This window comes from Oerskovia sp. Root918, assembly GCF_001428945.1.
GTDB classification, from domain to species: Bacteria; Actinomycetota; Actinomycetes; order Actinomycetales; family Cellulomonadaceae; genus Oerskovia; species Oerskovia enterophila.
On record NZ_LMJG01000015.1, the window covers coordinates 287,199 to 342,769 of the forward strand.

General features: G+C 73.1%; 53 protein-coding genes and 1 pseudogene (2 of these 54 cut by a window edge). 25 read left to right on the forward strand and 29 right to left on the reverse strand.

The genetic code is table 11. The annotated features are described in order from the left end of the window. The 3 genes from ASE27_RS16460 to ASE27_RS16470 all read right to left on the reverse strand — a co-directional run. Positions 1-268, reverse strand: the 5' portion of a protein-coding gene (locus ASE27_RS16460; protein ID WP_157257673.1) for a hypothetical protein. It extends 368 nt beyond the left edge of the window; the window shows 268 of its 636 coding nt (coding positions 1-268); the start codon lies at positions 266-268; the stop codon falls past the left edge of the window. Between the two features lie 157 nt (positions 269-425). Further along, positions 426-1,805, reverse strand: coding sequence for an MFS transporter (locus ASE27_RS16465; protein WP_082609043.1), 1,380 nt, complete (start codon positions 1,803-1,805; stop codon positions 426-428). 124 nt (positions 1,806-1,929) lie between these two features. Beyond that, the gene (locus tag ASE27_RS16470) at positions 1,930-2,616 is read right to left on the reverse strand and encodes a FadR/GntR family transcriptional regulator (RefSeq protein WP_056652881.1); all 687 of its coding nucleotides are present in this window, start codon (positions 2,614-2,616) and stop codon (positions 1,930-1,932) included. A gap of 134 nt (positions 2,617-2,750) precedes the next feature. On the opposite strand from ASE27_RS16470, the gene ASE27_RS16475 reads away from it, so the two are divergent. Both ASE27_RS16475 and ASE27_RS16480 read left to right on the forward strand, forming a co-directional pair. After that, complete coding sequence (locus tag ASE27_RS16475) at positions 2,751-3,416, forward strand: gluconokinase (protein ID WP_200955967.1); 666 nt, start codon at positions 2,751-2,753, stop codon at positions 3,414-3,416. Further along, positions 3,413-4,825 (forward strand): gluconate:H+ symporter, encoded by a 1,413-nt coding sequence (locus ASE27_RS16480; protein ID WP_056652884.1) that lies wholly within the window; start codon positions 3,413-3,415, stop codon positions 4,823-4,825. Before ASE27_RS16475 ends, ASE27_RS16480 begins: the two co-directional genes overlap by 4 nt. Before the next feature lie 280 nt (positions 4,826-5,105). On the opposite strand, the gene ASE27_RS20985 is transcribed toward ASE27_RS16480, so the two are convergent. The 3 genes from ASE27_RS20985 to ASE27_RS16495 all read right to left on the reverse strand — a co-directional run bounded on the left by ASE27_RS20985 (position 5,106) and on the right by ASE27_RS16495 (position 8,943). Beyond that, the gene (locus ASE27_RS20985; RefSeq protein ID WP_056652887.1) at positions 5,106-6,500 is read right to left on the reverse strand and encodes a hypothetical protein; all 1,395 of its coding nucleotides are present in this window, start codon (positions 6,498-6,500) and stop codon (positions 5,106-5,108) included. A gap of 92 nt (positions 6,501-6,592) precedes the next feature. Then, positions 6,593-7,747 carry a hypothetical protein gene (locus ASE27_RS16490; RefSeq protein WP_157257674.1) on the reverse strand — a complete coding sequence of 385 codons (1,155 nt, stop codon included), beginning with the start codon at positions 7,745-7,747 and terminating at the stop codon, positions 6,593-6,595. A 107-nt stretch (positions 7,748-7,854) separates the two neighbouring features. After that, positions 7,855-8,943 (reverse strand): VIT1/CCC1 family protein, encoded by a 1,089-nt coding sequence (locus ASE27_RS16495; RefSeq protein WP_056652893.1) that lies wholly within the window; start codon positions 8,941-8,943, stop codon positions 7,855-7,857. A gap of 153 nt (positions 8,944-9,096) precedes the next feature. Here ASE27_RS16495 and ASE27_RS16500 point away from each other — a divergent pair, with 153 nt between their 5' ends. The 7 genes from ASE27_RS16500 (at position 9,097) to ASE27_RS16530 (ending at position 15,887) form a co-directional block, all read left to right on the forward strand. Continuing rightward, positions 9,097-9,474 (forward strand): FKBP-type peptidyl-prolyl cis-trans isomerase, encoded by a 378-nt coding sequence (locus ASE27_RS16500; RefSeq protein WP_056652896.1) that lies wholly within the window; start codon positions 9,097-9,099, stop codon positions 9,472-9,474. Between the two features lie 300 nt (positions 9,475-9,774). Continuing rightward, on the forward strand, positions 9,775-10,365 hold the full coding sequence (locus ASE27_RS16505) for a ribonuclease H (protein ID WP_082609044.1): 591 nt from the start codon (positions 9,775-9,777) through the stop codon (positions 10,363-10,365). 117 nt (positions 10,366-10,482) lie between these two features. Beyond that, the gene (locus tag ASE27_RS16510; RefSeq protein ID WP_235535468.1) at positions 10,483-11,472 is read left to right on the forward strand and encodes a DNA-3-methyladenine glycosylase; all 990 of its coding nucleotides are present in this window, start codon (positions 10,483-10,485) and stop codon (positions 11,470-11,472) included. A 291-nt stretch (positions 11,473-11,763) separates the two neighbouring features. After that, positions 11,764-12,825 carry an iron-siderophore ABC transporter substrate-binding protein gene (locus ASE27_RS16515; protein WP_056652900.1) on the forward strand — a complete coding sequence of 354 codons (1,062 nt, stop codon included), beginning with the start codon at positions 11,764-11,766 and terminating at the stop codon, positions 12,823-12,825. Positions 12,826-12,838: 13 nt separating this feature from the next. Continuing rightward, complete coding sequence (locus ASE27_RS16520) at positions 12,839-13,897, forward strand: iron ABC transporter permease (protein ID WP_056652903.1); 1,059 nt, start codon at positions 12,839-12,841, stop codon at positions 13,895-13,897. Next, positions 13,894-14,973, forward strand: a complete 1,080-nt coding sequence (locus ASE27_RS16525) for an iron chelate uptake ABC transporter family permease subunit (protein ID WP_235535469.1) — start codon at positions 13,894-13,896, stop codon at positions 14,971-14,973. Before ASE27_RS16520 ends, ASE27_RS16525 begins: the two co-directional genes overlap by 4 nt. 2 nt (positions 14,974-14,975) lie before the next feature. Beyond that, positions 14,976-15,887, forward strand: a complete 912-nt coding sequence (locus ASE27_RS16530; RefSeq protein ID WP_082609045.1) for an ABC transporter ATP-binding protein — start codon at positions 14,976-14,978, stop codon at positions 15,885-15,887. An 81-nt stretch (positions 15,888-15,968) separates the two neighbouring features. Here the strand turns inward: ASE27_RS16530 and ASE27_RS20355 are convergent, their stop codons facing one another. The 5 genes from ASE27_RS20355 to ASE27_RS16550 form a co-directional block, all read right to left on the reverse strand. Then, on the reverse strand, positions 15,969-16,130 hold the full coding sequence (locus ASE27_RS20355; RefSeq protein WP_157257675.1) for a hypothetical protein: 162 nt from the start codon (positions 16,128-16,130) through the stop codon (positions 15,969-15,971). A 218-nt stretch (positions 16,131-16,348) separates the two neighbouring features. After that, a complete protein-coding gene (locus tag ASE27_RS16535; RefSeq protein ID WP_056652905.1) occupies positions 16,349-17,020 on the reverse strand; it encodes a DsbA family protein in 672 nt (223 codons plus the stop codon). 115 nt (positions 17,021-17,135) lie between these two features. Continuing rightward, a complete protein-coding gene (locus ASE27_RS16540) occupies positions 17,136-17,744 on the reverse strand; it encodes a DinB family protein (RefSeq protein ID WP_056652908.1) in 609 nt (202 codons plus the stop codon). Positions 17,745-17,866: 122 nt separating this feature from the next. Beyond that, positions 17,867-18,769 (reverse strand): serine hydrolase, encoded by a 903-nt coding sequence (locus ASE27_RS16545; protein ID WP_157257676.1) that lies wholly within the window; start codon positions 18,767-18,769, stop codon positions 17,867-17,869. Beyond that, positions 18,762-19,697 carry a LysR family transcriptional regulator gene (locus tag ASE27_RS16550; protein ID WP_056652911.1) on the reverse strand — a complete coding sequence of 312 codons (936 nt, stop codon included), beginning with the start codon at positions 19,695-19,697 and terminating at the stop codon, positions 18,762-18,764. The genes ASE27_RS16545 and ASE27_RS16550 overlap by 8 nt, the downstream gene beginning before the upstream one ends. Before the next feature lie 72 nt (positions 19,698-19,769). Between ASE27_RS16550 and bla the strand changes: the two genes are divergently transcribed. Together bla and ASE27_RS16560 are read left to right on the forward strand one after the other, a co-directional pair. After that, positions 19,770-20,702: a class A beta-lactamase gene (gene bla / locus ASE27_RS16555; protein ID WP_056652914.1), complete on the forward strand. Its 933-nt coding sequence runs from the start codon at positions 19,770-19,772 to the stop codon at positions 20,700-20,702. Continuing rightward, positions 20,699-21,277, forward strand: a complete 579-nt coding sequence (locus tag ASE27_RS16560) for a hypothetical protein (protein ID WP_157257677.1) — start codon at positions 20,699-20,701, stop codon at positions 21,275-21,277. Before bla ends, ASE27_RS16560 begins: the two co-directional genes overlap by 4 nt. Here the strand turns inward: ASE27_RS16560 and ASE27_RS16565 are convergent. From ASE27_RS16565 to ASE27_RS16575, 3 genes are read right to left on the reverse strand one after another with little or no spacing between them, the layout of a single operon-like run. Beyond that, on the reverse strand, positions 21,274-21,534 hold the full coding sequence (locus ASE27_RS16565; RefSeq protein ID WP_056652920.1) for a metal-sensitive transcriptional regulator: 261 nt from the start codon (positions 21,532-21,534) through the stop codon (positions 21,274-21,276). The two genes, ASE27_RS16560 and ASE27_RS16565, sit on opposite strands and share 4 nt — an antisense overlap. After that, entirely contained in the window at positions 21,510-22,001 is a 492-nt protein-coding gene (locus ASE27_RS16570; RefSeq protein WP_056652923.1) for a hypothetical protein, read from the reverse strand. Before ASE27_RS16570 ends, ASE27_RS16565 begins: the two co-directional genes overlap by 25 nt. After that, on the reverse strand, positions 21,998-22,183 hold the full coding sequence (locus ASE27_RS16575) for a hypothetical protein (protein ID WP_056652926.1): 186 nt from the start codon (positions 22,181-22,183) through the stop codon (positions 21,998-22,000). Before ASE27_RS16575 ends, ASE27_RS16570 begins: the two co-directional genes overlap by 4 nt. A 74-nt stretch (positions 22,184-22,257) precedes the next feature. Here ASE27_RS16575 and ASE27_RS16580 point away from each other — a divergent pair, with 74 nt between their 5' ends. Further along, positions 22,258-24,123, forward strand: a complete 1,866-nt coding sequence (locus ASE27_RS16580) for an FAD-dependent oxidoreductase (RefSeq protein WP_056652929.1) — start codon at positions 22,258-22,260, stop codon at positions 24,121-24,123. A gap of 400 nt (positions 24,124-24,523) precedes the next feature. On the opposite strand, the gene ASE27_RS16585 is transcribed toward ASE27_RS16580, so the two are convergent. The 4 genes from ASE27_RS16585 to ASE27_RS16600 form a co-directional block, all read right to left on the reverse strand. Then, positions 24,524-25,465 carry a carbohydrate ABC transporter permease gene (locus tag ASE27_RS16585; protein WP_056652932.1) on the reverse strand — a complete coding sequence of 314 codons (942 nt, stop codon included), beginning with the start codon at positions 25,463-25,465 and terminating at the stop codon, positions 24,524-24,526. Between the two features lies 1 nt (position 25,466). Then, positions 25,467-26,474: a carbohydrate ABC transporter permease gene (locus ASE27_RS16590; RefSeq protein ID WP_082609046.1), complete on the reverse strand. Its 1,008-nt coding sequence runs from the start codon at positions 26,472-26,474 to the stop codon at positions 25,467-25,469. A 2-nt stretch (positions 26,475-26,476) separates the two neighbouring features. Next, complete coding sequence (locus ASE27_RS16595) at positions 26,477-27,871, reverse strand: extracellular solute-binding protein (protein ID WP_082609092.1); 1,395 nt, start codon at positions 27,869-27,871, stop codon at positions 26,477-26,479. 143 nt (positions 27,872-28,014) lie between these two features. Beyond that, the gene (locus ASE27_RS16600) at positions 28,015-29,313 is read right to left on the reverse strand and encodes an ROK family transcriptional regulator (protein WP_056652935.1); all 1,299 of its coding nucleotides are present in this window, start codon (positions 29,311-29,313) and stop codon (positions 28,015-28,017) included. Between the two features lie 208 nt (positions 29,314-29,521). Between ASE27_RS16600 and ASE27_RS16605 the strand changes: the two genes are divergently transcribed. Further along, the gene (locus ASE27_RS16605) at positions 29,522-30,169 is read left to right on the forward strand and encodes a GNAT family N-acetyltransferase (RefSeq protein WP_082609048.1); all 648 of its coding nucleotides are present in this window, start codon (positions 29,522-29,524) and stop codon (positions 30,167-30,169) included. Positions 30,170-30,180: 11 nt separating this feature from the next. On the opposite strand, the gene ASE27_RS16610 is transcribed toward ASE27_RS16605, so the two are convergent. Then, positions 30,181-30,375, reverse strand: coding sequence for a hypothetical protein (locus ASE27_RS16610; protein WP_056652938.1), 195 nt, complete (start codon positions 30,373-30,375; stop codon positions 30,181-30,183). Positions 30,376-30,540: 165 nt separating this feature from the next. On the opposite strand from ASE27_RS16610, the gene ASE27_RS16615 reads away from it, so the two are divergent. Next, entirely contained in the window at positions 30,541-31,161 is a 621-nt protein-coding gene (locus tag ASE27_RS16615; RefSeq protein ID WP_056652941.1) for a histidine phosphatase family protein, read from the forward strand. A gap of 18 nt (positions 31,162-31,179) precedes the next feature. Beyond that, positions 31,180-31,701: a PH domain-containing protein gene (locus ASE27_RS16620; protein ID WP_056652943.1), complete on the forward strand. Its 522-nt coding sequence runs from the start codon at positions 31,180-31,182 to the stop codon at positions 31,699-31,701. Between the two features lie 83 nt (positions 31,702-31,784). Here ASE27_RS16620 and ASE27_RS16625 read toward each other — a convergent pair whose 3' ends face one another. Next, complete coding sequence (locus ASE27_RS16625) at positions 31,785-32,480, reverse strand: MOSC domain-containing protein (RefSeq protein ID WP_056652946.1); 696 nt, start codon at positions 32,478-32,480, stop codon at positions 31,785-31,787. A 98-nt stretch (positions 32,481-32,578) separates the two neighbouring features. Between ASE27_RS16625 and ASE27_RS16630 the strand changes: the two genes are divergently transcribed. Further along, the gene (locus ASE27_RS16630; RefSeq protein WP_056652949.1) at positions 32,579-34,126 is read left to right on the forward strand and encodes an APC family permease; all 1,548 of its coding nucleotides are present in this window, start codon (positions 32,579-32,581) and stop codon (positions 34,124-34,126) included. A gap of 193 nt (positions 34,127-34,319) precedes the next feature. Here ASE27_RS16630 and ASE27_RS16635 read toward each other — a convergent pair whose 3' ends face one another. Together ASE27_RS16635 and ASE27_RS16640 are read right to left on the reverse strand one after the other, a co-directional pair. After that, positions 34,320-36,053, reverse strand: coding sequence for a M20/M25/M40 family metallo-hydrolase (locus tag ASE27_RS16635; protein WP_235535470.1), 1,734 nt, complete (start codon positions 36,051-36,053; stop codon positions 34,320-34,322). A gap of 160 nt (positions 36,054-36,213) precedes the next feature. Then, positions 36,214-36,723 (reverse strand): hypothetical protein, encoded by a 510-nt coding sequence (locus ASE27_RS16640; protein WP_056652952.1) that lies wholly within the window; start codon positions 36,721-36,723, stop codon positions 36,214-36,216. Between the two features lie 98 nt (positions 36,724-36,821). On the opposite strand from ASE27_RS16640, the gene ASE27_RS16645 reads away from it, so the two are divergent. Then, complete coding sequence (locus ASE27_RS16645; protein ID WP_056652954.1) at positions 36,822-37,559, forward strand: MIP/aquaporin family protein; 738 nt, start codon at positions 36,822-36,824, stop codon at positions 37,557-37,559. A gap of 300 nt (positions 37,560-37,859) precedes the next feature. Here the strand turns inward: ASE27_RS16645 and ASE27_RS16650 are convergent, their stop codons facing one another. From ASE27_RS16650 to ASE27_RS16660, 3 genes are all read right to left on the reverse strand, one after another. Further along, the gene (locus ASE27_RS16650) at positions 37,860-38,591 is read right to left on the reverse strand and encodes a TetR/AcrR family transcriptional regulator (protein ID WP_235534497.1); all 732 of its coding nucleotides are present in this window, start codon (positions 38,589-38,591) and stop codon (positions 37,860-37,862) included. 22 nt (positions 38,592-38,613) lie between these two features. After that, the gene (locus ASE27_RS16655) at positions 38,614-40,944 is read right to left on the reverse strand and encodes a YhgE/Pip family protein (RefSeq protein ID WP_056652957.1); all 2,331 of its coding nucleotides are present in this window, start codon (positions 40,942-40,944) and stop codon (positions 38,614-38,616) included. Positions 40,945-41,035: 91 nt separating this feature from the next. Further along, positions 41,036-41,989 (reverse strand): ATP-binding cassette domain-containing protein, encoded by a 954-nt coding sequence (locus ASE27_RS16660; RefSeq protein WP_235535471.1) that lies wholly within the window; start codon positions 41,987-41,989, stop codon positions 41,036-41,038. A gap of 298 nt (positions 41,990-42,287) precedes the next feature. Between ASE27_RS16660 and ASE27_RS16665 the strand changes: the two genes are divergently transcribed. Beyond that, complete coding sequence (locus tag ASE27_RS16665; RefSeq protein WP_056652960.1) at positions 42,288-43,640, forward strand: NAD(P)/FAD-dependent oxidoreductase; 1,353 nt, start codon at positions 42,288-42,290, stop codon at positions 43,638-43,640. Between the two features lie 140 nt (positions 43,641-43,780). Beyond that, a complete protein-coding gene (locus ASE27_RS16670; RefSeq protein WP_068626297.1) occupies positions 43,781-44,728 on the forward strand; it encodes a lysylphosphatidylglycerol synthase transmembrane domain-containing protein in 948 nt (315 codons plus the stop codon). Positions 44,729-44,802: 74 nt separating this feature from the next. On the opposite strand, the gene ASE27_RS16675 is transcribed toward ASE27_RS16670, so the two are convergent. Together ASE27_RS16675 and ASE27_RS16680 are read right to left on the reverse strand one after the other, a co-directional pair. Next, a complete protein-coding gene (locus ASE27_RS16675) occupies positions 44,803-46,926 on the reverse strand; it encodes an MMPL family transporter (RefSeq protein WP_056652966.1) in 2,124 nt (707 codons plus the stop codon). A 77-nt stretch (positions 46,927-47,003) separates the two neighbouring features. Continuing rightward, positions 47,004-48,488 (reverse strand): amino acid permease, encoded by a 1,485-nt coding sequence (locus ASE27_RS16680; protein WP_082609050.1) that lies wholly within the window; start codon positions 48,486-48,488, stop codon positions 47,004-47,006. 177 nt (positions 48,489-48,665) lie between these two features. Between ASE27_RS16680 and ASE27_RS16685 the strand changes: the two genes are divergently transcribed. The 6 genes and pseudogenes from ASE27_RS16685 to ASE27_RS16705 all read left to right on the forward strand — a co-directional run bounded on the left by ASE27_RS16685 (position 48,666) and on the right by ASE27_RS16705 (position 53,698). Next, positions 48,666-49,088 (forward strand): organic hydroperoxide resistance protein, encoded by a 423-nt coding sequence (locus tag ASE27_RS16685; protein WP_056652969.1) that lies wholly within the window; start codon positions 48,666-48,668, stop codon positions 49,086-49,088. 83 nt (positions 49,089-49,171) lie between these two features. Next, complete coding sequence (locus ASE27_RS16690) at positions 49,172-49,810, forward strand: SDR family oxidoreductase (RefSeq protein ID WP_056652972.1); 639 nt, start codon at positions 49,172-49,174, stop codon at positions 49,808-49,810. Between the two features lie 127 nt (positions 49,811-49,937). Further along, on the forward strand, positions 49,938-51,989 hold the full coding sequence (locus ASE27_RS16695) for a hypothetical protein (protein ID WP_157257678.1): 2,052 nt from the start codon (positions 49,938-49,940) through the stop codon (positions 51,987-51,989). Positions 51,990-52,494: 505 nt separating this feature from the next. Continuing rightward, positions 52,495-53,070 carry a bifunctional 2-polyprenyl-6-hydroxyphenol methylase/3-demethylubiquinol 3-O-methyltransferase UbiG gene (locus tag ASE27_RS16700; RefSeq protein WP_056653588.1) on the forward strand — a complete coding sequence of 192 codons (576 nt, stop codon included), beginning with the start codon at positions 52,495-52,497 and terminating at the stop codon, positions 53,068-53,070. Between the two features lie 16 nt (positions 53,071-53,086). Then, a pseudogene (locus ASE27_RS19955) lies at positions 53,087-53,161 on the forward strand (excalibur calcium-binding domain-containing protein); the annotation flags it as partial. Positions 53,162-53,278: 117 nt separating this feature from the next. Then, positions 53,279-53,698 carry an Hsp20/alpha crystallin family protein gene (locus ASE27_RS16705; protein WP_068709972.1) on the forward strand — a complete coding sequence of 140 codons (420 nt, stop codon included), beginning with the start codon at positions 53,279-53,281 and terminating at the stop codon, positions 53,696-53,698. 254 nt (positions 53,699-53,952) lie between these two features. Here the strand turns inward: ASE27_RS16705 and ASE27_RS16710 are convergent, their stop codons facing one another. Both ASE27_RS16710 and ASE27_RS16715 read right to left on the reverse strand, forming a co-directional pair. After that, on the reverse strand, positions 53,953-54,798 hold the full coding sequence (locus ASE27_RS16710) for an SDR family NAD(P)-dependent oxidoreductase (RefSeq protein WP_056652977.1): 846 nt from the start codon (positions 54,796-54,798) through the stop codon (positions 53,953-53,955). 176 nt (positions 54,799-54,974) lie between these two features. Then, a protein-coding gene (locus ASE27_RS16715) for a hypothetical protein (RefSeq protein WP_056652980.1) crosses the window boundary here: on the reverse strand, positions 54,975-55,571 show its 3' portion. The gene runs 327 nt beyond the window's last position; only the last 597 of its 924 coding nucleotides appear in the window; its start codon lies beyond the right edge, outside the window — the gene reads right to left on this strand; the stop codon is at positions 54,975-54,977.

Below are 55,571 nucleotides of genomic sequence, written 5' to 3' on the forward strand. Positions count from 1 at the left end.
GCCGCGAGGATGCTTCGCGCTCGTGCTGCTCGACGGTCGCCCGACGCCTCTCGTCGTCGCGGAACCAGCCGGTCGCTACGAGGCGTTCGGCAGCGGCGCCGACGAGGTCGGCCTCGCCGTCGAGCTCGACGGCGAAGGCCCAGGGCTCACCCGGCCCAGGACGCGAGACCCCGCGCACCACGCCGGTCCCGGCGATCCCGTCCGTCGCCCCCAGCACACAGACCTCCTGGCCGAACCAGAACGGCGGCAGCTCCTCCTCGATCTCCACGAGGGGACGGTACCGCGGCACCGCGCCCCCGGGTGTGCAGTTCGGCTGCCGCCCGGCGCGTGCGACGACCTGAGCTGCACACTCGGCGAGCCGACCCACGAACGGGCCGACGTCGTCGGGCCCGCGAGCGCCGCGCGAGAGCTGCGCTCCGACACCCCTACGGCTCGGGGTGCAGCGCGTCGTACCTGAGGAAGCGCGGCTGCGTCCGCAGGATCAGCCACACCACGACGATGCAGGCCAGCCCGCCCGCGACCGCGGCCCACGCCTCGCCGAACCAGCTCGCCTGGGCGCCGAGGACCACCTCGCCCAGGCGCGGGCCGCCCGCGACGACGACGATGAAGACGCCCTGGAGGCGGCCGCGCATGTCGTCGGGGGTCGCGGTCTGGAGGATCGTCTGGCGGAAGACCGCGCTCACCGCGTCGGACGCCCCGGCCAGCGCGAGCGCGATGCACGCCGCGACCAGGCCGCCCACGAGCACCTGCGGCGGGTCGGTCGAGCCCACGAGGAGCAGCACGGCACCGAACGCCGCGATCGACAGCCCCCACGCCGTGATGGCCCACGCGATCACGAGCCCCTGCCAGCGCACGCGCGAGAGCGCGCCCGAGAAGACCCCGGCGAGCACCGCGCCGACCGCGAACGCCGCGCTCAGCACCCCCGTCGTGGTCTCGCCACCACCGATGAAGAGCACGCCGACCGCGGGCAGCAGCACGCGCGGGAACGCGAGGATCATCGCGGCGAGGTCGACCAGGAAGGTCGTGCGCACGTTGGGCCGGGTCGCGAGGTAGCGCAGGCCGTCGACGACCGAGCTGATGCCGACGACCTTGCGGCGGGGCACCGACGGCTCCCCGGCCTCGCCACCAGCCACGTCGTCAGACGCGCCCCGGTGGGGAGCCCGGTCCAGCTCTGACAACGTGTCCTCGGGAGACAGGACCGGCGGGATCGACGGCAGGCGCCACACGGCCCACAGCGCCGCGGCGAACAGCACCACGTCGATCGAGTACGCGATCCCGTACCCCCACAGCGCCACGAGGAACGCGCCGAGCAGCGGGCCCACGGTCAGCGCGATGCTCCACGAGATGGTCTGCAGCGCGTTCGCGGCGGGCAGGAGCCGGGGCTCGACCAGGCGCGGGATGATCGCCGAGCGCGCGGGGTTGTTGATCGCGAACGCGGCCGACTGGAGCGCCACGAGCCCGTACAGGACCCCGACCGACCCGACGTCGAGCCACGCCTGGAGCGCGAGCAGTCCCGTGACGACCCACAGCGCCCACGACGCGAGCAGCGCGACCTTGCGGCGGTCGTAGGCGTCGACGAGCGCGCCCCCGTACAGGCCGAGCGCCACGAGGGGCACGAGCGCGAAGATGCCCAGCACGCCGACCGCGAGCGTCGAGCCCGTGAGCGCGTACACCTGCAGCCCCACGGCGACGACGGTCAGCTGCGAGCCGAGGTTGGAGACCCCGAGCCCCCACCACAGCCGACGGAACGGCGGGGAGACGCGGAGCGGGGTCGTGTCGGCAAGGATGCCGTCGAGGCGGGGCACGATCGACGAGGCTACCTCGCGGCGGCCGGAAGACCGTCTCCCGAGGCGACCGTCTCAGAACCGCGGGTCACCACGCAGGGCGCGTGGCGCCGTCGGGCCGTGGGCGCTTCAGGCCGTGGGTGCGTCAGGCCGTGAGCGCGGCCCGGACCTCCCCGACGAGCGCGGCCATGGCGCGCTCGGCCTCGGCGGCGTCCCCCGCGGCGACCGCGCGGGCCACGGCCTCGTGCTCGTCGAGCGCCTCGGCGACGGGGGCCTGCGGCATGAGGCCCAGGTGCGTGCGCCCGGCGAGGACCTCGCCCACGACCTCGTGCAGCGCGGCGAACATCTCGTTGCCCGACGACCGCAGGAGCAGCGCGTGCAGGCGGATGTCGAGCACGAGGAACTCCTCGAGGCGTCCGGCCTCGCCCAGCTTGCGCATGCGCGCGGCGAGCTCGACGAGCTCTGTGCGGGCCTCGGGGGTCGCGTGCCGTGCGGCGCCTGCGGCGGCCAGGGGTTCGACGGCGCAGCGCAGCTCGGTCAGCGAGCGCAGCTGCGCGTCCCGGCCGGGTCCGGCGAGGCGCCAGCGGATGATCCGGGCGTCGTAGACGTTCCAGTCCTGCTCGGGGAGCACGACCAGGCCGATGCGACGCCCCGAGCGGACGAGGCCGAGCGCTTCGAGCTGGCGCATGGTCTCGCGGGTCACGGTGCGCGAGACACCGAACTCGGTTCCGATCCCGTCGAGGGTCAACGTGCTGCCCGCAGGGAGGTGACCTGCGGTGATGCGGTGACCGAGGACGTCGGTCACCGAGCTGTGGAGCACCGTCGCGGACATGGGTCGAGCCTACGGCCCTTTCATAGGTCACACCATTGTCTTGCCAAAGGTGATACCAATCGTGCATGCTCGGTGGGCGGCCACAGAGGTCCGCGCACGACGCAGCAGTCGACGGACAGCCAAGGAACCCCCTCATGGACACAGACGTCAGCCCCACCCCGGACCGGGTCGTCACCCCGTCGTCGGGCGCGGCCCCGGACAGGACTCCCGCGGTCGACCTCGCCCCCGTGCACCTCGTCATCATGGGTGTCGCCGGCTCGGGCAAGACCACGGTCGCGACCCTGCTCGCGGAACGCACGCACCGCCCGTACGCCGAGGCGGACGAGTTCCACCCGCAGGCCAACATCGACAAGATGAGCGCGGGCACCCCGCTCACCGACGAGGACCGCTGGCCCTGGCTCCGCGCGATGCGCGACTGGCTCGACGAGCAGGCCGCCGAGGGCGACTCGGCGGTCGTGACGTGCTCGGCGCTCAAGCACAGCTACCGGGACCTGCTGCGGACCGCGCACGGGCGTGTCCGGTTCGTGCACCTCACGGGCAGCACCGAGCTGCTCGAGGACCGCATGACGCACCGCAGCGGGCACTTCATGCCCGCGTCCCTGCTGCCGTCCCAGCTCGCGACGCTCGAACCCCTCGCGGCCGACGAGGACGGGATCACGCTCGACGTCGGCGCACCGCCCGGGGAGCTCGTGGACCGGATCCTCGAGTCCACGGCACTGCCCCACCCCACGATCCCCCGCGCCGACGGACGAGCGCGGCGCACCCCGACCAGAACGTCCATCCACCCCGAGGAGCGATGATGCTCACCCTCGCCTCGCACCCGCTCGCCGCGGGCGCCCTGCGCGCAGCCACCGAGACACCGACGACCGACGCCGGGACGACCCAGCTCATCCTCGCGGCGGTGCTCGGGATCGCCACGATCATCGTCCTGATCGTGTGGCTCAAGCTCCACCCGTTCCTGTCCCTCATGATCGGCTCGGCGGTCCTCGCGATCGTCGCGGGCATCGACTTCGTGAGCGCGCTGGTGAGCTTCTCGGCAGGGCTCGGCTCGACCGTCGCGGGGGTCGGCGTCCTCATCGCGCTCGGCGCGATCATCGGCAAGATGCTCATCGACTCGGGCGGCGCGGACCAGATCGTCGACACGATCCTGGCGCGCACGCCCCTGCAGAGGCTGCCGTGGGCCATGGCGCTCATCGCGTTCGTGGTCGGCATCCCGCTGTTCTTCGAGGTCGGCGTGGTCCTGCTCATCCCCGTCGTCATGATGGTCGCGCGGCGCTCCAAGGTCTCCCCGATCCTCGTCGGCATCCCGGCCCTCGCGGGGCTGTCGGCGCTGCACGGCCTGGTCCCCCCGCACCCGGGGCCGCTGCTCGCGATCGACGCGCTGGGCGCGAACCTCGGCCTGACGCTGGGGCTCGGCCTGCTCGTCGCGGTGCCGACCGTGATCGTCGCGGGGCCCTTGCTCGCCAAGCCGCTCGCGGTCTGGGTCAAGCTGCCCCCGCCCACGACCGTCCTGGGCGTGTCCGAGCGCGACGAGGACGCCCCGCGCCCGAGCTTCGCGGTCGCCGTCACCGTGGTCCTGCTGCCCGTGATCCTCATGCTGGCCCGGACGGTCGTCGAGATGACCGGGACCCTGGAGTCGCCCGTCGGCAAGGGGCTCGAGTTCATCGGGACGCCGCTCGTCGCGCTGCTCATCACGTCGCTCGTGTCGCTCGTGGCGTTCGGCAGCGCGATGGGTCGCACGCGCGACGAGATCAGCACGCTGGTCGACAAGTCCTTCGCCCCGATCGCGGGCATCCTGCTGATCGTGGGCGCGGGCGGCGGTTTCAAGCAGACGCTCGTCGACACGGGAGTGGGCGACGTCATCGCGAGCGGGATCTCCGACGCGAACCTCTCGCCGCTCCTCGCGGGATGGCTGGTCGCGGCGCTCATCCGCGTCGCGACGGGGTCGGCGACGGTCGCGACCATCACGGCCGCCGGGATCATGGCCCCGCTCGCCGCGGGCCTCTCGCCCACGCACGCGGCGCTGCTGGTCCTCGCGATCGGCGCGGGCTCGGTGTTCCTGTCCCACGTCAACGACGCCGGGTTCTGGCTCATCAAGGAGTACTTCGGCATGACCGTGGGGCAGACGTTCAAGACGTGGTCCGTCATGGAGTGCGTGCTGTCGGTCGTGGCGCTGATCGTGATCCTGCTGCTGGGCCTGGTCGTCTAGCGCACCTCCCTGCCCGACGGCGGCCGACCGGTCCGCCGTCGGGCGCCTTGATCGGCGGGGTCGCGGTGACCGGTGGCATCGGCTCGTGTTGCCCGGCGACCCGGCTGTGTCGTCTGCGGAGCCACCACACATGTGGTGGCTCCGCAGACGACACGTCGCCCGGCCCCCGCGGCACGAGCATCCGAGCCTGATTCGGGCAGGCGCGCTCGAGGCCGGGCCGTCCGAGGGACGAACGGCCCGGCCCTGCGGTTCAGCCGAGCATCAGCGCGACAGGATCTGCTCAGTCGACCGAGCGGATCCCCGCTTCACGCGTCGGCTCGCGTCGACGCACCAGGAGGCGGACCGCCTGGCCCAGGAGGACGAGGACACCGGCGAGCACCAGCAGCCCATAGTCCGCACCGGTCGTCGCGAGCGATCCCGACCTCGCCGCCGTGACCGAGGCTGCGGCGACCGTGCCAGATCCCGTCGCGACCTGACGGCTGACCGTCTGGACGGTGTCCGTCGACCCGGCAGGGTCGACCGAGATCGTCGGCATGACCGGGTCAGCGGGGTCGGTCGGGTCCACGGGGTCGGTCGGGTCCACGGGGTCCGTCGGGTCGGTCGGGTCCACGGGGTCCACGGGGTCCGTCGGGTCCGTCGGGTCCGTCGGGTCCGTGGGGTCGACCGGGTCCGTGGGGTCGACGACTGCCGCGGCAGGGCACCCGACCGAGGCGTTGCCCAGGAGGCCGACGCCCAAGCAGGACACGTCCACCGGGACGGTGATCGGCAGGTTCACGCTGACGTCGGGCAGCGACCCCAGCAGGCCGTCGCCCCCGAGGATCCCGTCAAGGAGCCCGTCCTCACCGAGGACGCCGTCCAACAGACCACCACCGGTCAGCCCACCCAGCAGGCCGCCCGGGATCCCCGTGGCGCCCCCTGCGTCGGTACCTGTGCCGGCACCAGCAACTGCACCAGGACTGACTGACGCGTCTCCGAGAACGCCCACCGCGATGTCCGTCACGCTGACCGGCACCGTCACGGGGATGTCGACCGAGACACCGCCCGACGGCGCCTCACTCCCCGCGGGAGCGGGCTCCGCAGCTACCGGCTGGACAGGAGCAGGCGACGAGACCGTCGCGTCCCCCAGGACGCCTGCGGCGATCCCCGAGACGTTCACGGGGACCGTGACCGGCACGTCGACATCGACGCCGGCGGATTCGGCGTCGGACACCGGAGCGGGCACAGGCGCCGGTGCGGGTGCAGGTGCAGGTGCAGGTGCAGGTGCAGGTGAGCTCACCGCAGCGTCCCCGAGGATGCCCACGGCGACGCCGGAGACGTCCACCGGGACCGTGATCGGCACGTCGATCGCGATGTCCGCGGGGCCACCCGTCGGGGGTGCCGTGACCAGTGCCGGCGCGGGCGCAGGTGCCGGTGCCGGTGCCGGCGAGCTCACCGCAGCGTCCCCGAGGACCCCGACGGCGACGTCCGAGACGTTGACCGGCACGTTCACCGGGACGTCGACGGCGACGTCGGGGAGGACCCCGACGACCTGGCTGAGCGGGACGTCGACCCCGAGGTCGAGTCCGAGGTTGCCGAGGAGGTCCCCCTCGGAGGCCTGGGCCGAGACGGCCCCGACGGCCAGCAGGCCGCCTGTGACGAGCGCTGTCTGCAGCGCACGACGAACGTAGGTGTGCATGATCGTTTCTCCTTGCATGACGTGGACGGCGCGCCGCGAAGGGGGCTGCGCCGGATGGCTCGTGCCGCACGCGAGGGCGCGACGTGGCCAGGTCACGCAGGGGAGACAGGGACCTCGAAGAACGTGGAGGAGTGGGCCGCACGCGCCTCGGCGTCGGGCAGCGCCCAGAGCGTCGAGGGGGCGAAGAACAGGGAGGCGGCCGAGAGAGCCGAGTCACCACCGGAGCCGCCACGAGGGGACACGGTGCTGGAACCGCTCGACGGCGCCGCGGAGTCGACTCCCCCGGGCCCGGACAGAGGGCTCCCCAGGGGTCCGTGGGTGGGGCTGCTCAGCACAGCTGCGGAGGTATCAGAGACGGAAGCGAGCGAGCCGAAAGGCGCCCTGTCGCCGAGACGGAGACGGCCGGGCGCCGCGGCCTCGAGCCCGTCCACCGACGTCTCCACCCCGAGTGCTGGGGGCGACGCGTCAGGACCGGTCGCTCCCCCACCCAGGTGGGGTGCCGCGTCCGGAACGGTCGCGACGTCGTCGACCCCCTTTCCAGGAGCCGTGCCGCCGGGAACAGAGGGGACCACCTCGTTGCCATCGCCCGGAACCGTCCCGGGCCCCGTCCCCGGGAGGATCGGGTCCACGACCGGGGCCAGAGGATCCAGCACCGACCCGAGGACCGGGTCGAGCGCGCCGACCACGGGGGCCAGCGGATCGAGCACCGGGTTCAGCACGGGAGCGAGCGGCTCGAGGATCGGCGCGACCACCGGAGCCAGCGAGTCGGCGACCGGTGCGGTCACCGGGGCGAGCGTGTCGAGCACGGGCGTGACCGCCGGAGCGACAGCATCCACCACGGGCTCCGCGACCGGTGCCACGACCTGGGCGACGCCCCCCGTGACGGGAGCGACGACGTCGGCCACGGGCTTGACCACGGGGGCGACCGGCGCTGCGACCGCCTCGACGACCGGTGCGACCGGCTTCGCCACGGGAGTCACGACCTGCTGCACGACCGGGTCGAGCACGGGCTTGACGACGTCGTGCACGACGGGGGTGACGATCGGCTCCACGACCTGCTGGACCGTGCCCGTCACGGGGGCGAGGAGCCCACCGACACCGAGCGGGTCGTCGGCCGCGGCAGCCGAGCCGGCAGTCCCGATCGCGAGGAGCGTCCCGACCCCGGCGCCGGCACCGGCAACCAGTCCGCGCACGAGCCACCGACGCGCGCGGGAGCGCACGGGGAGAGCTGCGGCAGACCTGGGCATCGGCATCCTCGTCGGTGGAACGGTCGTACGAGTTCCCACCGTAGGAGAGGCCGCCGCGCTCCGCATGCCGACGGCGGGCGATTCACCCGCGCCCACGACCCGCCCCGTTACCCGACCGTGGTCCCGAAGATCAGCCCCAGCGCGTACGTCGCGGCGGCCGCACCGAACCCGATCGCGATCTGGCGCAGCGCCCGCTTGACGGGTGACGCCCCCGACAGCAGCCCGACCGTTGCGCCCGTCCCGAGCAGCGCCAACCCCACGAGGACGCTCCCGACGAGCACCGCGACCCCGCCCTGGAGGCCGAACAGGTACGGCAGCACCGGGACGAGCGCGCCCGACGCGAAGAAGAGGAACGACGACACGGCCGCCCCCATCGCGGAGCCGTGCGTCTCGAACTCGTCCACCTCGGCGGCCGGGGCGATCACGGTCGCCGCGGTGTACGTCGACAGCACCTCGCCCGCGTGCCTCTCGGCCTCCTCAGGCGTCAGGCCACGTGCCCGGTAGACGAGCGCGAGCTCGTTGGCGTCGACGTCGAGGTGCGGCAGCGCGGCCGAGGCCAGCGGGCTGGGCGTCGACGCGTCGAGCAGCTCGCGCTGCGACCGCACCGACACGTACTCGCCCGCCCCCATCGACAGCGCGCCGGCGAGCAAGCCCGCGAGACCCGTGAGCAGCACGGTCTCGTTCGACGCACCCGACGCCCCGATCCCCAGGATCAGCGCGAGGTTGGAGACCAGGCCGTCGTTCGCGCCGAACACCGCGGCACGGAACGTCCCCGACATGCGCATGCGCCCGCGCGTCGCGAGCCCTCGCACGACCTCCTCGTGGATGCGTTCGTCGGCGGCCATCGCAGCGGTCGCGTCGACGTCGGTCTCGTATGTCGAGCGGGCCTCGGCCCGCTGTGCGAGAGCGAGCACGAACACCCCGCCGAACCGGCGCGCGAACAGCCCGAGCGACCGTGTGCGCCAGTCGCCGCGCAGGGGCTTGCCTGCGTCGTCGCCCAGCAGCGCGAGCCAGTGGTCCTCGTGGCGCTTCTCGGCGTCCGCGAGCGCCAGCAGGATCTCCTTCTCCTCGCCCGAGCGGCGCGACGCGAGGTCGCGGTAGGACGCGGCCTCAGCACGCTCGTCGGCCAGGTACTGGCGCCAGCGACGGATCTCCTGAGGGGTCCGACGGCGGGCCTCGCCGGCGTGCGCGGGCATGCCGGAGCTCGGGGCAGCGGGGGGTGTCATGCGTTCATCATGGCAAGAAAGGGGCCTCCGTGGGTTTCGGGATCCCCAACTTTTCCGCACGGTTCTGCGGTTCGCGGGAGTTCCGACAGCCGCTGCGGGGGCGTCCCGTGGTTGGATCGGAACATGTCCGAGAACACCGAACGCACCCGTCCTGAGGTCGATGCCCCCGAGGGCCCGGCCCCCACCGAGCTCGAGGTCGTCGACCTGATCGTCGGCGACGGCGCCGAGGCGCAGCCCGGCTCGACCGTCAACGTCCACTACCTGGGCGTCGAGTACGACTCCGGCGAGGAGTTCGACTCGTCCTGGAGCCGTGGCCAGTCCATCAACTTCCCGCTGCGCAGCCTCATCGCCGGCTGGCAGCAGGGCATCCCGGGGATGAAGGTCGGCGGGCGCCGCAAGCTCGTCTGCCCCCCGGAGCTCGCGTACGGCCCGGCCGGTGGTGGCCACCGCCTGTCCGGCAAGACGCTCGTCTTCGTGATCGACCTGCTCGGCGTCAGCTGACCACGGCCTGATCACGCGTCGCCCTCGCTCCCCCGGTCACCGGTGGGGGCGGGGGCGTCGTGCTGTCGGGGGCTCCTGGGCTCGTCGTGCCCGGTGGTCGTCGCTCGCCTGAGGCGTCCGTCACCCCGTTCCCGGTGGAACCCCGGTGCCCGACGACGAAGCGCACCACGCGCGCACGGGTGCGCTCCGTCGTCGGGCACGCGAGGCACGTGCGGCGGGCAGACAGCGGTCCTGGCGCCCCCGAAAGTCGGGGACAATGGGCGCGACGGACTTCCGACTCCGATGAGCGAGGACGCACAAGTGATCACTGTCAGCACCGACGGCTCGTGCCTGGTCAACCCGGGTGGAGCGATCGGTTGGGCGTGGATCAACCACGACGGAACCTTCGACTCTGGCGGCGCAGCCTCCGGGACGAACCAGATCGCGGAGCTCATGGCTCTGCTGGAGGCGGTACGCGCCCACCAGAGCGCAGAGCCGCTCCTCATCGAGTCCGACTCCCAGTACGCCATCAAGTGCGCGTCGGAGTGGCTCGAGGGCTGGAAGCGCAAGGGCTGGCGGACGGCCGGCGGCAGCCCCGTGAAGAACCTCGAGCTCGTGCAGGGCATCGAGGCCGCGATCCAGGCCCGCCCCGGACCGGTGCGGTTCCGGTGGGTGCGGGGGCACGTCGGCAACCACTTCAACGAGCGGGCCGACCAGCTCGCAGGCCTCGCTGCGCAGGACTGGGCCGCCGGGCGCGGCGAGGAGCGGGCCACGCTCGCTGGCACCGACGACCTCGCGGTCGCGCCCGCCAAGCGGCCGGCTGCTGCGGGCCGTCCGGCCACCAAGGTCGGGGCCACCGCAGCGAGCAAGGCCGCCGCGGACGCCTGGACCGAGTCGACGCTCTTCGACTGACCCTCCCGAGCTGCCGAGAACGAGGTTGCGTCCGTTCCGCGGCTCATAACGACCGCAACCTCGTGCTCGGCAGATCGTCCCACCGGGAGCCTCAGGCTCCGGTGCGACACTGGAGCGATGACCGCGTCTCCGCTCCCCGCCCCGGCGCTCGCCGGGACAGGACCGGCCGACCCTGTCGACACCTCCACCGCACCGCTCCCCCTCGTCCTGCGTTCCGAGCGCCCGCTCGACCTGCGCTCGACGCTCGCGAAGCTCGCGCGCGGCCCCTACGACCCCACGTTCCGCGTGGTGCCGACCGGCCCTCAGGCTGGGACCTGGCGCACGAGCCTCTTCCCGACCGGGCCCGTGACCTACCGCCTGGTGCAGGCGGGGGTGCGTGACGTCGTCGGGCAGGCGTGGGGGCCCGGGGCGGGCGAGCTCGCCGCGTCGCTCCCCGTGCTCCTCGGGGAGCCCGACGACGCTGCCTCCTTCACGCCTCCTGCCCGCCTCGCGGACGCGCACCGCAGGCACCCCGGGCTGCGCGTCCCCCGTACCGGGCGGGTGCTCGAGGCGCTCGTGCCTGCGGTCCTCGAGCAGAAGGTGCAGACCGTGACCGCCCACCACGCGTGGCGCTGGCTGCTCGCACGCTACGGGACGCCCGCACCGGGCCCTGCCCCCGACGGCATGCGAGTGGTCCCCGACGCCCGGACCTGGGCCACGATCCCCACGTGGGACTGGCACCGGGCCGGCGTCGACCCCCGACGGGCGCGGACCGTCGTCGAGTGCGCGCGCGTCGCACGCCGGCTCGAGGAGTGCACCGCGATGGACCCGACCGCGGCGCAGGCGCGGTTGCAGCTCGTGCCCGGGGTCGGGGTGTGGACGGCCGCGGAGGTCGGGCAGCGGGCGCTCGGAGACGCGGACGCGGTGTCGGTCGGCGACTTCCACCTCGCCAAGGCCGTCGGCTGGGCGCTGACCGGCGAACGGACCGACGACGCCGGGATGCTGCGGCTGCTCGCGCCCTACGCGCCCCACCGGTACCGGGTCGTGCGGCTGCTCGAGGTGTCGGGACTGGGCCACGCGCCGCGGCGGGGGCCGAGGCTCTCGATCCAGGACCACCGGGGGAACTGAGCACGAGGTTCCGTGCCGTCGAGCACGAGGTTGCGGTCACCAAGCCGGTCATAACGACCGCAACCTCGTGCTCGGCACCAGCACCAGCACCGCACCGCACCGCACCGCACCGCACCAGCACACCGACCAGCCCCGGACGGCCGCTCCCCGACACGCCCCGGCCGGGAGATGACACCGCGTTGTGAACCATCCCACTGGCCCTCACCGCCCACGACCGCCCCTCGCTCCCAGCCGATGAGGTTAGCCTTACCTCTAGCAGCATCCCCCGCGCAGCACCGACCGAGGAGCATCATGTCCGCTCGCACCATCTCTCGACGGCTCCGGCCCACGGCCCTGGTCGCCGCGACCGTCGCCACCGCCTTCGCGCTCGGCGCCTGCTCCGGCGGGTCGGGCGACGACGCCTCGTCGCCAGCAGCCGACAGCACCGCGTCCGAGGGCGCCTTCCCCGTCACGATCGACAGCGCGCTCGGCGAGGCCGTCATCGAGGAGAAGCCCGAGCGCGTCGTGACGTGGGGCTGGTCGACGCAGGACGCCGTCCTGGCGCTGGGCGTCGTGCCCGTCGCGATGCCCGCCTACAAGTACGGCGGCAACGAGGACGGCGTGCTCCCCTGGGTCGCCGAGAAGCTCGACGAGATGGGCGCCGAGACGCCGACGCTGCTCTCGGGCGGCGACACGAGCGAGGTGCCGTTCGAGGAGGTCGTCGCGGCCAAGCCCGACGTCATCCTGGCCCCTTACTCGGGCATCACCCAGGAGGAGTTCGACAAGCTCTCCAAGATCGCGCCGGTCGTCGCCTACCCGGACCAGCCCTGGGCGCTGTCCTGGCAGGAGCAGCTCGACATCGTCGGTGACGCCCTGGGCCTGTCGGAGGAGGCCGACGCGCTCGTCGAGGAGACGACCGCCGGCATCACCGCACAGTCGGACGCGTACCCCGTCATCCAGGGCAAGTCGTTCCTGTACGCGGCAGCCAACACGGCCGACCAGCTCAACGTCTACCGCGCCGAGGACCCGCGCGTGCAGGTCGTCGAGGACCTGGGCATGACGCTCTCCCCGAGCGTCGAGGAGCTCGACGCCGACCCGACGTCCGGCACCTTCTGGTACCCGCTGAGCTACGAGAACGTCTCCAAGATCGACACCGACGTCCTCATCATGTACTTCGCGACGCAGGCCGACGTCGACACGTTCGTGGCCGACCCGGTCATCGCCGCGATGCCCACCGTGGCCGAGGGCCGCTTCGCCCCGATCGTCGGCGAGTCGTTCGTCATGGCGTCGAGCGCCCCCACCGCGCTCTCGATCCCGTGGATGCTCGACCAGTACGTGCCGCAGCTCGCGGCCGCCGCCGAGAAGGTGTCGTAGTCTCGCACCACTCATGAGCACGACCCACAGCACTGACGCCGGCACGGGCCGGGCGACCACTCGTCGCCCGGCCCGTCGTCGGCGTCTCGTCATCGGACTCGCCACCTTGCTCGTTGCCTTGGCCGCGGTGTGCGCACTGAGCCTCGCGGTCGGGGCCAACGCCCTGCCGCTGAGCGTCGTCGTGGACGCCCTCACGAGCTACGACCCGACCAACCCCGACCACCTCGTGGTGGTCGAGAAGCGCGTGCCCCGCACGCTCGTGGGCCTGGTCGCGGGGGCCGCGCTCGGCGCCGCGGGAACCCTGATGCAGGGCCTGACGCGCAACCCGCTCGCCGACCCGGGCCTGCTCGGCATCAGCGCAGGAGCCTCGCTCTTCGTGGTCGGCGCGATCTCGTTCTTCGGCGTCTCGCAGGTCGGCGGCTACGTGTGGTTCGCGTTCATCGGAGCCGCCGTCGCGGCCGCGGTCGTCTACGGCGTCGCGAGCGTGGGGCGCGAGGGTGCGACACCCGTCAAGCTCGCCCTCGCCGGTGCGGCCGTCACGGCGGCACTGACGTCGGTCGTGACCGCGGTCCTCCTGGTCGACCGCGCTGCGCTCGACCTCATGCGCTTCTGGCAGGTCGGCTCGCTCGCGGCGCGCGGCTCGACGGTCATGTGGCAGGTGCTGCCGTTCGTGGTCGTGGGCCTCGTCCTGGCCCTCGCGCTCGGCCGCTCGCTCAACGGCCTGGCCCTGGGCGACGACGTCGCGCGCGGCCTCGGGCAGGACGTGACCCGCACGCGCGTCGTCGCGGGCATCGCGATCGTCCTGCTGTGCGGGGCCGCGACCGCGGCAGTGGGACCCGTCGCGTTCGTGGGGCTCGTCGTCCCGCACGTGGCGCGCTACGTCGTCGGGCTGGACTACCGGTGGGTGCTCCCGTACGCGGTCGTCGCGGCGCCCGTGCTGCTCATCGGCTGCGACGTGATCGGGCGCGTCGTGGCCCGGCCGGGCGAGCTCCAGGTGGGCGTGGTCACGGCCGTCGTGGGTGCGCCCCTGTTCATCGCGCTCGTGCGGCGCGGGAAGACGGTGTCGCTGTGAGCGCCCCGACCACCGTCCCGCACGGCCTGCCCGACGGCGCCGCTCACCAGGGCATCGACGTCGCCCGAGCCTCGCGCCACCGCGGGCGGGCGCGCGAGGCGCGCCTGGTCACCGGGCTGTCGGTCGCGCTCGTGGTGCTCGCCGCGATCGGGCTGACGCTGGGCGACGCGGCCGTCCCGCTCTCCGGCATCCTCGACACGGTCCTGGGCCGAGCCGACGTCCTCACGCAGTTCGTGATCGTCGAGCTGCGCCTCCCCCGCCTCCTGACGGCCCTGGTCGTCGGGGCCACGCTCGGGCTGTCGGGCGCGCTGTTCCAGTCGATCGTGCGCAACCCGCTCGCGAGCCCCGACATCATCGGGATCACGCAGAGCGCGAGCGCCGCGGGCGTCGTGGGCGTCGTGGTCCTGGGGATCAGCGGGCTCGCGCTCACCGGTCTGGTGCTCGCCGGGTCGCTCGTCGCGGCCGTCGCGATCTACCTGCTCGCGTGGCGCGGCGGAGTGGCCGGGTACCGGCTCGTCCTGATCGGGATCGGCGTCGCGGCCCTGTGCATGAGCGTGGTCTCGTGGGTCCTCACGACGAGCGACGTGCGTGACGCGCAGGCCGCGCTCGTGTGGATCACGGGCTCGCTCGCGCGCTCCGACTGGTCGACGCTCAACCCGTTGCTCATCTGCTTCGCGGTGCTCGTGCCGCTCACCGCCTTCCTGGCACCGCGGCTGCGCTCGCTCGAGCTCGGCGACGACGCCGCGGCCGCGCTCGGCATCCGCGTCGAGCGCTCCCGGCTCCTGCTGATCCTGGTAGCCGTGGGCCTCGCCGGATCGGCCGTCGCGGTCGTGGGCCCCGTCGCGTTCGTCGCGCTCGTCGCGGCCCCCATCGCCCGCCGCACCCTGGGCGACGGCCGGCTCGCGCTCGTGCCCGCGGCGCTCGTGGGCGCGTTGCTCGTGCTCGGCTCCGACCTCGTCGCACAGTTCGCGATCCCCGACGTGACGCTGCCCGTGGGCGTCGTCACGGGGATCGTCGGCGCCCCCTACCTGCTGTGGCTGCTCGTGCGCACCAACCGTTCCGGACGCGGAGGCTGAGAATGACCGAACACCCCGAGACCGCCGGGGGCGCGCCCGAGGCGAGCGACGCCGTCGGGCCTCCTGCCGACGCGCGGGCTCCGCACGCCGCGGCCGGTGGTGCCGGAGCGCGCGCCGCCGGGACGCACACGCTCGCAGCCGACCACGTGTCGCTCGCGTACGACGAGCGCCGCGTCGTCGAGGACCTGAGCCTCACGGTCGCGGCCGGGAAGATCACGTCGATCGTCGGCTCCAACGGGTGCGGCAAGTCGACGCTGCTGCGCGGCCTCGCACGCCTGCTCAAGCCCGTGGGCGGGGCCGTCCTGCTCGACGGCGAGGACATCCGCACGCTGCCCACCAAGCGGGTCGCGACCACGCTGGGCCTGCTGCCGCAGAGCCCCGTGGCCCCCGACGGCATCACGGTCGCGGACCTCGTGGGCCGCGGCCGCTACCCCCACCAGGGCTGGTTCCGCCGCTGGACCGCGGGCGACGACGAGGCCGTGGCGGACGCGCTCGCCTCGACCGGGACGCTCGACCTGGCCGAGCGGTCCGTGGACGAGCTGTCGGGCGGGCAGCGGCAGCGCGTGTGGATCGCCATGGCGCTCGCGCAGCGCACCGACCTGCTGCTGCTCGACGAGCCGACGACGTTCCTCGACATCGCCCACCAGATCGACGTGCTGGACCTGCTCGTGGACCTCAACGAGTCGCGCGGGACCACGGTCGTCATGGTGCTGCACGACCTCGACATGGCGTGCCGCTACTCCGACCGCCTCGTCGCGATGCGCGACGGCAAGGTGCACACCGAGGGCGCACCGGGCGACGTCGTCGACGCTCGGATGGTGCGCGAGGTGTTCGGCCTGGACTCGCTCGTGGTGCCCGACCCGATCACGGGGACGCCGACCCTCGTGCCGATGGGCCGGCACCACCGGGGCTGAGCGGGACGCACCCGAGAACGAGGTTGCGGTCGTTCTGAGCTGCAGAACGGACTCAACCCCGTGCTCGAGCGCACGGAAGGGTCACTCCGGGAGAGCGCACACCCCGTCGACGCACACCGCGGCGTCGTCGTTGCCCATCATCGTGAACGGCGCGGCGGCCTCGGCGGCCGAGACCGTCATGAGGGTCGTGCGACGCGGGTTCGCGATCGAGTGGAAAGGGCTGTCCTGCATGGTGTCAGTCATGGGATCTCCTGAAGTCACGTGCTGCGATGCTCGTGGTGGGTGGGCGGGCATCGTCTCGAAGGGAGGACGGGTGCGCTGCCACCGAGGACCAGCGACGCTGCGGGTTTCCCGACAGTCTGGCTGATACTCGGTCGCATTTGCTACCGCTCCTCCTGTGATCTCGGTCGCATTCCACCTGGTAGGTGGGTGACCGCGACCGAGGACGACCGGGGGAACGGTCAGGCCACCGACTCCGCGGCGTCCGCGACGACCTGGTCGAGGACCTGCGTGAAGACGGCCGGGTCCTGCGCGCCCGAGACCCCGTACTTGCCGTTGAACACGAAGAACGGGACGCCGCTGATGCCGTAGGCGCGGGCCTGCGCGATGTCCTGCTCGACGTCGTCCTCGAAGTCACCGTTCTCGAGGACGGTGCGGACCTCGTCGGCGTCCAGGCCGACCTCGGCCGCGAGCGCCGCGAGCTCCTCGATGCGGCCGACGTGACGGCCCTGCTCGAAGTACGCCTTGAGGAGGCGCTCCTTCATCTCGACCTGCTTGCCCTGGGACTTCGCGAAGTGCAGCAGCTCGTGCGCCTTGAGGGTCTTGGTGTGCTGGAGGGCGTCGAAGTCGTACGCGAGCCCCTCGGCTGCGGCGACCGTCGTCATCTGTCCGAGCATCTGCTCGACCTGACCCGCGGGCATGCCCTTGTGCTTGGCCAGGAAGTCGACCTCGGTGCCCTCGAAGTCGACCGGGGTGTCCGGTGCGAGCTCGAACGAGTGGTACTCGATCTCCACCTCGGGGGCGTCGTCGCGGCCCGAGAACCCGGCCAGCGCCGTCTCGAAGCGGCGCTTGCCGACGTAGCACCAGGGGCACGCCACGTCGGACCAGATGTCGACCTTCACCTTTTCGCTCATGACGGGTTTCAACGACCGGGACGGCCCGAGGATTCCCCGCAGCGGTGTGATCCTGCCGACGCACGGCTCGGCGGCGGCCCGTGCGGCGCTGCGTCAAGCCCGACGACCGGCCGGCTCAGTCCGCGTGCCGCGCCCGGTAGATGTCCTGCAGCACCATGATCTCGGCGCCGTGGTGGATGAGCTCGCGGTTCATGTGGAGCACGAGGTGCCCGAACGGCGCCTGCGCGTCGATCTCGGTCGCCTGGCTGAGCCCGACCGTGAAGACCTGGTCCTCGGGGAGCTCGTCGACGCCCGTGCGCCACAGGTCCACCCAGCGCGTCAGGCCCTCGATCGCCGGGTCCACCTCGCCCGAGAACGCGACCGCGTCTCGCCGGGCGATCCGGTCGCCGAACGTCCACTCCCACCGCTCGAAGAACGCCTCGGTGAGGTGCGCGACGAGCCACGCGATCGTCCGCGGCTGGGGCGAGTCGGAGCCCTCGGGCCACTCCATGACCCACTCGCCGATCCCGAGCGTGCGGGGCGTGCGCTCGTCGCCGCGCCGCACGACGCGCAGCGCGTCCGGCCCGGGCTCCCACTCGAACTCCTCCTGGCTGAGGGTCACGAGCCGTCCCAGGACCTCGAGCCACGAGAAGCCGAGCTGCCCGCGCACCATGGCGAGCGGGGTCGGGACGGTCAGCACGGACCAGTCGAAGTCGGGGCTGCCGTAGGTCGCGTCGTCGCTCATGGGTGGCTCCTGGGTGCGGGGTCGGGGTTCGCTCGTGCCCGACGGCGTCACGCGCCCCGGGCGTCCTGCTCTCCTCCGCGATCATCCCCCGGGGCGCGGGTGGTCCGCCTGCGGGGCGCCGCTCAGCGTCGCGATCGCAGCTCGTCGTGGAGCGCGCGGGCGGCGAACCCGAGGGCCTGCTCGGCCGCCGGCTGGATCCGTGCGGGCACGGTGGACTCGCTCAGCACGGCGATCGCGAACGTCGAGCCGTCGTGGTGCTCGAGGACCCCGACCTCGTGCCGCAGGTGCAGGAACGTCCCGGTCTTCGACGACCAGGTCGACGCGTCGCTCTCGAGGTCCGGTGCGAGCCGGTTCCGCAGGACGTTCCTGGCCAGGAGCGCACGGGTCCTCTCGACCGTCGCGCGGTCGAGCCGCTGTCCGGTCCACACCTCACGCAGCAGCCGGACGAGTCCCCGGGCCGTGCCCGCGTTCGCCTGCGTGACGTCGAGCTGCGGGACGAGGTGCCCCCGTCCCTCGGTCGTCGAACGGATGGCCAGGGAGAGCGCGAGATGCAGCTCGTCCGGGCCGAGGCGGCTCGCGAGGGTGCGGTGGAGCTCGTGGATGGGGTGCCGCAGCGTCACGTCCGTGATCCCGAGCGCGCGCAGCGTGGTGTTGACCTCGCCCGGTGGGCACAGCGCGAACAGGGCATCGGCCGCGGTGTCGTCGCTCAGGCAGGTCGCGAGGTACAGCAGGTCCTCGACGGCGACGCTCGCGGGGTGGGCGAACTGCGAGAGCCCGGTCGGCCCCGGCGTCCGCTCGGACCTGCCGAGCGTGACGACCGCCGACAGGTCGATCGTCCCCGCCGCTGCCCGCTCGAGGACCGCGACCAGGAGAGGAAGCTTGACGACCGAGGCGAGCGGGTAGGGCACGTCCGGCTCGATCGCGAGCTCCCTGCCCGTCCCGAGATCCTGCACGAGGACCGAGGCCCGGAGCCCCGCTGCGTCGAGCACCCGGACGGCCTCCCCGACCACCGACCCGTCACCCACGGACGCGCTCCAGCCCGGTCTGCGTCGCACGGTCGCTCGCGTCGTCGGCCCCGAGCACGGTCACGACGGCAGACGAGCAGAGTGCGACGAACCGCGCCGCGAGGCTCTCGTCGGCCGCGCCCACCGCGTACGCCCGCACGAGCTGCTGGTCGCCGAGGGGGCGCCAACGCAGGTCGTAGGTCGAGGCCTCGGGCCGTGTGCAGAGGACCAGGTCGTCGGACACGAGGATCTCGGACAGCGCTCGCACGGTCGACTCCGCGACGCGGACCTGGACGGGAGCGAGGCCCGCCTCGTCCCGGGCCCGCTCCATCCGGTCGCGGACGTGGGGCACGTCGTCCTCGGGCTGGAGCCAGAGCCGTCGCAGGGCTCCCGTCGGTCGTCCGCGCGCGGGGCGCAGCTCACCCAGGTGGAACGTCCCCGTCGCGTCGTCGTCCGGGTGGGAGCCGACCCCGAGCCGTGCCGTCCAGCGCGCCCGGTCCGAGGGGACGTTCTCGAGGAAGAGCGAGGTACGCCCGGACCGGAAGGCCTCGGCGCGTTCGGCCGGGTTCCCCGCGACAGGGGCCAGCGGGAGCCGCCCGGCAGCACCGGCTGCGCACAGCTCTGCCAGCACGAGCGCTGGCACCGACGGAGGGACGCCCACGCTCAGCGGGCGCGCACGAGATCGCCTGGCGTCGTCGACCAGGTCGGCGGCCGCACCGACGAGCCGGGCGGCGCTGGGCAGGACCCCGCGGCCGAGCGCGGTGAGCGCGACCCGCCGCGACGTCCGGTCGAACAGCCGCCCGCCCAGATGGGCCTCGAGGGCACCGATGCGTCGGCTCGCCACGGACTGGCTGATGCCCGCCGCCAGGGCGCCGGCCGTGAAGCTCTCCCGGTCGGCGACGGCGACGAACGCCTCGCACGCTGCCAGGACATCGAGTGATCGACCCATGGATGCCACTCTTGCATCGATGGGGGCATTTCGTGCTTTGTCTGCATCGATCGCCGCTCCGAGACTCGTGGCATGACTCCTCGAGACACGACCGCCCCACCGGTCTCCCGCCGATCCGTCCTCACCCTGCTCGCCGCTGCGGGGCTCACGGCCGCCTGCTCTCCGCACGGCACGGACCCTGCGGTCGCCTCCCCGGCCTCCGGATCACCGTCGACCGCCGGACGACCCGGGCTCGACGACGCCCTGCGCGACCTCGAACGGTCGCGGTCGCTCACGGTCGGGGTGAGCGTGCGTGGCGGCGGCCGGGCGGACTACGGCTACCGCGCGGCCGAGCGCTTCCCGATGTGCTCGCTGTTCAAGCCGATCGCCGTGGGGGCGCTGCTCGCGGACAAGGCCTACGACGACGCGTACTGGTCGCGCGAGATCGCGTTCGGCCCGGAGGACCTCGTCGAGAACTCCCCCGTGACGTCCGCGACGACGACGTGGCGCATGACCCCCGCGCAGCTCGCCGACGCCGCGCTCCGCTTCAGCGACAACACCGCGGGCAACCTCGTGCTGCGGGAGATCGGCGGCCCGACGGCGGTCACGAGCTTCGCCGCCTCGCTCGGCGCGCGCGCGACGCGCCTCGACCGGATCGAGCCGCAGCTCAACGAGGCGACGCCGGGAGACGTCCGCGACACCTCGACGCCGGACGACGCCGCGCGCATCTACGGCGCGCTCCTGCTCGAGCGCGGGGCCGGCGCCCTGACCGCGGCACGGCTCGGGGACTGGATGCTGCGGAGCACCACGTCCGGCAAGCGTTTCCGCGCCGGCCTCGACGGCACCTACGAGCTCGCGGACAAGACCGGCGCGGGCGGCTACGGCGTCGTCAACGACGCGGGCGTCCTGTGGCGGCCCGGAGTCGAGCCGACGACACTCGTCGTCATGACCCGCACGGACTCTCCGGGGGCGACCTGGGACGACGAGGCGGTCGCCGCGATCACCCGTCTCGTCGTGGCCTCGTGAGCGCAGGACGCTGGGTGCTCGGGAGCCTGGTCACGATCCTGGCGGTCGGCACGCTCGGGGCCGTCCTCGTGCTGGGCGCGGTCGCGCTGCAGCTCGACTCCTGGGCCGATCGCTCGGCGAACCAGCCCGCGGACGCGGCCTCCCCGACCGTCTCGCCGTCACCGACCGGGGCCTGCCCGGCGACCGACGACGACACACCGGCCGGCTGCCTGCCGTACGACCCCGAAGCGCTCATGCGCTCGAACGACGCGTACCGGCAGCGGAGCTCCACCCCGGAGGACGCGGCTCTCGCGGCACGCTCGGTCCCGGCGGTCGAGGCGGCGCTTGCCGCGCTCGCCGGGTCCGGTGCGACGTTCCGCTCGCAGGACGTCGTCGACGCCCTGACCGCTGCGGGCTTCACCACGGTCCAGACCACGGGCGACACGGACGTCTGGGGAGACGGCACGACGGCTTTCGGGATCGGCGTGAGCGTCCCGGGCGGGTGCGTGTTCGGAGACGTCCGGCCGGGCGTGCTCGCGCTGGAGTCAGGCGGCCCGATCGCCGACGGCGGCTGTCTCGAGATGCCCTCGCACTAGGTCAGCGACAGGAAGAGCTTCTCGAGCTTCTGGACGTCGGCCGGGCCGTTCTCGTCGTCCGTGAGGCACTGCTTCATGCCCGACGCGATGATCGCGAACCCGGCGCGGTCGAGCGCCTTGGACACCGCGGAGAGCTGCATCACGAGGTCGGCGCAGTCGCCGCCCTCGTCGACCATCCGCACGACCGCGGCGAGCTGCCCCTGGGCGCGCTTGAGCCGGTTCGAGACCTTCTTCATCTCGTCCTTGTCGAGCTCCATGACTCTTCCTCTCGTCGCACGCACACGTCGCGGGTGCTGCTCGTGCGCTGCACCAGCCCGAACAGGACAACAGCCAGCGCGGGCAGCACCATCCCGACCTGGTGCGGCGCCTGGCCCACCAGGAACACCGCGGCGAGGACGGTGCCTCCCGAGACGACCGCGCACGGCGAGCACCCGAGGGTATCCCGCCAGACCTCGCCCCGGGCCGGGACGTAGGTCGCGAGCGTGAGTGCGCCGACGACGGCGACCACCGCGAGCAGCGCGACCCACCCGGGCGTGACCGCGGGCGACCAGCCGCCTCCGGCCTGCACGAGCAGCCAGAGCACTCCCGGTGCGAGAGAGGCGCCGACGACGAGCCGACGCCTCCCCCACACCTGCCGCCGGACCTGCACCGCGAGCGGCGCGGAGGCCGCGTCGGGCGCGAGCGGCCCGGGCGCCGCCGGCGCGGTCACGCCGGGCTCGGTCATGACCTGTTCGACCCGAACAGCCTCGCGAGGAACGAGCCGGGCGACGAGCCCTGCGACGGCTCGGCCGCGTGCCCCTCGCACCGGTCCTTGCGCGGGACGCCCCGCATGACGTCGTCGACGTGCTGGCCGCAGCCGGCCCACGTCGTCTTGCCGCACTTCTTGCAGGTCACAGCTCTGCACATGGTGATCCTCCTGATCGGGTTGATGATCAATATACCCCCCGGGGTATAGTCGTCCCGAACCCCAGGAGGAAAGCATGAAGATCGTCATCGTCGGAGGAGTCGCGGCAGGCATGTCCGCGGCCACCCGTCTGCGCCGTCTCTCGGAGGACGCCCAGATCGTCGTCCTCGAGGCCGGCGAGCACGTCTCGTTCGCCAACTGCGGTCTGCCGTACTACGCGGGCGGAGTCATCGAGGAGCGCGACGCGCTCCTCCTCCAGACCCCCGAGTCGCTCGCCGCCCGCTTCCGGATCGACGTCCGCGTCCGCCACCGCGTGACCGGGGTCGACGCCGCCGCGCACACCGTCACCGTCCGCGACCTGACCACGGGCCTGGACCACGTCGAGACCTACGACCGCCTCGTCCTGAGCCCCGGCGCGCGCCCGATCGTCCCGCCCGCGCCCGGCATGGAGCGCGCCCTCGTGCTGCGCGACGTGTCCGACGTCGACCGGATCGTCGCCGCGATCGAGGGCCGCGCGAGCGACGGCCCCCTCGTCGGCGTCGACGTCGACGCACCGACCGGCGCAGCCGACCCGTCGGAGACAACCGACCCGACCGGCGCACCCGCGCCCCTGGGCGAGCCCTCGACCGACCACCTCCGCGCGCCCGCCCGCTCGGCCGTCGTGATCGGCGGCGGGTTCGTCGGGGTCGAGGTCGCGGAGAACCTCGTCCACCGGGGCCTGGCCGTGACGCTCGTCGAGCTCTCCGACCAGGTCCTGGCCCCGCTCGACCCCGAGATGGCCGTCCGCGTCCGGCAGGAGCTCGAGGCCCACGGCGTGGACGTCCGCACGTCCACGCAGGTCAGTGCGCTCGGCCCCGACACGGCCGAGCTCACGTCCGCGGACGGCTCGCCACGCGGAGAGGTCCCGGCCGACCTCGTGGTCGCCGCGGTCGGCGTCCGACCCGACGTCGAGCTCGCGGTCCTCGCTGGCGCGAGGACGGGCCCCCGCGGCGGCATCCTGGTCGACGAGGACCTGCGCACCTCGGTCCCCGACGTGTTCGCCGTGGGCGACGCCGCGACCAAGCGCGACGGGCTCGCCGCGGGCTCGGGCCCCGCCGGGGCCGACGAGCCCACGCTCATCCCGCTCGCCAACCTCGCCAACAGGCACGGCCGCCACGTCGCCGACGTGATCCTCGGCCGCCGCGCCGGCATGCGCCCCTCGGTGGGCACGGCCGTCGTCGGGGTGTTCGGGCTCACGGCCGCGACCGTGGGACGCAACGAGAAGCGCCTGCGCGCGGAGGGGCGCCCCTACCGCGCGATCCACACGCACCCCGCCCAGCACGCGGGCTACTACCCGGGGGCGAGCCAGATGGCCCTCAAGCTCCTCGTCGACCCCGAGACCGACCTGATCCTGGGTGCCCAGGGCGTCGGGCGGGACGGCGTCGACAAGCGCATCGACGTCCTCGCCACGGCCATCGCGGGCGGCCTCACGGCCTCCGACCTGGCCGACCTCGAGCTCGCGTACGCCCCGGCGTACGGCTCGGCCAAGGACCCCGTCAACATGCTCGGCTACGTGGCCGACAACCTGCGCGCGGTCGAGACCCGCAGCGTCCAGTGGCACGAGCTCGACGACCTCGTCGCCCAGGGGGCGACCGTGGTCGACGTCCGCACGCCCGGCGAGCACGCGCGCGGGACCGTCGAGCCCGACGGCGGTACGGGCACGTTCCCCGCGCTCAACGTGCCGCTCGACGAGCTGCGCGCACGGGCCGCGGCCGAGATCCCGACCGGGGTACCCGTCGTCGTGCACTGCCAGGTGGGGCAGCGCGGGCACACGGCCGCGCGCCTGCTCAGCCAGCTCGGCTACGACGTGCGCAACCTCGACGGCGGGTACCTCACGTGGCGTGACGGGATGCTCGCGCGCCGGATGAGCGGCGCGTCCGAGCTCGCGGACGCCCGGGCCTGACCCGGCCGGCAGCGGTGCCGGGGCTGCCTACGATGGTCGGGTCCCCGCACCCGCGGCCGGCCGCGCCACACGACGCGACCCGCGCAGCCCGTGCGCCAGCAACCCCGGCAGGAGCCCCATGCCCGTCCGTCCCCGCACCGTCCTGCTCATCTCGGTGGGCGTCGCCGTCGTCCTGCTCGGGTCGCTCGTGGTGTTCCTGTCGATCGTGGGCCTCGACGGCGTGGCCTGAGGCAGGGACCGCCCGGGGCGGGGACGGGCTGAGGTGCGCCGCACCGCCCGGGGTGCGCGCCGCCGTCGGGCCGGAGCGCACGAAGGGGCCGCCCGACGCGGACGTCGAGCGGCCCCGCACCTCCACCGCGGGCTCCCGGCCCAGTTCCGGTCCCCCGCGGCACCTCCCGGACTACCCCTTCACACCTGAGAAGGAGATCCCTTCGACGAACGTCTTCTGGGCGACGAAGAAGATCGCGACGACGGGGATCATCGCGAGCAGCGTCGCCGCCATGGTCAGGTTCCACTGGACCTGGTGCACCCCGCGGAACGACGCGAGGCCCAGGGACAGCGTCCAGCTCTGGGGGTTCTCCCCGGTGTAGAGGAGCGGACCGAAGTAGTCGTTCCACGTGTACATGAACGTGAACAGCGCGGCGGCCGCGACGCCCGGCTTGGCCATGGGCAGGATCACGCGCCGCAGGATGCCGAGCTCGCTCAGGCCGTCGAGCCGCGCGGCCTCCGAGTAGGACTCGGGGATCGTGAGGAAGAACTGGCGCAGCAGGAAGATGCTGAACGCGTCTCCCACGAAGTACGGGACGATCAGCGGCCACAGCGTCCCGGTCATGTCGAGCCGCGCCCACAGGATGTAGAGCGGAACGGCCACGACCTGCGGCGGCAGGAGCATCGCCACGACCGTGAGCACGAACGACAGGTTGCGCCCCTTCCAGCGCAGCCGCGCGAGCGCGTACGCCACGGGCACCGACGACAGCAGCATGCCGAGCGTCGCGAGCAGCGAGTAGACGAGCGAGTTCAGGTAGTACCGCAGCATGGGCGCCTTGTCGAAGACGGCGGCGAAGTTCTCCGCGTGCCACGACGTGGGCCACCAGGCGCCCGTGAGCGCCTGCTGGTCGGACATGAAGGCCGTGAGCACCACGAACACGATCGGGGCCATGAACATCACGGCCAGGACGATCGCGAACGAGTGCGTCGCGACCGAGGAAGCGATCCGCTGGGCGCGCGGGCTCAGGCGGAACCCTGGCAGCTGGGCCGACGGGCGCGCGGTGCGCGACGTGCGCCCGTGACGGTGCGGAGCGGACGAGCCGGCGGGGGCCGGCAGGGTCGTGGAAGTGGTCATGTCAGGCACCTGCCTCGTCGGAGCCTCGGGTCATGCGGCGCAGCACGAGGAGCGTGAACGCGCCCGACACGAGGAAGAGCACGACCGCCATCGCGGAGGCGTAGCCCATGTTGTAGTACTGGAATCCCTGCTGGTAGAGCCACATGGGGAACGTCATGGTCGAGTTCTCCGGGTAGCCCGCGAGCTGGCTGCTGCCCGCGACCTGCGACGAACCCGAGGCCACCGACCCCGCGACCATGGCCTGCGTGAAGAACTGCAGGCCCGCGATCACGGACGTGACGACCGAGAAGAGCAGGACGGGGACGATCGACGGCAGGGTCACGTGCCAGAACTTCCGCCACGCCCCCGCGCCGTCGAGGCCCGCGGCCTCGTACAGCTCGGTCGGGACGTCGAGCAGCGAGGCGAGGACGATGATCATGAGCTCGCCCACGCCCCACAGGACGAGCATTGTCAGCGCGGGCTTGGCGAGCGCCGGGTCCTGGAACCACAGCGGCCCTTCGATCCCGAACCAGCCGAGCACCTTGTTGACCGGACCCGAACCGGGGTTGAAGAGGAACACGAACGCGAGCGTGCCGGCGACGGGGGGCACGAGGGCCGGCAGGTAGTACAGGGTGCGGAAGATGCCCGTGGCCCGCTTGACCTTGGTCAGCGTCACCGCGGTCACGAGCGCGAACAGCACGCGTCCCACCGTGATCGCGACCGTGAGCCACGCAGTGTTCCTGATCGCGATCCACATGATGGGGTCCGCGGTGAACATGTGCGTGTAGTTGCGCAGGCCCACGAAGGTCGGGGCGGAGATGAGGTCGTAGTTCGTGAACGAGAAGTAGACGGTCGAGACCAGCGGGTACACCAGGAACAGCGTGAACCCGACGATCCAGGGCGCCATGAAGGCGAGGACGGTCAGCGCACGGCGCCGCGAGCGCTTGCGCCGCAGAGCAGGGCCCGCCGGGTCCCCCGGCCGCACGGTGGCGGCCGGGGAACCGGGGTGGCCAGGAGCCAGGACGGTCATGGTCAGCCGCCGATGCCCTTGGCGTTCTCGATGTCCGTGTCGACCTGGGCGAGAGCGGCGTCGAGGTCGCTCACGCCGCCCGCCTGCCACTTGTCGAAGAAGTCGGACACGGTCTTGAGGTAGGCACCGCCGTTCGCCGACGGCGGGTTGTTGGACAGCCCGTCCGAGGCGAACACGTCGAGGAACGTCTGGAACTGAGGCGTGACCTCGAGCTCGGGCGACTCGAGCGAGTCGAGCGTCGTCGGGACGTTCTTGAGCCCGTTGGACATCGCCACGAGCGAGCCCGTGTCGAAGGCCAGGTACTTGACGAGCTCGAACGCGGCCCCGGGGTTCTCGGCTCCCTGCGGGATGCCGATCACGGTGCCCGTCGCGTACCCGCCGCCGTACTCGTCGACCCGGTCGTCGCTCACGGGGACCGGGGCGGTCGCGTAGGCCAGGTCGGGCGCGGCGTCGTCGATGAACGCCGTGCGGTACTCCCCGTCGAGGGCCATCGCGATGCGGCCCGTCTGGAAGTCCTGGTCGGCCGAGTACTGCTGCCCCGACCCGGCGACGAACTTCTGCAGCTTGTCGTAGCCGTACCAGTCGACGAGCTCCTTCTGCCAGGTCGCGAGGGCGGCCCACGCCGGGTCGGTCGAGATGCTCGACGTCCCCGAGTCGTCGGTCCAGTGCGCGCCGAACATGGGGCCGACGACCTGCGGGGTGTTGGCGTAGAAGTTCATGAGCGGCACGAACCCGGCGACCTTGATGGAGCCGTCCTCGTTGAACTGCGTGAGCTTCTTGGCTGTCTCGAGGAGCTCGCTCGTGGTGCGGGGCGGCTCGGTCACGCCTGCCGCCGCGAACTGGTCGAGGTTGTAGTAGAGCCCGTAGACGTCGGCGAGCATGGGGAGAGCGCAGCGCGTGCCCTCGAACTCGGTGTAGCCGCGCACGGCCGCAGGGATCTGCTCGAGGTCGACGCCGTCCCGCTCGATGAACGGCCCGAGGTCCTGCCAGGCTCCCGACGAGCAGTTCTGCCCCACGTAGTCGGTCGAGAAGGACACCGCGACGTCGGGTGCGTTGCCCCCGCGGATGGCCTGGGCGAGCTTGTCGTCGTCCTGGCTGCCCTGGCTCGTGACGGTGTAGTTGGGGTGGTCGGCCTCGAAGCGGGCGACCGCTTCGTCGATGATGCCGAGCTCGCGGTCGGAGAAGCCGCTCCAGATCGAGATCGACACCTCCTCGTCGTCGGCGGGGGCCGCGGTGCTGCCCCCGCCGCCGTCGGTCCCGGCGGTGCAGGCGGAGAGCGCGAGGGCGCTCACGGCGAGCGTCCCGACGGCGGAGGTCACCCGGGCGCGGACGCGTCCGGTGGTCCGGCCCGCCCGGGCGGGGACGCCTCGGGACGGGAGGTTCAGGGTGCGGATCATCATCGTTCCTTCGAGAAATGGGCGCGAGAGAGCCCGGGACGGCGTGGTGCCTGGTGGAGGGTGCGACGGGTCAGGGGGTGGTCGACCGGGGTCGCGTGAGGTGTGGGGTCTGGTGGTCGAACGGTCCGGGCGGACCGTGCGGGCTAGGAGGGGGTGACGCTCCCCGCTCCGAAGACGCGGCGTCTTGCCTCGTCGAGGGCAGCGGCGAGAGCTCCTTCGACGACGCCGTTGCCTCGGGCGGTGGACAGGAGGACAGGAGCAAGAGCGCCGTGCTCCGTGCGGAGGGCCGTGGCGACGCGGCCGCGGAGCGGCTCACCGCCGGCGACGGCGACCTCGCCCCCGAGCACCACGGCGTCGGGGTCGAGGACGCCGACGACCATGCTCAGGACCACCGCGAGACGCCGACCGAGGTCGTCGAGGAAGTCCCCGGCGTCGCCGACCGGCTCGCTGCTGGCACGCTCGAGCGCGCTCGTCGCGGCCTTGCGGACCTCGGGGCTGCGGGCGGCGTCGGACGCCCTGCCTTCCGGAGCGGGGTCGATCCGCAGCGTGTCGAGCGGTGCGGAGTCGAAGGGGGGAAGACGGTAGGCCTGCGCGAGGCGCGCGACGCCGTCGAGCTGGACGAGGTTGGCGACGTTGCGACGCCCCTCGGGCTCACGGCCCCGGCGGGCGGGGTCGGGGACCGGGACGTGGTCGATCTCGCCAGCGCCGCCCCGACGACCACGGCGGATCCGCCGGTCGAGGAGCGTCGCAGCACCTACTCCCTGGTCGACCCAGAGCACGAAGAGGTCGGTGACGTCCGCGAGGTCCTCGCGCCCGAGCTCCGCGAGCGCGACGAGGTTGACGTCGTTCTCGACCGCGACGGGGACACCCAGCACCTCGCCCAGCTGGGCCTCGACGTCCTGGTCGTTCCAGACCTCGATGTGCGGCGCGTAGGCGAGCCGTCCGGTCGCCGGGTCGATCGACCCGGGGAAGCCGACCGCGACCTGGAGCAGGTCGGCGAGGCCGATCTCGGCCTGCGCACAGGCCTCCTCCACGACGGTACGGACCAGCGCGAGGTGCGCGCCGTCGGGGTGCTCCTCGGCGGCCCACTCGGTCTCGCGCTCGGACCGGCCGACCACCTGACCGCTCAGGTCGGCGACGAGGACCGAGATCTTGCCGACCGCGACGTCGACGCCGGCCGCGTAGCCGGCGGCTGCACGCAACGTCCAGACGACGGCGCGCGGACCGGGTCGGCCGTCGCGGTGACCCGACCGCTCGACGAGCCGGGCCGCCTCGAGGCGAGCCACGAGGGTCGCGGTCGCGGGCTTGGACAGCCCGAGTCGTTCCTGGAGCCCTGCGGAGGTCATGGGCCCGTGCCGGAGCAGCGCCTCGAGCGCCGCCCCGTCGTTGAGGGCGCGCAGGACGGTCGCGTTGCCGACCCTCTTGGTGCTGTCCGTGCTCACTGCGTCGTCTCCTGACCGAGCCCGACGTCTGCGGTGCTCCGGCTCAAGAGTGCCTGAACCTGACGTCACCATCGATGTCGGTCGAATTAATTGTCTGTAAACTTGACTAGTAATCTTCCACACGGAGTCGCCCCGCGCAAGAGGCCGAGTCAGAACCGTGACCTCAGCACCGAGACGGACGACCCCGCGGACCCGAGGGAGCACCACCGTGAGAATCCGTCCCTACGCGCCCAGCGACCTGGACGCGCTCTACGACATCTGTCTGCGCACGGGGGACAACGGCCGGGACGCGAGCAACCGCTTCGCCGACCCGCGGCTCCTCGGAGAGGTCTATGCCGCCCCCTACGCGGCCCACGACCCGGGGCTCGTCTCGGTCCTCGTCACCGACGACGAGCGCGTGGTCGGGTACGTGATCGGCTGCCGCGACACCCTCGCCTTCGAGGACTGGTGCGAACGGGAGTGGTGGCCGGAGCTGCGGGCCCGGCACCTGCTGCCCGACCCTGCCGACGAGTCCCCCGACGCAGGCCTGGTCCGCCAGATCCACGACCGGTCGGTCGAGGTGCGCCCCTGGCTCGTCGACCCTGCTTCGCACCCCGCACACCTGCACATCGACCTGCTGCCCGAGGCCCAGGGCGGCGGGTGGGGGCGGCGGCTCGTCGAGCGTCTCGTGGACCAGCTGGTGGCCCTCGACGTCCCCGGGCTGCACCTCGGCGTGGGGTCGGAGAACACGGGCGCGATCGCGTTCTACGAACGCCTGGGACTCGCTCCGCTCGACGGGCCCGACGACGCCCTCACCCTGGGGAGGCACCTTCCCGTCCGCGACGGGGTCGGGTCGGCCGAGGGTCGTGCCGGATAGCTCCGGACCGGTCAGACGACCTCGTGGGCCCCGGACCAGGACGCCACGGTGCGCTGGTCGGAGGTCTGGAGCGTGAAGGACGTCAGCGGCAGGTTCCCGCTGCGCTTGCGTGACCGGACGACGTCGAGCGCCGCCTCGTCGCTCTCGGCCTCGAACGGTTCGCCTCGGAGCGCAGCGGTGACCGTCAGGATCGAGTAGGTAGTCATGACGGTCGAGCCTAGAGGTACCGACCGGCATCCGACGACCCCCGACTCCGTCACACCTCCGCCCACCCCGTCCCGTGCGCGGGGCGACCGGAACGCCCTGCGGGTGCTGCGCCGTCGGGCCTGGGAGATGCTCAGGGGACCACGTCCCGACGCCCGGAGGCCCTCATGCCCGACCCCCAGCTCGTGCTCCTGCGGCACGGCGAGACCGAGTGGAGCCTGACCGGGCAGCACACCGGGACGAGCGACATCCCCCTGACCCCGCACGGCGAGGAGCAGGCGCGCGGCGCCGGGACGTTCCTCGCAGGGCGCGAGTTCGCGCTCGAGCTGCGCAGCCCCCTGCTGCGCGCCCGGCGGACCGCCGAGCTCGCCGGGTTCCCCGACGCGGTCGCCGACCCGAACCTCGCCGAGTGGGACTACGGCCCCGTCGAGGGGCGCACGGCCGACGACGTGAGCCGCGAGCTCGGACGGGACTGGCTCATCTTCCGCGACGGGGTGCACGTCGTCCCCGGTACACAGGGGGCGGTGGACGCCCGGCCCGGCGAGACGCTCGACGACGTCGCCGAGCGTGCGCGGGCCGTCGTCCGCCGCGCCGAGCCCGTGCTGCGCGACGGGGGCGACGTGCTGCTCGTCGCGCACGGGCACCTGCTGCGCGTGCTCGCGGCCGTGTGGCTCGAGCTGGGGCCGGCGACCGCCGCGCGGTTCGAGCTCGGGACCGCGAGCGTGAGCCTGCTCGGCCACGGGCACGGACTGCACACCATGGAGGGCTGGAACCTGCCGACGGCGTGAGGTGGCACGATGCTCCCCATGAGCGTCAACAAGAACCTCGCCGAGGGCGAGACCGTCGTCATGGAGCTGCGGACCCACCCCAAGGCCCTGTTCCTGCCGATCCTCGTCCTGGTCCTGATCGTGGCCGCCGCGACGGCCATCCTCTGGTTCGCCCCCGAGCACCTCGTGGTCCTGTGGGGAACGCTCGGCGTGGCCACGGTCGCGGCGATCGTCTGGGTCGTGGTGCCGCACCTGCGCTGGCTGACCACGAACTACACCGTGACGACCAAGCGCCTCTCGACCCGCTCGGGCATCATCACGCGCACCGGCCGTGACATCCCGCTCTACCGCATCAACGACGTCACGTACGAGAAGGACCTGGTCGACCGGATGTTCGGCTGCGGGACGCTCATCATCTCGGACGCGACCGCCAAGCCCGGCATGACCCTGCCCGACGTCCCGCGCGTCGAGGAGGTCCAGGTCCGGCTGCACGAGCTGCTGTTCGCGGCCGACGACGGCTCGGACGACGGCGAGTGGCCCCCGAGCGAGCCCACGCGCTGAGCCACCCCGCGCTCCCGCCGAGTGCATGATTCGGCTGCGACACACCCGGCGTGTCGCAGCCGAATCATGCACTCGGCGACGGATCAGCGGACGGCGCGCTCGGCCCGCTCCCGCATCTCTGCCGACAGCCGGATCTCGCCCTCTGCTGCGGACGCCAGGAGCCGCCGCGCGACCTCGACCGTCGCCCCCGCGACGCGCGCCCCGAACCAGTCGGCGATGGTCACGCCGTGCGAGGGCCGGAAGACGACCTCGACCGTGTCGCCCGCCTGCACCTCCCCGGTCGTCACGACGCGCAGGTACGCGCCCGTCCGGTTGGCGTCGGTGAAGCGCTTGACCCAGCGGTCCTCGCCCAGGCGCCGTGCGAACGTCGAGCAGGGCGTGCGCGGCTGCGTGACCTCGAGCACCGCGCTGCCGACCTGCCACCGCTCGCCGATGAGCGCCCCGCTCGCCGCGACGCCGCGCGTACGGAAGTTCTCGCCGAACAGCCCGGGCGTGACCTCGTAGCCGAGCTCGCCCGACCAGTGGTCCGCGTCCTCCTGCGAGTACGCGTACACGGCCTGCTCCTCGCCGCCGTGGTGCGCGCGGTCCGCCTGGACGTCGGCGTACAGGCCCAGGGGCCGGACCCGGACCGGTCCCTCGACGGGGCGCTTGTCGATCGCGGTCACGCCGACCGCGCCCGCGTCGGGCAGCAGCACGTGCACGCGGCACACGGCCAGGAGCTCCCCGGTCGCGCCGAGCGGCGCACCGGGACGGGTGGGTTCCGGGGTTGCGGTGGTCATCGGAGGATTCTCCCAGGTGCGCGGGCGCCGCGGACAGCGGCCCGACGGCGTCGGGCCCCCACCGCGCGTGATGCCCACCCGGCCGACAGACTGGAGCGATGGCCAAAGGTGTTCTGCGACTCAAGTCCGTCGAGGAGTCCCTCGCGTCCCTCGACGACCCGGAACGCTCGCTCAAGCGCGACCTCAACGCCTGGGACCTCGCGGTCATGGGCGTCGCGGTCGCGGTCGGGGCGGGCATCTTCTCGGTCGGCGCGACTGCCGCCGCGAACTTCGCCGGGCCCTCGGTCATCATCTCGTTCGTCATCGCCTCGATCGTGTGCGCGCTGGCCGTCATGTGCTACGCCGAGTTCGCCTCGGCGCTGCCCATCGCGGGCTCGGCCTACACGTTCTCCTACGCGACCATGGGCGAGCTCGTCGCGTGGATCATCGGCTGGGACCTCATCTTGGAGATGCTGCTCGCGGCGGCCGTGATCGCGAAGTTCTGGGGCATCTACCTCGCGGACGCGTTCTCGCTGTTCGGCGTGGACCTGCCGCTGAGCATCCCGATCGGCCCGGTCGACCTCGAGTGGGGGCCGGTGTTCATCGTCGGGGTCTTCACGACGCTCCTCGCGATCGGCACCAAGCTCAGCAGCCGCATCAACAGCGTGTTCACGATCATCAAGGTCGCGATCACGCTGTTCGTGATCGTCGTGGGCTTCTTCTACGTCAAGGCCGAGAACTACACGCCGTTCATCCCGCCGTCGCAGCCCGCGCCCGAGAAGACGGCGCTCGAGCAGCCCCTGTTCGGGTTCCTCACGGGCCTCGAACCCACGACGTACGGCGTCATGGGCCTGCTCGCGGGCGCGGCGCTCGTGTTCTTCGCGTTCATCGGGTTCGACGTCGTCGCGACCACGGCCGAGGAGGCCAAGAACCCGCAGAAGACCATCCCCAAGGGCATCCTCAGCGGTCTCGCGGTCGTCACGGTGCTGTACATCCTGGTGACGCTCGTGGTCACGGGCATGGTCCCGTACACCGACCTCGCAGCCTCGGACGACCCCTCGCTGACCACGGCCTTCATCCTGGTGGGCGCGGACTGGGCCGGGCGCGTCATCTCGGTGGGCATCCTCATCGGCCTGACGACCGTCATCATGGTCCTGCTCCTGGGCCTCACGCGCGTCATGTTCTCGATGAGCCGCGACGGCCTGCTGCCGCGCGGCGTCTCCAAGACCTCGCACCGCTTCCACACCCCGGTCCGTCTCCAGGTCGGGGCGGGCATCGTGGTCGCGCTCATCGCGGGGCTCGCGCAGGTCGAGCTGCTCGAGGAGATGATCAACATCGGGACGCTCTCGGCGTTCGTGCTCGTGAGCTTCGGCATCCCGATCCTGCGCCGCTCGCGCCCCGACATCGCGCGCGGCTTCCGCGTCCCGTGGTCGCCCGTGCTGCCCATCTTCTCGGGCGTCGCGTGCCTGTGGCTCATGACGAACCTGACGACCCTCACGTGGTTGCGGTTCCTCGTGTGGGTCGTGATCGGGCTCGTGCTCTACGCGTCGTTCGGGTACCGCAACAGCCTGCTCTCGAAGCGCAACGTGGCGGCGCGCGAGGCGGCTGAGGCTGCGGGTGCGCCGGGTGGGGCAGGCGCGCCGGGCGACCCGGCCCCACCTGCCTGACCTTCCCGTGCACGACGGCGCCCCCTCCTCCGGCGAGAGTCTCACCGGAGGAGGGGGCGCCGTCGTGCATTGCCGCCGAGGTAGAGGGATCACGTCGAGGTAGAGGGCCGGGACCCTCTATCTCGACGGCGACCCTCTATCTCGAGGACCGCCTCGTGGGCCCAATCTCGTGGCCCGCGGTCTCACGACCAGGTCAGCAGGTGAGCGCCGCGTAGTCGATCGTGTAGGTCTCCTGCGAGCCCGCGTCATCCCACGCCCTGACGGTCACGCTGCCTGCCGGGAGCGAGCCGGACCGGGCGCTGAACGACTGGTGCACGTTCTTGTCCGGGTTGACGTGGTTGAACGTCTTGGTGCCGAACGGCGTCGAGAAGAGCACGTCGAGCGGCCGGTCCTCACCGTTGGTCGCGACGACCGAGAGCGTGGCGACCTTGCCCGTGCAGCGCGCGGTCGCCGTGAGCCCCGTGAGCTCGGGGTCGACGGGCGAGACCACACCGTTGATCGCCGACGTGTCGGCCGCGAGCGACGCCGTGGCGTGCGCGATGGCCTTGGCGTTGATGTCGAGCGCGACCGGGTCGATGTTCTCGATGTCGTCGTTCACCGAGTGGTAGTTCGGGTCCTGCCAGATCCCCGCGGTGCCGCCGAACAGCGCGACCTCCGCGTCGGTCTTGATGTCGTCGGCCCCCGTGAACAGGCCCGAGGCCGGGACGCCGTTCGCGATGAACGCCTGGTAGTCCGAGCGGCCCGAGAACTCCGAGTCGACCCACGCCTGCCCGATCGAGTCGAAGTAGTCCGTGAAGACGTCCTCGGTCTCGGGCGAGCCCGGCGGGACCTCGACAGGTGCCGGGTAGGTGGACTCGTCGGCGTCGTAGACCCCGATCACGTAGTTCGGCGAACCGACCATGTCGAAGTTCAGGTAGGTCGCGATCTGGTCGAGCGTCGTCGGGTCGTTCGCGACCAGGTCGTCGACGTAGTGCGTCGATCCGACCAGGCCCACCTCCTCGGCGCCCCACCAGGCGAAGCGCACCTGGTTGTCGAGCGGGCCGCCGTGCTCGGCGAGCTGGACCGCGGTCTCGAGGATCGCCGCGGAGCCGGACCCGTTGTCGTTGATGCCCGGCCCCTCGGGCACGCCGTCGAGGTGCGCACCGAGCATGACGACGTTGTCAGCCCGGCCCGTGCTCGTCTCGGCGAGGATGTTGAAGGTCGTGTGCGAGACGATCGACGTCTGGAGCACGTAGGTCGCGTCGGCCGGGCCGCCCGCGAGCGCCGCGAGGATGGCCTGACCCGCGGCCTGCGGGATGCCGACCGCGGGTACCCAGTCGTCGCTGGGTGCACCGAGCGTCGGGTTGAGGGCGCCGATCGTGTTGTTGTAGATGATGACGGCCGAGGCACCGGCCTCGGCGGCGAGCTGGACCTTGAGGCCGAACGCGCACGTGCCGCGGCTGATCAGAGCGACGCCGCCCGTGGCCTGGACCCCGGCCCAGTCCTCGGCCGTGCAGCCGTGCTTGAGGGCGTCGACAGGCTGGACGAGCGGGCCCGTCACGCCTCCTGCGGGGGTGTCGGGGGCGAACTCGGCGGGGTAGACGTCCTCGGTGACGGCGACCCCTGCTGCCGTGAGCGAGAGCTCGTCGACGTTCAGGTCCTCGAACGTGAAGTACTGGCGCTCGGGCGTGTACCCGGCGTCGGTCAGGACCTGCTCGACGTACGCGGCGCTGGCCTCGTAGCCGGGGGTCTCGATGGCGCGGTTGCCGCCGTTGGCGTCCGCGATGGCCTGGAACTGCTCGAGGTGCTGCATGACGGCCGCGCCCGAGACGTGGTCCTCGAGCGGGGCGGGCGGGGCAGGCGGGGCTGCCGCTGCCGGTGGGACGAACACCGCGGCGAGCCCCAGGCTCAGCGCGGCGACGGACGGGACGATCGGACGTGTTCTCACACTCGTTCTCCTCCACTGGTCCCCCACGCAGGCGACCGCACACTCGGCGCGACGTTGCGGGGAGTTCGGTTGTCGCGAGCGTAAGGGCAGCGGGCAGAACACGACAGAGGAAAGCGGGGACTTAACACGATACTTACCGCATCGTCCCTTTTCAGGTGACTTACGGGGCCTCACCGACCCCGTCGAGCGGGGTGATGAGCGCCCACCCGTCGCCCGACCCCGGGAGCTGGAACGACGCGGCGTCCTTCAGGTAGAGGCGCACCTCGCCGGCGACGTCGAGCGGGTCTCCGTCGGGGTAGGCCTCGCCCGTGCACGTCGGAGGTGTGGAGACGACCTCCAGGCGTTCGCCCGGCTCCGCGTCACCCTTCACGACCGACCCGACCTCGATCGACCACACGTTCGCCTCGGCACCGAACATCGACCGGGTACCGGCCTGCTCGATGACGGTCGCGTCGACCACGAGGTCGGCCTGCTCGGTCCGGGCCGCGTCGTCCGGGAAGGAGGCCCAGCTCACGCACGTCTCGCTCCCGGACCCGGGCACGCACGCGGCGAGCAGCCCGGTCAGCACCCCCGCCGCCGCGGCCACCGCCGTACGTGCGACGACGGACCGCGGCGAGCGACGCCGTCGGGCCTGGCGTGCCGTGGTCCCGACCGTCTCCGTGCTGTCCATGACCCGCAAGTGTTCCCGAGCGCCCCGTCTCGCGCCAGGCCGCGTCTCGCGGGGTGTCGCGCCGCCCGCCCGGCCCCCGCCCCTGGCAGGGTGTGCGCATGGATCCCGACTACTCCCTGGCCGTGCGCGCCGCGTGCGAGTTCATCGGCACGGCGATTCTCATCATCATCGGCAACGGCACGGTCGCGAACGTGCACCTCAAGGGGTCCAAGGGCTACGGCGGCGGCTGGAGCCTGATCGCGATGGGCTACGGGTTCGGCGTCATGATCCCGGCCCTCATGTTCGGCGGGATCAGCGGGAACCACATCAACCCGGCGTTCACGATCGGGCTCGCGACGTGGGGCATGTTCCCGTGGGCCGACGTGGCGCCGTACGTGGTCGCGCAGATGCTCGGGGCCATGGCGGGGCAGCTCGCGATCGTCGCCACGCACAAGCCGTACTACGACCGCACCGAGAACGTCGACGACGTGCTCGCGACCTTCTCGACCGTCAACGCCGCGCACAGCCGCCTGAACGGGTTCGCGAACGAGCTGCTCGGCTCGGTCATCCTGTTCTCGTGCGCCCTGGCGATCATCAACTCGCCCCTGACGACGACCGAGCCCGGTCTCGCGCACCTCGCGCTCGGCTTCCTGGTGTGGGGGCTCGTCGCGGGGCTCGGCGGGCCGACGGGGCCTGCGCTCAACCCGGCCCGTGACCTCGGGCCGCGCATCGTGCACGCGCTCCTGCCCCTCAAGCACAAGGGCCCCTCCGACTGGGGCTACGCGTGGGTGCCCGTCGTGGCTCCGCTCCTCGCGGGGCTCATCGGGGTGGGCTGCTGGAAGCTCCTGCTCGGCTGAGCAGTGCAGCGGCCCGACGGCGGAGCGTGCGTCCCGCCGTCGGGTCGCCCGAGGCACGCGCGTCCCGCCGTCGCGTCTCGGCCGAGCCGGGCACAGGCCTGGGTCCCGGGCGGACGTGTTTCTGCGCAGCCACCACCATTGTGGTGGCTGCGCAGAAACACGTCCGCCTCCGGGGAGCACCGCATCCCGTCTGTGCAGTGCGCTGCCGACGGCAAGGCACGCACCGCTTGTCGCGCGCCCGGCGCCCGCAGCTGGCGAGTGCGGCCGGCACCACGGCTCAGGCCGGTGGGCCGACGCCCGTCACAGCCCCGCGACCAGCTCCAGCACCGCGGCCAGGACCTCGTCGAACTCGCGCTCAGGCTGGAACACGAGCCACTCGAGGCCCGCGACGAGCGTCGCCCCGAACACCGACGCCGCGAGCAGCGACACGTCGGCCCCCGGTCGTTCCTCGCGCAGCGCGGCCGCGTAGAACTCGATGACGCGTGCGCGGATGTGCCCGACCGTCTCCTGCCACTCGCGCCCGACCCGGAAGACCTCGGCCGCGAGGAGCTTCGCGAAGTCCGGGTGGGCGCGGATCTGCTCGAGCAGGGACGCGATGAGCGCCGCGAGCGCTGCCTTGCCGTGCAGGTCGGCGCGGGCCGACTCGAGCGTGAGGGTCAGCCGTTCGAGCCCGCCCGCGAGCGCGGCCTCGAACACGTCGGACTTGGACCCGAAGTTGTAGTAGACGCTGCCCTTGGCCACGCCCGCCGCGGACGCGATGTCCTCGACGGACGTGGCCGTGAAGCCCTGGTCGGCGATGAGGCTCACGGCCGCGTCGATGATCTGCTGCCGGGTCCCGGCGCGGCGGGCCGCGAAGGCCTGCTCGCGCCGGGTCCCCGTCGGCACGTCGGGCCCAGCGGCCCCAGCGGCCGCAGCGGCCCCAGCGGGCGCGCCGGAGCCAGCGGCCCCAGCGGAGCCAGCGGGCGCGCCGGGCTCGAGGGGCCCGACGGCGTCGCGTCCGTCCGCCGTCGGGTCCGCCTCGGTCGTCGTCATCGTTCGTCCAACCTCTTCGTCGTCAGATCTCGAGCGCCGGGTGCAGGCGGTCGAGGGTCCAGGTGCGCATGCGTCCCGCCCGCCAGGCGCTGATCGCCAGCGACGCTAGCAGCAGCACGCCGAGGTAGACCACCGCGAACCAGAGCCGTCCGTCGACCCCGCCCGTGATCGTCTGGCGCAGGCCGTCGACCGCGTAGCTCATGGGCAGCAGCGGGTGGATGGCCTGGAAGAACGCAGGCGTGGTCTGCACGGGGTAGGTGCCGCCCGAGGACGCGAGCTGGAGCATGAGCAGCGCCAGGATCGCGACCTTGCCCGCGGCCGGGCCGAGCAGCGCCATGAGGGCCTGCTGGAGCGCGAGGAACGTCGCGGCGACGAGCGTCGTGAACGCGAGCGTCCCGAGCGCGTGGGTCATGTCGAGGCCCACGCCCCAGTGGATGACCGCGAGCATCACGGCGACCTGCGCGAACCCGATGCACAGCGCGGGCAGGAACCCGGCGAGCGTGGTGCGCAGACCCGACGCGGGCGTCGCGAGGGCCCGCGAGGGCAGCGGACGCATGAGCAGCCACGTGATGAGCGCGCCCACGAACAGGGCGAGCGGGATGAAGAACGGCGCGAAGCCCTCGCCGAAGCCCTCGGCCTCGGCCAGGTCGGTGTCCGCGACGGTCACGGGGGCCGCGATGACCTCGGCGCGCTGCTCGCGCAGGGCCGTGCCGTCGTCGGGGATCGCCTCGGAGCCCTCGGCGAGCTTGTCGGTCAGGGTCTGCGCGCCCTCGGTGAGCCGGGCCCCGCCGTCGGCGACCTGCGTGGCCCCGTCGGCCAGCGTGCGGGTGCCCTCGGCGAGCGCCCCCGCCCCGGTCGCGGCCGACTGCGCGCCCGTCGCGAGCTGCTGGGCACCCGAGTAGAGGGACGAGGTCCCGGCGGCGAGCGTGCCCGCGCCCGACGCGAGCGACGCGTTCCCGGCCGCGAGGTCGGAGGCCCCGCCGCGCAGGGTCGAGAGGCCGCTGCTCAGGTTCGCGGCACCGGCGGCCACGCCGTCGACGCCGTCTCGGACCGTCTGCGTGCCCGCGCCCGGGTGGAGCTGGGCGTCGATCTGCGCGGCCCCGGCCGAGGCGGCCTTGATGCCCGACGAGAGGGCGGGCAGCCCCGCGGCGACCTGCTGCGAGCCGTCGGCGAGGGTCTGGAGGCCGGCCGCGCTCTGCGCGAGCTCGGCGTCCGAGGGGAGCTGGCCCAGAGCCTGCCGGTTCGCGGCCGCGAGCGCCTGGGCCTGGGGGTCGGTCGAGGCGCCGAGCGCCGCCGCGTTCTGCTGGAGCAGCGCGCGGAGCGTCGGGACGCTCCCCGCGAGCGAGGTGACCTGTCCCTGGACCTGCGCGACGCCGTCGGACACCTGCTGGGCGCCCGCGGCGGCCTTGTCCGCCCCGGCCACGAGGCCGGTCGGGGCCGTGAAGCCCGTGGCGAGCTGGTGCGCGCCGTCGGCGAGCTGGACCATGCCCGACTGGGTCGTGGCCGCACCGGCCGCGAGGGCCGAGGCCCCGTCGGCCGCGGACGAGGCGCCCGCGGCGAGCTTCGAGGCGCCCGCGCTCGCGGAGGACGCGCCCTGGGACAGCGCGCCCGCCCCGTTCGCGAGCTTGCCCGCGCCGGTCACGGCGCTGCCCGCGCCGTCGGCGAGCTGGTCGATCCCGGACGCGAGCGTGCCTGCGCCGTCGGCGGCGGACGAGGCGCCGTCGGCGACCTGCGTCGCACCGTCCGTCAGCTGACCGCTCGCGGTCGTGAGCGTGAGCGAGCCGTCGGAGGCCTGCGCGAACCCGTCGCGCGCGCTGCCGAGGCCCACGAGGACCTTGTCGACGGCCTGCGCGCCGATCTCCTCGCGCACCGCGCCCTGGACCTGCGTCATGGCGCTGCGTCCCAGGGTCGTGGCGAGGAACGAGTTCGCGTCGTTGTACGTGACCATGAGCTGCGCGGCCTGCGGGTCGTCGCCCGCGGCGCTCGCGATGCCCTCGGAGAAGCCCTCGGGGATGGTCAGCGCGAAGTAGTAGGTGCCGTCCTTGACGCCCTTCTCGGCCGTCGCGGCGTCGACCTGGGCCCACTCGAGGTCGCCCGAGTCGACGAGCGTGGTCGCGACCTCGTCGCCCGCGTTCAGCGTCTCGTCGCCGTCGTCCGAGGCGATCGTGGTGCCGGTGTCCGCGTTGACGATCGCGACGGGCAGCTTGTCGAGGTTGCCGGTCGGGTCCCAGAAGGCCCACAGGTACATGGCCCCGTAGAGCAGGGGCACGAAGATCATCGCGCCCACGGCGAGCTTGGGCAGGAGGCCGCGGCGGAACCGCCGCAGCTCCGTACCGGTGGAGGTCCAAGACATCACGAGAGGTGTTTTCCGTTCTGTACGTGCGAAGGATGAGGCCCGACGGCGGAGCGTGGGCGGAGCGACGAGCGTCGCCCGGGTGGTGGGGTCAGGCCGCGACGAGCTGCGGGCCGGTCGTGAGCCGCACGACGTGCGGGGCACGGCCCCAGCGCATCGCGTCGACCTCGCCGGCGGAGGCGACCGAGCCGACGACGGTCACTCCCGTGGTCGCGATCGCCTCGAGGCGCTCCCAGACGATCTGGCGGCGGGCCGAGTCGTGGACCTGGTCGAGGTCGTCGACCACGAGCAGCTCGGGCCCCTGGGCCATGGCGATCGCGATGCGCAGGAGCATCGCGTCGACCTCGTCGAGGTCCCAGACCATCGAGTCGAGCGCGGGCAGCTCGCGGGGGCCGAACACGGGACGGGCCACGCGCTCGTAGACCTCCTGGGTGACCTTGGGCGTGCGGCGGTACCAGGGCGCGAGCCAGGTGAGGCGTTCGCGCACCGAGTCGCCGACCGTGACCGCGTCGTCGAGCTCGTCGATCCCGTGGAAGCCGGCGATCGCCGCGCGACGCTGGACCGCGGTGCGGCGCGCACGACGGCCCGTGAGGCTCTCGCCGAGCACGACGAGCCAGCCGTCCGGGGTGTGGTCGGGTGCCATGCGGCCCGCGAGGGTCAGGAGCAGGCTCGAGCGGCCCGCGCCCTGCGGGCCCTGGAGGACCACGACCTCACCGGCCGGGACCTCGAGGTCGACAGGCCCGTAGACCAGGCCGCGCGGGCCGTGGAGCTGGAGGTCGTAGGCGCTGATCGCGTGCGGGGCCGCGGCGGGGAGCGGGGTGCCGTCGGCGGGCTCGAGGGTCTCGGCGATCTCGCCGCCGAGCGGGCCGCGCAGCGTCATGTCGTCGGCGATGTCCGCGGCGGCGAGCCGGCCCTGCGGGAGGTGCGCGGCGCCGTCGGGCACCTGGTGGTTCGTGGTGCCGGGGGCGCCGGCGGGCGTGGTCACGGTGGCCTGCACGAGGTACGTGGCCTCGTCGCTGCCGTGTCGGGCGACGGGCTGGTTCATGGGGGTTCCTCCGAAAGTTCCAGTCCGGCCACTCTTTTAGACTGACCGGTCAGTTCGAAGTTACGCGCCGAGAGGCCGGGTTGTCCACACGACGTCAGATAGAACGGCCCGTGATCCGCATCACGGGCGCCGCCCGGACCCGCGGCCCGGCCGCTGGTGACACCTCTGTCGCCCCCGCCCCGCTCCCCCGCGCAGCGCGCGGCACCGTGGCAGCGGGCCCCCGCCCGGCATACGCTCGTGCCCCGGACCACCCGGCACATCGTCGTGTCGCACCACGAGACGTATCGAGAGGCACACAGTGAACGACGGCACCGCCGCGCAGCCCGCACCCACCGGGGCGCACGACACGCTCCCCCACGTCGTCGTCGTGGGCGGCGGGTTCGCCGGCCTCGCGACGGTCAAGGCGCTCGCCGGCGCCCCGGTGCGCATCACGCTGATCGACCGCCGCGTCTACAACACGTTCCAGCCGCTGCTCTACCAGGTGGCCACGGGCGGCCTGAACCCGGGCGACGTCACGTACTTCCTGCGCGCGCTGCGCCTCAAGCAGCCCAACGTGCGAGTCGTGCACGAGCACCTCGTGGGCCTCGACCCGCAGCACAAGACCCTCCGGCTCCTCAACGACGAGGAGATCCGGTACGACTACCTCGTCCTCGCCAACGGCGTCACGACCAACTTCTTCGGCACGCCCGGCGCCAAGGAGCACGCGTTCGCCATGTACTCGCGCTCGCAGGCGCTCAAGATCCGCGACACCCTGTTCGTGCGGCTCGAGAAGTCCGCGGCCACCCCGGAGACCGACGACGGGCTCCGCGTGGTCGTCGTGGGCGGCGGGTCGACGGGGGTCGAGGTCGCGGGAGCGCTCGCCGAGCTGCGCACGCAGGGACTCGCCCCGGCGTACCCGGAGATCCACGGCGACGCGTTCAGCGTCAAGATCGTCCAGCGCGGCACCGAGCTCATCAAGCCGTTCCCCGCCAAGCTCCGCACCTACGCGGCGCGCGAGCTCCAGCGTCGCGGTGTCGACCTGCACCTGGGTGCGGGCGTCGCGAAGGTCCTGCCCGACGGCGTCGAGCTCACCGACGGCACCTTCATCCGCTCGGACCTCACGGTCTGGGCCGCGGGCGTGGCCCCGCACGAGGAGGTCTCGCGCTGGAACCTCCCGCTGGGCGACGGCGGGCGCATCCGCGTGGGCGACGACCTGCAGGTCGAGGGCTGGCCGGACCACTTCGCGGCCGGCGACATCGCGATCTCGCCCGCGGGCCTGCCGCAGCTCGCCCAGCCCGCGATCCAGTCGGGCAAGGTCGCGGGGCGCAACATCCGCGCGCTCGTCCAGGGACGCCCGACGACGTCGCTCACCTACCTCGACAAGGGCACCATGGCCGTCATCGGACGGCGCGCGGCCGTCGCGGACATCGCCGGGAAGCTGCGGCTGACCCGCGGCAGCGCGTGGCTGGCGTGGCTGTTCGTGCACATCATGAGCCTGATCGGGCCCCGCAACCGCCTCACGACGCTCGCCGGGCTCGTGACGCGCTACGGCTTCCCGTTCCACCGCCGCCCGGTGCCGATCGTGGGCGACGTCCCCACGATCCGACCGCCCAAGGGCTGGGTGCCCGCGGACGGTCCGGCGCCACTGCCCGAGGTCACGCCGAACGACTGAGCGTCGCGCCTCCCCCGCCGGTAGGGTCGCGGGACAGTCCCCGTCCCGGCAAGGAGCCCGCCATCTCGCAGGACCACGCCCCCGAGCCCCAGGCCGCGGCGCCCACGTCGCCGCAGGCGTCCGGGGACAGTGCCCCGAAGGTGGTCCGGTCGCCCCGGAGCCACGCCCTGCGCGTGCTCGTGTGGTTCGTGCTCATCGGCGGGCTCACCTACGTGGTCATCCCGGAGATCAGCGAGATCCCCCGCATGGGCAAGGCGCTGCGCGACGCGCAGCCCGCCTGGGCGATCCTGGCCGTGCTCTTCGCCGCGACGGGGTTCTTCGCGGCCGCGGCCTCGCTCGCCGCGTGCTCCCCGATGCACCTGCCGTTCCTGCGGACCACCCGGGTCCAGCTCGCGAACGCGTTCGCGGGCACCGCGACCCCGGCGAGCGTCGGGTCGCTCGCGCTCAACGTCCGCTACCTGTCGAAGTCGGGCATGAGCACCGCGCTCGCGACCGGCACGGTCGCGCTCCAGAGCATCGTGCAGGTCCTCACGCACCTGGTGCTCCTGAGCATCCTGGCGCTCGTCGCGGGGCGCAGCATCGACCACCACATGCCGAGCTGGGCCAGGTGGGCGCTGCTCGCGGCGGTCGTCGCGGTCGTCGTCACGGTCGTCACGGTGCTCGTGGTGCCGCGGTTCCGGCACGCGGTCCGCACGTACGCCCGCGACGACGTGCTGCCCGCGTTCCGTCAGCTCGGCGGGCTCGCGAAGGACCCGCGGCGGCTCGGCCTCTCGATCCTGGGTGCGATGGGCACCACGCTGTCCTCGGCCGCGACCCTGTGGGCCTGCCTCCTCGCGCTCGGCGGCGGCAACGACCCGATCGCCGCGGCCTTCTCCACCATGGTCGGGCAGACGCTCGCGTCGGCGGCCCCGACGCCGGGCGGCGTGGGCGTGGTCGAGGCCGCGCTCACGGGCGGGCTCGTGAGCTTCGGGATCGCGTCCGCGATCGCCCTGCCGGCGGTCCTGCTCTACCGCCTGATCTCGTGCTGGATCCCGGTCCTGATCGGCTGGATCACGCTGCGCCTGCTGCAGCGGGAGGACGTGGTCTGACGCGACCCGCCCGACGGCGCCGCGCCCCGGGAGGTGCGCTCCGCCGTCGGGCGTGGGTCGTCCTGGCGGGCCCGCTACTCGCGGACCGGTGCGCCCGACGGGAGCGCGGACACTTCCTCGACCGGCACGTCCTCCTTGCGGCCCAGGGCGCTCGGCCACCACATGTGCCGCCCCACGTCGAGGTTCAGCGCCGTGACGAGCACCGAGCGGACCACGAGCGTGTCGAGCAGGACGCCGAACGCGACCGCGAACCCGATCTCCGCGAACGCGACCACGGGCAGCGTGCCCAGCACCGCGAACGTCCCCGCGAGCACCAGCCCGGCCGACGTGATGACCGCGCCCGTCGCGGCCAGCCCGATCAGCGCGCCGCGCCGTGTCCCGACGCGCAGCGACTCCTCGCGCACCCGGGTCATGAGGAAGATGTTGTAGTCGATCCCGAGCGCGACGAGGAACACGAACACGAACAGCGGGAGCGAGGTGTCGGCGCCCTCGAACCCGAACACGTACGTGAACACGAGCGCGCTCACCCCCAGGGCCGCGGTGAACGACAGCACGACCGTCGCGACGAGGATGAGCGGCGCCGTGATCGCGCGCAGGAGCAGCGCGAGGATGACCAGGACCGTCAGCAGGATGATCGGGATGATGAGCTGGTTGTCCGCGGCCGAGGCGCGCTGGACGTCGAGCGTGATCGCGCTCGCCCCGCCCACCAGGGCGTCGGCGTCCGGGACCGCATGGACCGCGTCCCGGACCCGGTCGACCGTGTCGTAGGCCGCCTGCGAGTCCGGCTCGGACGTGAGCGTGCCCTCCATGTACGCGTAGCCGCCCGCGGACACGGGCTCGGTCACGGTCGACGCGTCGATCCCCTCGGTGCTCGCGAACGCGTCGTGCACCGCGGCCACCGCGGCGGGCGACGAGTCGTCCGCGACGACGACCACGGGCGAGCCCGAGCCGGCCGGGAAGTGCTCGGAGAGGACCTGCTCGCCCACGATCGAGGGCTGCTCGCCCCGGAACGACTCGGCGCTCGACAGCCCGTTGGCGTCGAGCTGCGTGATGCCCAGTCCCAGCACGGCCAGGACGATCGACGTCACGACCCACACGCGCCGGGGCCGGTGGGAGATGCGTGTCCCGAGCCGCGCCCAGACGCCGTGCTCGGTGGGCTCGTCGTCGCCCAGGTGCGGCACGCGCGGCCAGAACACCCACCGGCCCGTCGCGACCAGCAGCGCGGGCAGCAGCGTCAGCATGACCAGCAGCGCGACCACGATCCCGACCGCCGCGACGGGCCCCAGCCCGGCCGTCGAGCTCATCTGCGCGAACAGCAGGCACAGCATGCCGATCGCGACCGTCGCACCGCTCGCGACGATCGCCGGGCCCGCGCGGTGCAGCGCGAGCGCCATGGCCTCGTGCCGGTCCTCGTGGCGACGGAGCTCTTCCCGGTAGCGCGCGACGAGCAGCAGGGCGTAGTCCGTCCCCGCCCCGAAGACCAGGACCGTGAGGATGCCCGCGCTCTGGGCGTTCACGGTCAGGCCCGTCGTGTCCGCCAGCACGTAGATCACGGCCTGCGACACGGTCAGCGCGACGCCCGCCGAGACCACGGGCAGGAGCCACAGCGTGGGGCTGCGGTAGGTCAGCAGCAGGATCACGATCACGACCCCGGCGGCCGCGTAGAGCAGCGTCGAGTCGATGCCCTCGAACGCCACGGACGAGTCCGCGGCCGCGCCCGCCGGACCGGTCACGTAGACGTCCATGCCGTTCGCGCCGTCCTCGGCGGTCGCGCGCAGGTCCGCGACCGCGTCGGCCGCGAGGTTCCAGCCCTCGCTGCCCAGGTCGAGGGGGACGACCACCTGGGCGGCCTGCCCGTCCTCGGACGGGATCGGCCCGACGACGTCCCCGTCCAACGTGTCGAGCTCACCGAAGGTCGCGACGTCCTGGGAGACCGCCGCGAGGTCCTCGGGGGTCAGGCCCGACTCGCGCACGTAGACCAGGACGGCGGGGATCGTGTTGGGCGAGGTGAAGCTGCTCGCGACGTCGAGCACCTGGGTCGACTCGGCGTCGGCCGGGAGCCAGGACTTGGCGTCGTTGTCCTGCGCGCCCGTGAGCTTGCCGGCCAGCGGCGCAGTCAGGGCCAGGACGACCGCCCAGAAGGCGATGACGACCCACTTGGCGTAGCGGTGCGTGATCCAGCCGGCGATGCGAGACATGGGTTCTCCCCGAGACTCCCGGTGCTCCCTGGCGCGAGATTCCAGCGCACACCCGCGAGGGGGTGGGTGTCAACGGGTCAGGACCCGACGTCGGCCCGCTCGGTCCGCTTCCGGAGCCACGACCGCACCCCGTACACCGCGACGATCACGCCCACGAGCACCACGGTCGACACGAGCTGGACGCGCGCGGCGTCGTCGAACAGCATGAGCACCACGAGCCCCGCGAGCCCGGCCAGGGTCGCCCACGTGAGCCACGGGTACGCCCACATGCGCAGCGTCATCCTGTCGGCGCCGCCCGCGGCGGCCTCGAGGCGACGTCGCAGCCGGAGCTGGGACACCGCGATGAACACCCAGATCACGAGCAGCGCCGAGCCCACCGCGTTGAGCAGGATGCCCAGGACCTCGCCCGGCAGCAGCCAGTTGAGCCCCACGGACACGAGCCCGAAGAACACCGAGAGCAGCACCGCGACCCACGGGACGCCGGTCGGCGAGACCTTGGTCAGCGCCGGGTGGCCGTCTCCGCGGCCCGCGAGCGAGAACGCCATGCGCGACGTGCCGTAGACGTTGGCGTTGAACGCCGACAGCAGGGCCACGACGACCACGGCCTCCATGAGCCGCGCCGCGCTCGGCAGCCCCGCGAGGTCGAGCACCGCGACGAACGGGCCGCTCAGCAGCTCGGGCGCGTCCCACGGCAGCACGAGCGCCATGATCGCGACCGCGCCGACGTAGAAGAACAGGATCCGCCACACGATCGAGCGGGTCGCGGTCACGATCGCCTTCTGCGGGTCGCGCGCCTCGGCCGCCGCGATCGTCACGATCTCGATCCCGCCGAACGCGAACACCACGACCAGCAGCCCGGCCGCGATGCCCGGCAGCCCGTGGGGTGCGAAGCCCGCGAGCGAGGCGGGGTCGCCGAAGATGTTGGTCGTGCCCACCGGGTCGGTGCCCGGCAGCCAGCCCAGCACGAGCAGGACGCCGATCACCAGGAACGCGACGATCGCCGCGACCTTGATGAACGCGAACCAGAACTCGAACTCGCCGAAGTGCTTGACGCCCCACAGGTTCACGACCGCGAACACCGCGACGAACACGAGCGCGACGACCCACTGCGGCACCCCCGGGACCCACCCCGAGACGATCTGCGAGGCCCCCGTGATCTCCGCGCCGAGCACCATGATGAGCGTGAACCAGTACAGCCAGCCGAGCGTGAAGCCCGCCCAGCGGCCCAGCGCGGTCTCGGCGTAGACGGAGAACGACCCGCTCGACGGCACGGCCGCGGCCATCTCCGCGAGCATCCGCATCACGAGGATCACGAGCAGGCCCGCGACCGCGTACGAGACCAGGACGGCCGGTCCGGCCGTCGCGATCCCGACGCCACTGCCGAGGAACAGCCCTGCTCCGATCGCCGAGCCGAGGCCCATCATCGTCAGGTGCCGGGTGCGCAGGCCGTGCGCCAGCCGCTCGCCCTCGGGGGCGAGGGACGCGGGAGGGGGCGTGGCGCCGTCGGGCAGGGAGGAGGACGAGCCGTCAGGGGTGCCCGACGGCGAAGGTGCGTTGGTCATGGGGGTGCGGTCGTTCCGTGGTCGAGGAAGGACGCCGAGACGGCGACGTTCCACGGTACCTGGGGACGGGCCCCCGGTCGGACGTCGCTGCGCCCTGGGCGAACCGACCACGCACAGTTGCCCGGAGCGACATACGTTCGAGGGGTTCGTCCGTCAGCCGACCCTGGAGGTAGCACGATGAAGGTTCTCTACACCGCCGAAGCACTCGCCACCGGAGAGGGCCGCAACGGCCACGTCCGCTCGACCGACGGGCGGGTCGACCTCGACGTCGCCGTGCCCAAGGAGATGGGCGGCAGCGGCGACGGGTCCAACCCCGAGCAGCTCTTCGCCGCGGGCTACGCGGCCTGCTTCCACTCGGCCCTGCTGGGCGTCGCGCGCCAGCGCAAGGTCTCGGTCGCGGACTCGGCGATCGGTGCGAGCGTCTCGATCGGGCCGCTCGACGCCGGCGGCTACACGCTCGCGGTGCACCTCGAGGCGAGCCTGCCCGGCGTCGAGCGCGCCGTCGCCCAGGAGCTCGTCGAGGCAGCGCACCAGGTCTGCCCGTACTCGAACGCGACGCGCGGCAACATCGACGTGACCGTGGCGGTCGTCGAGGAGTAGCCCGCCCGATCCCCCAGCAGGCGGCCCGCGCCTCCTCGGTGCACCGTGGAGGGAGCACCGCACCCGATGAACCGAGGAGAACCATGAACGTCGCCCTGATCGGAGCCCACGGCAAGGTGGGCCGCCTGCTCGTCCCGATCCTCACGGACCACGACAACGCCGTGAGCGGGATCGTGCGCCTCGAGTCGCAGCTCCCGCTCGTCGAGGAGCTCGGCGGGACGCCGGTCCTGCTCGACATCGAGCAGGCCTCGACCGAGGAGATGACCGAGGCCCTGCGCGGGCACGACGCGGTCGTGTGGTCCGCGGGCGCCGGCGGCGGGGACCCCGAACGGACCTACGCGATCGACCGGGACGCCGCGATCCGTTCGATGGACGCGGCCGCGGCCGCAGGGGTCTCGCGCTACGTCATGGTGTCGTGGATCGGCTCGGTGCCGGACCACGGCATCGCGAAGGACAACAGCTTCTTCCCGTACGCCGACGCCAAGCTCGCGGCCGACGACCACCTGCGCGGCACCGACCTCGACTGGACGATCCTGGGCCCCGGCACCCTGACGAACCACGCGGCGACCGGCACGATCGACGTCGACGCCGAGAACGGCGAGACGTCGCGCGGCAACGTCGCGCTGGTGGCCGCGCAGGCCCTGCGGTCCCCCTCGACCGTGGGGCAGTTCATCCGGTTCGTCGACGGCGACACACCCGTCCTGGAGGTGTTCGGCCGCTAGCCGCCACCCTGCCGAGCCGCCCCGGCGCACCTCGTCCGCTCCCGTCGCCCCCACACCACAGCACCTGCGCCCCGACGTGGGCGCCAGCCGTTACGGTGTGCCCCACGGCATACGAGGAGGTGAGCACGTGGTCAGACGCAACAGGACGAAGGAACGGGCCAGGGCGGGCTCTTCCCCGGCGCCCGGCAGCGCTCCGGACGGCCCCGCGGGCGACGCTCCGGCCCCACGCCGCGGGGCTCCCCGCAGGCCGCCGTCCGGCGCGCGCTGGGTCACCGACGTCGAGGGCGCACGGGTCCTCGCCGCGCACCTCCTGACCCCGGGCCGTCCCTGGCCCGTGGTCGCGATCTCGGTCGCCGCAGGGCACGACGCCCCCTATGTGGACCTCGACGGCCTGCTCGAGGAGGTCTCGGGGCTGGCCGAGGTCGTCGTCCTGCCCACGGGCGACGCCTCATGGGCGTTCTCGGCCGTGATGCCCCCCTCGACGCAGGTCTACGGCGGGGCTGCGCGCGTCTACCCGGTCGACCACGAGTGGGTCGGCCTGCCGCGGCGCAGCAAGCTGCGCTTCGCCTACTCGGACGCCGACGCACGGCGCCTGCACGACCACCTCACGCACGACACCCTGACCGCGGCCCTCAGTGCGGGACTGCTCGGGACGTCGCACGACCCCGACGCGCCCCTCGTCGAGGGCACGGTCCGGTCCATCCTCGGGCCGCGCGCGTTCGTGACCCTCGACGACGACTCGCTCGCGAGCATCGCCGAGGAGCTCACCGTCCCGGGGGTCTCGCTCGCGCGGCTGCTGGTCGTCGGGCAGCGGGTCGCAGGGACGCTGGACCGGGAGAGCCGCCGGCTGGACGTGCGCGGTGCGCTCCTCGTGCCCGACGGCGCCACGTCACCGGGCGAGGACACGCACCTGGGCGGGTACGCCGTCGGGCAGGTGGTGCTCGCCGACGTGACCGCGGTCGCCCCCGCGACCGTGCACCTGCGGCTCGTCCCCGGGCTCGAGGTCGTCGTGCCGCGCGACGACGTGACCGGGAACCCCGCCGACGAGCTGACCGACCTCTTCACCATGGGTGAGGTCGTGCTCGCGCGCGTCGTGTCGACCGCGCCGTGGCGGCTGCGGTTGGACGACGTCGACGACGACTCCGACAGCGACGACGCCCCGGTGCCCGCCCCGAGCCTGCTCGACGGCGGCCCGCCGTGGCTCGTGCTCCCGGACCTCAGCCGCCCGGCCCCGCCTCGGTCGCTGCCCGTGCTGCCGCCGCTGCGCCTGCCCGAGCTGCCCCCCGAGGCGGGATCGGTCGAGGGGCCGCCCACGGAGATGCTCACGGAGGCGCCCGCCGAGGTGCTCACCGATGCCGAGCAGGGCACCGCCGAGCCGGGGCCGAGCGCCGAGGGCGGGCTGCGCCGTCGGACCCCGCTGGACCTGATCGCCAACGCGCCGCGACGCGACGCCCCCGCTGCGACCCCCCGGGGAGCGCTGCGCGACATGAGCCTCGCGCTCGAGGCGAGCCGCACCCGCGCCCGCACGCTCGAGGCGGACCTCGCCGCGGCGACCGCCGAGGTCGGGCTGCTGCGCGCGGCCGCGCAGGCGACCGCGGTCGAGCTCGGCGGGCTGCGGTTGCGTGCGGCCGAGCTCGACCGGGACCTGGCCGAGGCCCTGACCCGGGCCGAGAACTTCCGCACCCGGTACCGCAAGGCCGACCTCAGCCGGCAGCAGCTCAAGAAGGCCGAGAAGGCCGCGAGCCACGGCGGCCCGGCCCCCGACGACGGCGCGGTCTTCCTCGACCCCGTCGAGCAGTTCCGGTTCGAGGTCCAGCTCGCATGGGTCCGGCGCGTCCCGGCCGCCGAGAAGGCGACCAAACCGCTCGCGCCGTATGCGCTCGGGGACAGGTTCCTGCCGTCGCTCGCGACGATCGAGGGCGTCTCGCGGGCCAAGGTCGTCGACGTCGTGGTCGAGGTGCTGACCGGCGACGCCGAGCACATCGCGGGCCGTGAGCTGCACCCGCTGCGCGTCAACGAGGGCGGCAGCAGCCCCGCGGTCGTGCGCGAGGACGGCGCGACGTGCTGGCGGGCCTCGCTCCAGAGCAAGCGTGCGTCGGCCCGCAGGCTGCACTACTGGAAGCGCGGGGACCGGATCGAGCTGTCGCGCGTGGTGCTGCACGACGACGTGGAGCCGTAGGGGTTCCTTCCTGGTTTTTGTACGGCGGCTGGTGCCGGCTTCGTGGTGCCGAGAACGAGGTTGCGGCCGTTATGGAGCGGATTCCGCTCTCAACCTCGTGCTCGACCGCACGGAACCTCGTGGTCGGCGGGTCGTCGGTCCAGAGAGGCGGCAGCGGGGCCGTGCGGCGTGGGCAGCGGGTCGTTCCTGTCCGGCCGGCGCCGTCGGTCCCGGCCGCTGAGACCCCGTCGCCCCGGGCCTGGACCGCTGCCGACAGCGGTCGCCGCAGAGGTACGGTCGAAGCTCGCGCCAGGTCGGCCGGTCAGCATCCGGTCAGCCGGGCGCCAGGTCGGCCGGTCAGCTGATCCGTCGGCCCTTGCCACAGCCCCCGGGACGCCCCGCCGACCCGACCGAACCCGCCCGACCTCTCCACCCGCACGGCCCGTCCGACCCATCACACCCCGCCCGACCCCGAGGAGCACCGGTGAGCAAGGCCAACCCCACGCGCTGGGAGCAGAAGACCGCCATGAATCCCGCGCACTCGACCTGGTACGTCGAGCGTTTCCGCGCGATGGCTGCGCAGGGCGCGGACCTCGCGGGCGAGGCGCGGCTCGTCGACGCCATGCTCCCGCGCGGGGCCCGGATCCTCGACGCCGGCTGTGGCCCGGGTCGCGTGGGCGCCGAGCTCGCGGCGCGCGGGCACACGGTCGTGGGGGTCGACGTCGATCCCCTCCTCATCGAGGCCGCCGAGACCGACCATCCCGGCTCGACGTGGCTCGTCGCGGACATCGCCGAGCTCGACCTGCCCACGATGGGGGTCGACGAACCGTTCGACCTGATCGTGTGCGCCGGGAACGTCGTGACGTTCCTCGCGCCGGGGACCGAGGTCGAGGTGCTGCGCCGTTTCCGGGCCCACCTGGCACCGGGCGGGCGGGCCGTCGTCGGGTTCGGCGCGGGACGTGGCTACGCGTTCGACGCGTTCTTCGCCGACGCCGCCGAGGCCGGGCTCGAGGTCCAGCTCACGCTGTCGACGTGGGACCTGCGGCAGTTCACCGAGGGCGGCGACTTCCTGGTCGCGGTCCTGGGAGCGCCCCAGGCCTGAGCCGGCGGCGGGCAAGGCACCGATCCGCGTCGGCGAGCCCGGGTACAGCAAGAAGCTGGACCGCGACGGCGACGGGGTGGGCTGCGAGTAGGCCGAGCCCCGCCCCACGGGCGCGGTCGTTCGTCCAGGGCGAACGCGGTTCCGGAATTGAGCGTGGGTGACTCAAGTTGTACCCGTCAGAGGTTCCATCACGACTGAAGGAGTCACCATGACGACCACCCTGACCACCCCCGCCCCCGCCTTCGACCGCGCCCTGCGCGACCTGCTCACCGCCCGTCCCGTGGCGGGCGTCCCGGCCCACGCCGACGTCTTCCAGGACGGCGACGACCTCGTCGCCCGCTTCGACCTGCCGGGCATCGACCCCGCGCAGGACGTCACGGTCGAGGTCGAGGGCCGCAAGCTCGTCGTGCGCGGCGAGCGCAAGGACGAGCGGGCCGAGGAGACCGAGGGCCGCCGTGTCCGCGAGGTCCGCTACGGCGCGTTCCACCGCGTCGTGACGCTCCCCCAGGCCACCAGCGCGGACGCGATCAGCGCCCGGTACGACGCAGGAGTCCTGACCGTCACCGTCGCCGGCGTCTACGCCGGCACGACGCCGCAGCGCATCGAGGTCACGACCTCGGCGTCCTGACGGTCCTCCCAGCCTCCCCGTCGCAGGTCACCCCCCTTCGGCCTGCGGCGCGGTGAGATCGACGGGCCCGGTTGCGAGAGCACCGGGCCCGTCGTGCTGTCCGGGGACGCGCGGCGCTCACGAGCATGCGGTCGGCGTCACTCGAGCATGCGGTGGGCGTTCATTACGCGGACGAAACCGACGACAACCGCATGGTCGGCACCGAAGGGGCGAGGCCCGATCCGCCGAGGTCCAGAGCCCAGAGGCCGCCTCCGTCAGGCCGCCGTCCCCGGCTCGTCGGCCCCGGCCACCATCTCCACGCTCCGGTCCCAGAGCTCGGCCGCGAGCCGCGGGTCGCCCACGAGCGGGTGGGTCGTCGCGATCTTGCGCTTGACGTAGTAGTTCCCCGGCTCCCAGTCGACGCCCGGGGTCGTCGTCGCGAGCCAGACCAGGGTGTCGGCCCCCTTGGCCGACGACGTGAGGAAGCGGCTCAGCACGGTCTGGTACATGACCCGCATGCCGCTCGTCGACGTGGCCGCGAAGTTCGTCGCGACCACGCCCGGGTGGAAGGCCGCGGCCGAGATCCCCGACGCGCGGTACCGGCGGTCGAGCTCGCGCGTGAACAGGTTGACCGCGAGCTTGGCGTTCCCGTATGCGGCGTTGGGCGCGTACGACCGCTCGGCCTCGAGGTCGTCGAGGTGGAAGTCGCTGAACAGGCGGTGCGCGGCGCTGCTCGTGCTGATGACGCTCGCGTGGCTCTCCTCCAAGCGGTCGAGCAGCAGCGTGGTGAGGAGGAACGGCGCCAGGTAGTTCACCTGGAACGTCAGCTCGTGGCCGTCCTCGGAGACCTGGCGGTCGGCCATGATGCCGCCCGCGTTGTTCGCGAGGACGTCGATCCTCTCGTAGCGCTCGCGCAGGTCGGCGGCGAGCGCCCGCACCTCGGCCAGGCGCGCGAAGTCGGCCACGAAGAAGTCGGCCCCGACCTCCCCGGCGACCGCGGCGGTCTTCTCGGGCGAGCGCCCGACGACCACGACCCTGTGCCCGTCCGCCGCGAGCTGCCGGGCTGCGGCCGCGCCGATCCCGTCGCTCGCCCCGGTGATGACGATGGTCCTGCGTGCCATGTGCTGCCTCGCCTCGTGTCGTGCCGCCGGTGCTCGTCCCGGCGCGCCCTCGCCGCGCGGCCGGCCCTCGCCCACCACGCGGTCCCCTCGGAGCGTAGACCGCGCGCGGGAACCGGGCCGCGTGACGGCACGGACCGTCGCCCCGTCGCCCCGTCGACGATCGCCGCCCGGGCGACCTACGCCGTCGGGCCCTCTGCGCGTGCGAAGCGTTCCCTCAGGCCCAGCGCTGCCGACCGCCACGACGCGGCGCGCTTGATCGTCGCGCCCATGTCGCCCTCGTCGACCGGGACGTGCACGACCCGCACCCCCCGCTCGGCCGCGAGCGCCAGCATGGCGTCGGTCGACTCGGGGAACGCGAGCTGCAGCAGGACCGACGTCGTGCACGCCTGCCGCTCGCCCTCACCGAAGCGGCGCTTGTAGACGATCTCCGTCACTGTCCGCCGGGTGAACAGGTCGCGTTCCGCGACCTCCTCGGGCCCCTCCTCGGTGTCGTCGTCCGAGGTGTCGCCGACCTCGAGGAGGCGCGCGACGTCGTCGGGCAGGGGCACGACCGCCAGGTACAGCGACACGAGCAGCTCCGAGACCTTGCCCAGGACCCAGCCGCGCCCCGGCAGGCGCGGGATCACGCTCAGGTACTGCGCGAAGTTCGCCTCGAGCGCGTCGGCCGACAGGCTCGACCAGGCGGGGTGCGTGCGCAGCTCGATCACACGGTCCCAGTCGACCGCGTCGCCGTCGAACCCGACCTCCCGCGGGCCCACGTGCACGGCCCCGAA

What these genes read in the sequence shown, in the direction of transcription:
- ASE27_RS16470 (WP_056652881.1), bottom strand. Translation starts at nt 2,616, where the DNA reads ATGTCCGCGACGGTGCTCCACAGCTCGGTGACCGACGTCCTCGGTCAC.
- ASE27_RS16475 (WP_200955967.1), top strand. Translation starts at nt 2,751, where the DNA reads ATGGACACAGACGTCAGCCCCACCCCGGACCGGGTCGTCACCCCGTCG.
- ASE27_RS16480 (WP_056652884.1), top strand. Translation starts at nt 3,413, where the DNA reads ATGATGCTCACCCTCGCCTCGCACCCGCTCGCCGCGGGCGCCCTGCGC.
- ASE27_RS20985 (WP_056652887.1), bottom strand. Translation starts at nt 6,500, where the DNA reads ATGCACACCTACGTTCGTCGTGCGCTGCAGACAGCGCTCGTCACAGGC.
- ASE27_RS16490 (WP_157257674.1), bottom strand. Translation starts at nt 7,747, where the DNA reads ATGCCCAGGTCTGCCGCAGCTCTCCCCGTGCGCTCCCGCGCGCGTCGG.
- ASE27_RS16495 (WP_056652893.1), bottom strand. Translation starts at nt 8,943, where the DNA reads ATGCCCGCGCACGCCGGCGAGGCCCGCCGTCGGACCCCTCAGGAGATC.
- ASE27_RS16500 (WP_056652896.1), top strand. Translation starts at nt 9,097, where the DNA reads ATGTCCGAGAACACCGAACGCACCCGTCCTGAGGTCGATGCCCCCGAG.
- ASE27_RS16510 (WP_235535468.1), top strand. Translation starts at nt 10,483, where the DNA reads ATGACCGCGTCTCCGCTCCCCGCCCCGGCGCTCGCCGGGACAGGACCG.
- ASE27_RS16515 (WP_056652900.1), top strand. Translation starts at nt 11,764, where the DNA reads ATGTCCGCTCGCACCATCTCTCGACGGCTCCGGCCCACGGCCCTGGTC.
- ASE27_RS16520 (WP_056652903.1), top strand. Translation starts at nt 12,839, where the DNA reads ATGAGCACGACCCACAGCACTGACGCCGGCACGGGCCGGGCGACCACT.
- ASE27_RS16530 (WP_082609045.1), top strand. Translation starts at nt 14,976, where the DNA reads ATGACCGAACACCCCGAGACCGCCGGGGGCGCGCCCGAGGCGAGCGAC.
- ASE27_RS20355 (WP_157257675.1), bottom strand. Translation starts at nt 16,130, where the DNA reads ATGACTGACACCATGCAGGACAGCCCTTTCCACTCGATCGCGAACCCG.
- ASE27_RS16535 (WP_056652905.1), bottom strand. Translation starts at nt 17,020, where the DNA reads ATGAGCGAAAAGGTGAAGGTCGACATCTGGTCCGACGTGGCGTGCCCC.
- ASE27_RS16540 (WP_056652908.1), bottom strand. Translation starts at nt 17,744, where the DNA reads ATGAGCGACGACGCGACCTACGGCAGCCCCGACTTCGACTGGTCCGTG.
- ASE27_RS16550 (WP_056652911.1), bottom strand. Translation starts at nt 19,697, where the DNA reads ATGGGTCGATCACTCGATGTCCTGGCAGCGTGCGAGGCGTTCGTCGCC.
- bla (WP_056652914.1), top strand. Translation starts at nt 19,770, where the DNA reads ATGACTCCTCGAGACACGACCGCCCCACCGGTCTCCCGCCGATCCGTC.
- ASE27_RS16565 (WP_056652920.1), bottom strand. Translation starts at nt 21,534, where the DNA reads ATGGAGCTCGACAAGGACGAGATGAAGAAGGTCTCGAACCGGCTCAAG.
- ASE27_RS16570 (WP_056652923.1), bottom strand. Translation starts at nt 22,001, where the DNA reads ATGACCGAGCCCGGCGTGACCGCGCCGGCGGCGCCCGGGCCGCTCGCG.
- ASE27_RS16575 (WP_056652926.1), bottom strand. Translation starts at nt 22,183, where the DNA reads ATGTGCAGAGCTGTGACCTGCAAGAAGTGCGGCAAGACGACGTGGGCC.
- ASE27_RS16580 (WP_056652929.1), top strand. Translation starts at nt 22,258, where the DNA reads ATGAAGATCGTCATCGTCGGAGGAGTCGCGGCAGGCATGTCCGCGGCC.
- ASE27_RS16585 (WP_056652932.1), bottom strand. Translation starts at nt 25,465, where the DNA reads ATGACCACTTCCACGACCCTGCCGGCCCCCGCCGGCTCGTCCGCTCCG.
- ASE27_RS16590 (WP_082609046.1), bottom strand. Translation starts at nt 26,474, where the DNA reads ATGACCGTCCTGGCTCCTGGCCACCCCGGTTCCCCGGCCGCCACCGTG.
- ASE27_RS16595 (WP_082609092.1), bottom strand. Translation starts at nt 27,871, where the DNA reads ATGATCCGCACCCTGAACCTCCCGTCCCGAGGCGTCCCCGCCCGGGCG.
- ASE27_RS16610 (WP_056652938.1), bottom strand. Translation starts at nt 30,375, where the DNA reads ATGACTACCTACTCGATCCTGACGGTCACCGCTGCGCTCCGAGGCGAA.
- ASE27_RS16615 (WP_056652941.1), top strand. Translation starts at nt 30,541, where the DNA reads ATGCCCGACCCCCAGCTCGTGCTCCTGCGGCACGGCGAGACCGAGTGG.
- ASE27_RS16620 (WP_056652943.1), top strand. Translation starts at nt 31,180, where the DNA reads ATGAGCGTCAACAAGAACCTCGCCGAGGGCGAGACCGTCGTCATGGAG.
- ASE27_RS16625 (WP_056652946.1), bottom strand. Translation starts at nt 32,480, where the DNA reads ATGACCACCGCAACCCCGGAACCCACCCGTCCCGGTGCGCCGCTCGGC.
- ASE27_RS16630 (WP_056652949.1), top strand. Translation starts at nt 32,579, where the DNA reads ATGGCCAAAGGTGTTCTGCGACTCAAGTCCGTCGAGGAGTCCCTCGCG.
- ASE27_RS16640 (WP_056652952.1), bottom strand. Translation starts at nt 36,723, where the DNA reads ATGGACAGCACGGAGACGGTCGGGACCACGGCACGCCAGGCCCGACGG.
- ASE27_RS16645 (WP_056652954.1), top strand. Translation starts at nt 36,822, where the DNA reads ATGGATCCCGACTACTCCCTGGCCGTGCGCGCCGCGTGCGAGTTCATC.
- ASE27_RS16650 (WP_235534497.1), bottom strand. Translation starts at nt 38,591, where the DNA reads ATGACGACGACCGAGGCGGACCCGACGGCGGACGGACGCGACGCCGTC.
- ASE27_RS16655 (WP_056652957.1), bottom strand. Translation starts at nt 40,944, where the DNA reads ATGTCTTGGACCTCCACCGGTACGGAGCTGCGGCGGTTCCGCCGCGGC.
- ASE27_RS16660 (WP_235535471.1), bottom strand. Translation starts at nt 41,989, where the DNA reads ATGAACCAGCCCGTCGCCCGACACGGCAGCGACGAGGCCACGTACCTC.
- ASE27_RS16675 (WP_056652966.1), bottom strand. Translation starts at nt 46,926, where the DNA reads ATGTCTCGCATCGCCGGCTGGATCACGCACCGCTACGCCAAGTGGGTC.
- ASE27_RS16680 (WP_082609050.1), bottom strand. Translation starts at nt 48,488, where the DNA reads ATGACCAACGCACCTTCGCCGTCGGGCACCCCTGACGGCTCGTCCTCC.
- ASE27_RS16685 (WP_056652969.1), top strand. Translation starts at nt 48,666, where the DNA reads ATGAAGGTTCTCTACACCGCCGAAGCACTCGCCACCGGAGAGGGCCGC.
- ASE27_RS16690 (WP_056652972.1), top strand. Translation starts at nt 49,172, where the DNA reads ATGAACGTCGCCCTGATCGGAGCCCACGGCAAGGTGGGCCGCCTGCTC.
- ASE27_RS16700 (WP_056653588.1), top strand. Translation starts at nt 52,495, where the DNA reads ATGAATCCCGCGCACTCGACCTGGTACGTCGAGCGTTTCCGCGCGATG.
- ASE27_RS16705 (WP_068709972.1), top strand. Translation starts at nt 53,279, where the DNA reads ATGACGACCACCCTGACCACCCCCGCCCCCGCCTTCGACCGCGCCCTG.
- ASE27_RS16710 (WP_056652977.1), bottom strand. Translation starts at nt 54,798, where the DNA reads ATGGCACGCAGGACCATCGTCATCACCGGGGCGAGCGACGGGATCGGC.